This is a genomic window from Vibrio sp. 704, from assembly GCF_033339295.1.
Genome location: NZ_JAWOUH010000005.1, coordinates 57,672 through 115,342 on the forward strand (window position 1 = coordinate 57,672; position 57,671 = coordinate 115,342).

Sequence of the window (57,671 nt, forward strand, 5' to 3'; positions counted from 1 at the left end):
GATGATGCTTCTCGTTCTGGTAAGATTGTATTTGAAGCAGAAAATGTATCTTTTGCTTACGAAGGCAAGACAATTGTCGACGACTTTAGCTTTAACATCATGCGTGGTGACCGTATTGCACTTATCGGACCAAATGGCTGCGGTAAGAGTACGGTACTTAAATTGCTATTGGGGCAATTGGAAGCGCAGTCTGGTCGTTTACACTGCGGAACAAAATTAGAAGTCGCGTACTTTGATCAGTACCGAGAGATTTTGGATCCAGAAAAGACAGTGATCGATAACTTAGCGGATGGGAAACAAGAAGTAATGGTTGGGGGACGTCAGCGTCATGCGCTGAGTTATCTTCAAGACTTCTTATTTGCACCTAAGCGCGCCAGAACCCCGGTTAAGGCACTTTCTGGTGGTGAGAAAAACCGATTATTGCTAGCCCGTATCTTGTTGAAGCCAAACAACTTACTTATTCTTGATGAACCAACTAACGATTTGGATATCGAAACGTTGGAACTTTTAGAAGAAATGCTTGCCAATTATCAGGGTACATTATTGTTAGTGAGTCACGACCGTGAGTTCGTAGACAACACAGTAACAACCAGCTGGATTTTTGAGGGTAACGGTATAATCGAAGAGTTCGTTGGTGGTTATCATGATGCTAAACAGCAGCGTGACCAAGTTCTTGCTTCGCGCAGTCAGGTTGAAAAACCAACAAAGAAAGAGAAAGTGGTTGAGGAAACTCCCAAAACTACGCAACCTAAGAACAATTCGAAGAAGTTATCGTATAAGCTGCAAAGAGAATTAGAGGCTCTACCAGCTAAACTTGAACAATTAGAGTCGGATATCGAGAGCCTTCAGGAGCAAGTGAACGATCCAGAGTTCTTTGCTAAACCTGTAGAGCAAACTCAGCCGGTATTGGAACAGCTTGCTGCATTAGAGCAGGAGTTGGAAATCGCATTCGAGAGATGGGAAGAACTCGAAGCAATGCAACAGGATAGTTAAGAATTCAATGAATTGTAGTAATAAATTCAAATTGACCGCCATTGCAATGATGGTTGGTACCACAATGAACGCACAGGCGGCATTGTATCAAGTTGTTGAGGTTTCACCTCAGGATCATGGTTCAAACGGTGACTACCAAACGGCTTACGGGGTTGCAATTCAACAGGGCAATGCAGGTACAGATCCTTCAACAGGTTCACCTTTCGCTCTAGGCTGCTTTGATGCAGCAGCAAACTGCACGCCAGAGCAGTTTAAACTTGCAATGGAAACTCGCACTACACCGATTTCAGCGACACAAGCCGTGGATGGGAACAGCTATCGTGAAGAAATCCCATTCGGATTAGACGCTGGCTTTTATTACATCCAAGAACTCAAAGACTTTGAGCGTTACTGTTACAACCAGCTTCGCTATTCCACCTGTGACTCATGGGCTTCAGTAAACTGGACGCCGTGGAATAAAGAACGTAGTAAAGACTTTACTTCTAATGCGTTAGCGTTCATAGAAGAAGATTCTGCTGCTTATAAAAATGAATATAACAATGTTATCAACCAGCTTACCGAGGATGGTGCAGCTGTCGGTAATCAGAGTAAAGTTAGCACAGAAAATACTTCTACATTAGAAACACGAAATACCGTAGTTGCACCAGTAGAGCCAAATATTCTTACTGGCGATGGTGACGCAAGTGTTGTGCAAAGCCATGCTTGGAGCACAGACGGCAATTTTACTGTTGGCAGTGTTTCTCGAACAGCAAGCAATACCAATGGATCTCACCACACATCAAAAGCAGCGATTTGGGATCAAAGCGGAACCGTCAGTGAATTGGCTTGGCCAAGTGGCACATCTAAAGATGGAGAAAGGTTAGCTCAAGGGAGCATGCGTGACCTTGTCACTGATGGAACTACGGTCTATGGCGTAGGTTACAACACTTACAGTGATGATAACTACCTGAATGCGACTGTTTTTGTCGGAACTCTAGAAGCCGAAGGTAGCGTTGAAAACGCAACTTGGAAAAACAAAGTTGTTGTAGGAGCTAGACAGCGCGAGGGTGATGATACGGTTCATACAAACTCACGATTAACCGACGTTAACTCTAATTTTGTTGCTATTGGTGAAGCAAAACGTTCGGGCGGATACTTAATGCCAACGGGCTCTGCTCCGAATCGTCTCTTTATCGTAGATGATGTTCGTAAGGATTCTATTAGCGCTTTTTACCCAACTACTGGCATTTTCTTTAGCGGTGCGGGCGGTAAGATGGGCGGTATCAACTCTTACAATGAAATCGTCGGGCAACTTGATGCAGAAACGACTCGTGAAGACGATGGCAAGCCACGTCGTAAGCGCGGTTTTATCTATCCATATAGCCTAGGTGGCGAGACTAGTGAACGTGCTGCAACATTGTTTAATGGAAAAGCTTGGTTCCTAGACAGTTTGACTAATGGCGGTGATTACTCTGAACAAAACAATCAGTTCCGTATTATCGACGCAACTGATATCAATGATGCAGGTGTGATCTCTGGTACAGCTATGAAATGTGCAGGTGGTTATAGCACAACAGCAAACAATGCGACATGTAGCTCTGAAGAGCAAATTGTAGCAGTCAAACTAGTACCTATTGCTGACGCAACTAAGGACGACATCGTATCTCGAAGCATTGACTCAACGACGACAGAGCGTCAAGGTGCAGGCCTTGGTTGGTTAGCTTTGACCATGCTTGGATTGTTTGGGTTCCGTAGAAAATAGTTAAAAATCGTCAGTAATTTTTAAATCAAGCAGATGCTCACACATTTGAGTCTCTGCTTTTTTTATGCCTTGAGAAATTGCCTACTTTGATCGATTCTTATAAGTGGAGTCATAAAAACTCCATCAAAGTTTCACAATAACAGCTGTACGTTAGTAAATGGACCTGTATGAGGAATTAACTATGAAGAGACAAAAGCGTGATCGCCTAGAACGAGCTCAATCTCAAGGCTACAAAGCTGGGTTGAATGGAAGGTCTCAAGAGGCTTGCCCATATCAACAAGTTGATGCTCGGTCGTATTGGTTAGGTGGTTGGCGTGATGCCAGAGATGAAAGACAATCTGGTCTCTACAAATAAACTCTCCACATACAAAAAGAAGGATTCGAAAGGGCTCTACGGAGCCTTTTCTACATTATAGGGACATAGGGAAGTAGGTTAACACTCGACAACAAAAAGGCTCCTAAATAGGAGCCTTAATAAATCGATTAAAATCGTGATTAGAAGCTTGAAGTGTCTTGGAACAAGCCAACTTTCAAATCTTTTGCTACGTAGATTTCTTTGCCGTCCACACATACACGACCGTCGGCCAAACCCATCACAAGTTTACGGTTTACAACGCGTTTCATGTGGATTTCGTACGTCACTTTTTTCGCTGTTGGCAGGATCTGACCTGTAAACTTCACTTCGCCAACACCCAGAGCACGACCTTTTCCTTTGCCACCAACCCAGCCAAGGAAGAAACCAACAAGTTGCCACATCGCATCAAGGCCAAGACAACCCGGCATTACTGGGTCGCCAGGGAAGTGGCAGTCAAAGAACCACAAATCTGGAGTAATATCCAATTCCGCCAAGATCAAACCTTTACCAAAATCGCCTTCAGTCTCAGACATTTTAGTAACACGATCCATCATTAGCATGTTTGGCGCAGGAAGCTGAGGGTAACCAGGCCCAAACAGTTCGCCTTGGCTAGAAGCAAGTAGATCGTCACGGTTATAAGAATCACGTTTGTTTTGCATTATCAATTACTCCAATTTTTGATAGCTGCATCTTAGTGAACACGTGTACGCTAAACAACTCCGATCAGTACTAGACAAACCAGTTTTTGATGCGCTGCACAATTCCTTCTGGATGCTCATGTCTTTCAAAGTTTTCAATACGTTCCGCTATTTTGCCAATAATGCTATCGTCTTCACCTCTAAAAGGTTTATTCATTACAATCGGAATAGCTTCATCTACGGTAGAAACGGACCAAATATGGAACTCACCATTTTTAATGCTTTCTATTACATCTTTATGTAATGCAAGGTGTTTAAGGTTTGATTTTGGCATCACAACACCTTGATTTCCTGTAAAACCTTGATGTTTACAAACCTGATAAAAGCCTTCAATTTTTTCGTTCAAGCCACCGACGGCTTGCACTCGACCAAACTGATCAACAGCTCCTGTAACAGCAACTTGTTGATTAATTGGAGATTCAGATAAAGCACTCACCAAGCAACAAAGTTCTGCAAGAGATGCGCTGTCACCATCAACTTCACTATAAGACTGTTCAAATACGATGGAGGCAGAGTAAGGCAGTGGTTCATCCAGTTTCAGAGCAGAGCTCAAGAAAGCTTGCATAATCATCATGCCTTTTGCATGTAGATTGCCTCCAAGCTCAGCTTTGCGCTCAACATCGGAAACATCGCCATCACCAAAATGAATTACACAAGATATTCGTGCAGGCTCACCATAGCTGACAGGGTGCCCAGCCATATCAATAACGGTTAGGCCATTGATTTGACCAACTTGTTCCCCAGTTGTCTCAATGATGACTTGTCCATCTAAAATATCGTACACGGCACGCTGAGGAAGGTAAGATTCTCGGTAATACTTGTCGTCAATCGCTTTATCTAACGACTTGTAATCTAATGCGTGACCATCACTGAACTGGCTGGCAAGCGTTAGAAGTTGAGAGTGCCACATTACTCCTAAAGGCAGATAATGTTGATCTTCAGTAAATCTCATACCGGCTAGCAACAATCTTCTAAAACCACATTCAGTTAAGTGAGGCAGCTGATATTGAGAACATATCCAGTTCACTAAACCAAAGTAATCTGTCAAATTCTGCTCTGACAGATGAATATCTTCTTCAACTTCCGTATACATGGCAAAGCCAGAACAGAAGTCTTCATCGATGTATTCTAGCTCTGCTAACTGACTTCTTTCTCCTGTTACAATCAGTTTTACATCATAAGCTTTAGCTTGCGGTACTGAAGTAGGTAAACGAGTAGGGCTTAGGTTCAGTGGCTCGATAAGGTTTTGTTGAATTGCAGACTTTATATTTGGCCAAAGCCCTGGGTTAGCCAAAATTAGATTAGCCGGTACAATTAAGTAACCGTTATCTGCCTGTGAAATTAAACCAGGTTGGAAGGCAATATCACCACTTACATCAACACTGTAACGGTCAAATAAACGTTTGGCATCAAGTGATTCCGAAAAAACTATCGCAGCGTTAGACTGGCTCTGAAGAGCTTTACTGATGAACTCTCTATATACAGAATTATCTACGCAGTTAATGAGTAGTACTCGCGTCAATCCGGAAATTTTTGAAAAACGAGATATCGTTGCCGACATTCTCGGTTGGAGATCAGTAAAAGACTTCTTTGGTAACGAAGGTGCAGACTTTAAAAGTGCTTCGTACTGCTCAAGTGAAGGTGTTACGTCTTGCCAATTAAGTTGGTTCATTAAAATTCATCGTAATTCAATCTTGCCGACATTATAACGAAACGGACTATAACACCCTAGCACCAATTTGGTTTGCTCTCGGCATTCATCTCTCAATGAACAATACTTAGACAAATGAGTGATCAACATCGATACTTCTAAGAGTTTTATTTGCCCAAGTAAACCATCTGGGTTACGCTGTCACTAGGTTATGTTTATGGGTCGGAACAAATGAAATATCAGCAGCTTGAGAATCTAGAATGTGGGTGGAAATGGAAGTATCTCATCAAAAAATGGAAAGATGGTGAAGCGATTACCCGACATATTGATACAAGCGAAGCAGATGCAGCGGTCGCAGAACTAAAACGCCTTGAACACGAGCCTACACTTGTCTTAGCTTGGATAGAAAACCACATGTCAGAAGAGTTAGATAATAAACTCAAGCAGGCTATCCGAGCGAAACGGAAACGTCACTTCAATGCAGAGCAAGTCCATACAAAGAAGAAATCCATTGATTTAGATTACCGAGTTTGGGAAAAGCTTTCTAGTAGAGCGAATGAACTTGGTTGTACGTTATCTGACGCAATTGAATATTTGCTTTCCGAAGCGTCGAGAAGTGAAAAAGCGAGTCAAAAAGTTACCTCAATTAAAGAGGATTTGAGTAAATTGCTATCTAGCTAGGATAGGGAGTGCCAAATGTTATATGTAATCTTAATTGCAGCCATCGTGATCTTTTGGTTGATCGCAGTCGATAGGCCGGTGTTAAAAGTAAAGTTCGATAATGGCCATATTAGTAACGTAAAAGGGCATCTACCTCCTTCTTTCAAACACAACTTACAGGATATTAGTGAGCATAACCCGTTTACTGGTGAAATGAAGGTGTATAGCCAACGAACAGGAATGCGCTTAAGCTTTTCCAAAGGCATTCCCAAAAAAGTTCAACAGAGGATTCGTAACGTTTTTCCGCACCAGGGCTTCAAAGCAAACAAAGGCAAGAAGCGCGCTTAATTACATATCAGTTACTTCATCATGTTAAATGGGACGCAATGTGGCGTCCCATTTTCGTATCTACAGAAAAATTACTTATCATCGAACAATCAACAACATAAACGGACCAAAACGATGAGATACGTTGTAACTTTAATGGTATTGATCTTTGCAAGTAATTCAGTTTTTGCTGACGATTCAGAAACGAACCTGTTGGCTAAAAAGATTAAGACTAAGCTTCAAAAGAAAGTAGACAATAAGTTTGATGGCTATCAAGGTTATTGTGACGTCATGATAGAAATGGAGCACAAAAGTAAAAACGCAGTAATAAAAAGAGTAACCAGCAGTGGTGACCAAAAAGTGTGTAGGTACGTTAAGTCCAACTTGAAGAAAGGAAAACGCTATCGTTACAAATACCCCGAAAAGTACATTCGCCTCCATATAACCACAGGCTTATAAATGTTTCAGAACGCAACTGAGCTCGTGATTTTTGGCAGATTTCGTTGCGGAGCGATTAGAGCGTTTAGCTGATTTTTGCTGTTGTACGAGGCGAGTATGAAAGGCTTTTTTGTTTGGTAGCGCTTAAGTTAGTAATCGTGATGCCATTGAATGGCAAATTCAGTGAGTTGGCCATCATCACCATACATAGATTGATTCAGGTGCTTACGGAAGGACACGCCAGTAAGTCGGGGACTAAGCGCGCATCAATTTTCAATAAGAGATTTGATTTGCTTCGTAAGCATAACCACAAACCAAACTAGCGATTGCAAGTCCACAGGAACCTCGGTTAAAGCCTCAAAAGCAAACAATGTTGTTAATCTTAGGAGGACATTTTAAAGTAGCTAAAACCGGACATTATTGCTTTGAGATCTCACTCCTTGGTGCGCATTATATCTGCTTATGTTGAATGCGATTGCATATGCTAGTCCTATAAAATGTCTCTCTTTTGAGGGACTATTCAATGAAGTATCACGAAATGACTAAAAACTATATTTTTCGTGAATTTGAATGTGGTTTATCCGTCGAACAAGCTGCTGAACTTTGTTTGAAAACTGTGAGAACAGTCAAAGAATGGGATAAGGGGAAAACCATTCCTCCGGAGTGTAAACGACTTATGCGAATGACAAAGGGAAGGGAACTTAGCCCATCAGAACAATGGGAGCACTTTAAAATGCACTATGACAGGTTAGAACTCCCAACTGGTCAATTGGTGACAGCCCAACAAGTTTTGACAGGGATTGCTTTATTAGAGATTGGGGCGTTGACAGACTTAGAGGCGGCAGGACAAGTGTTGAAATATGCTAGGGCACTGAGAGATATGATGTGAAAAACAAGAGGCTCTAAGGAGCCTCTCTTATTTTGAAAGAGCTATTTAATAGCCTTATTATAATGAATGCCTAATGCAAAAGTATTTTGACCATTACAGCTTGAGCATATCCAACTTTCCCCTAATTTTATGTCACGCTCGAGCACAGTCTGCGTTCGTTGGCACTCTAAATTTCCACACTTTATTTCATGCTGTTTTAACTCCCACCTAATTTTCGCCTCATCGCCCTTAGTTAAAATATAGGTCGCTCTGCAATCAAAGCATGTGGCTGTAATTGGTTCAGAAAAATCATCAGGAATTCTCTTTCTTATTTTTGATTGGCACTCAAAGCAGTCCAAAGAAGAAAAATTGCCAAAAGTCATGTTAAAGACAGGTGAACTCAAAGCTTGTTCTAAAAACTCAGATATCTCTTCACATCGAGATCTTAGTTTAGTCGCATCATGAAATTTGCCTTCTTTGAAGCGCTTCATCGATATAATGTGAAGATAATTCCCTAGCGCATCATAGTGTTTTTTTAACATGTTAAAATTAAATGTCTTCTCTGTACCCAAACAGACCATCTCTTCAGGAGGCGTGTCAGGAGATGGCTGGACACCAAAAGATATGGTACTGCTGACATCTGCATGTGCATCTATTTCCAAAAGCACCATCATAACTTTTTTAGGTTGCCAAGTTTCATACTCTTCAGGTGGAAACTCTCTCTTATAGGCTAATGCGCGGTCATAAGTAATGGCTTCCATTGCCATACGAAGCTCTAAAGCGGCATAATGTAAGCGTTTATCAGTGCCAGAATTAAGCTCTTCTCGTGCAGCTTTTACGTGTGATCTTGAGATATTTCTATAGTTCAAAATAATTACCTTTGGAGCGCTTTATTGTGCTGACAGATAACCCCATACAGCACTACCAAGATATGATAAATAAAATGCAACTGTAAGAATATAGACGTTTTTCGGGGTTGCGACACCAACAATAAACGAAGTTTAGAATTTTGAACAAAGACGGTAGGGCTATACAGTCTCCATGTAGTTGAAGAATGGTTGAATTTACCCCCGTAATACATTACGGGGGCGCATAAAAGCTGATTTCAATAACACACTGAACAAAAACAATATGCTACCATGCACTCATTTTTTATGAGTGAGGAACGGAAAGTGCCTGAATTACTGATACTTATGTCCTTAGCGTGTATTGTGTATCTATTCACAAAGAAGGGTAAGAAACCTAAACGTAGGCTTAACGAATGGGAGAAAGGTGCAACGGTTAGAAGACCGAACAGCATACATTCTTTTGAACCAAAAGTTGTAGAAAAGAGCCCCGATATAGTAGAAGTACCTTTGCCAAACCCTGGCAATAAGACTAATTCTGTACCACACAAGAAAAGTACATACTTGGCAACTAAGACAGAGCGTAGATTCTATAAAGTGCTGCAGGAGCTTATACCTGATGAATACGTAATTCATAGCCAAGTGTCATTGATGGCTTTGGTTCAACCGACCAACTTTAAAGATAACTCTCGAACTTGGGCTAAAAGAATGGACTACGTGATAACGGATAGAGACACAAAAGTATTGGCAGTTATCGAGCTGGACGACTCATCTCATAGACAGAAGAAGAGACAAGAACGAGACATATACGTAAACAATGCACTTAACGGACACCATCCGTTGCTTCGGTTTGAAGCTAGAAGTTCTTATGACAAAACACATATCGCAACCGTATTAGAGCGCGACACGATAATAAAGTGTAGAGAGTTGGAAAGCCTATTACAGTACAGCTAAAACAGAGTCGAACAGCAATTGTTCGGCTTTCTTTTAACTCAAAGCGCTGCAAACTATGTTTTAAGAGTGTGAGAGTGACTAAGGGGAGGGAACTAGCTGCTTCAGGATCTAGGGGAAATTTCAAAATGCATAAGGACGCGATTGAACTGTCAACAGGGCAACTAGTTGAACCTCAAGAAATCCTTATCGGAATTGCCTTACTTGAAATTCAGTCTCCTAGTGATGCCTAAACGCTAACTATGCTCGTTAAGTACGCTGACTAAAAAGGCATTAACCTCGTTGCAAGGTCATAATGTAAGTTAATTCTCTTAATATTAGAGAGATCAATGTGAGTCTGAGTAAGATTTGATAAGATGTCCTTTTAACAAAAAGAATAAGAACTATGTATAAGCAAATTTTTGAAAGTATGAGAAGTATCACACACTCGGGTTGGCTAAAAATTAATGAATCGTTAGTGGAAGAACAATACTATATCGCAGGCGATGGGACATATTGTAGCTATGGGGATGATAATTTATTCTTAATTGAAAATAATACATATATATATGAATATAATGAAATAAATCTTGTTAAATATGTAATGTTTAGGGTAAGAGGTTTTGATTCTGATATAAAGCTGCATATTACTAATGGTGAAGGTGACTCAAGAATAATTCATGCAAAGAACAGGGAGGTTGAAAACGATTTTGTTACATATTTTTTTGAAGTTAACGATGTTCCTTTGTTAATGAAATGTATATGCCCTAATAACGAAAAATACCTTTTGAATAGTATAAAAATAACTGGAGATAGTATATCAAAATTAAGAGATATCATTATATCAATAGGTAATGCTTTTAATGAAGTTAGAAGCAGTGAAGATGAAGTAATCAAAGAGTTCAACAAAGATATAGCTCATCTTAAAAGTCAAAAAGAAGAATTGGAAGAAGAGGCTAGGTCTTTAATTGAAACCAATAAAAGGCTCCATGAAACCAAGGATGTTGAAGAAAATCAACTAAATCAAACTAGGGAGCATGTAGAGTCAGTTAGAAGCGAGTTATCCAACTTAAATAATGAAGTTAAGAACAACTTAGATTTAAAATCTAAGCAGTCTAAAGAAATAAGAGATAGTGAAAATAGAATTAATTCTTTCATAACGGAAATTTCCGAAAAGGAAATTAAAGTTGAAGAGCTGGAGAATAAAATAAATAAATTTAAAGAAGAAGAATCTAGATTTAGTGAGGATTTCTCATCATATAAAGAAGAAATAAGAAACCAAAATATAATTTACATTTTTCTTCTTGTGGTGTTTTTGATTTTAACAACAGTGGTAAGTGTTGTTATCTACAAGAGTGCTTTATCTACAGTTGATAACTTTCAGTTTAACTTTGATTTGTGGACTCATTTGGTTAGCAGGTTACCTATTATATTTATAAATATTTTCTTATTGGGTGCACTAACATCAGTTATTTATTTCTTAATAAATATAATTACTGAAAATTCCAAAAATATAGCCGCCACTAAACAAGTATCTTATTTGGTTAAAGAGTGTGTGGATTCACAGAAGCAAGGCCTAGATGGACTAGATGAAGATGCGATCCTAAAACAAAGGGTTGAAAGTAAAATGGAACTAATTAAGAGTCTGGTTATTTCTAAGAAAGAGCATATGCCGCAGAAAATCGAAAAAGCAAACATACAAGAGATTGCAATGGAGTTGTGGCAGAAGAGTTCTGAATCTAAAAAGAAGTGATCACCTAATTTGTCTAACTTAATGAATTAGACACTAGCTATAGTTACCAGTGCAATGGTCGAAAAAGCCGAACAGCAATTGTTCGGCTTTCCTTTTAACTCAAAGTATCGTAGTTCTTATCGTTACTTTAAGCTCTTTATCTACCGTATTGGTCTTTTCTGACCGGAAAAGAGCACCAAGTAAAGGCACATCCATTAAGACCGGCACACCGCTTACCGAGTCGCGCTGCTCTTGGGAAATCAAACCACCTAAAGAGATCGTTTGTCTGTCTTTGACCTTGACCACCGTTTGCAGTGTTCGCGTATTGGTGATGATGTCGGATGCGATAGAGGAATCCGTTACCGAGTCGGACTTTTGCATAATCTGTAACACTACATGATCACCAATTACATGCGGTACAACTTCAAGTGACACGCCCACATCCTTGCGTTCAATTTGCTGGACTCGATTACCGCCATCAGTTACCTCAGACGAAGTGAGGAACGGAACGTTCTGACCAACCGTGATGTAACCGCGCTCCCTGTCCATAATGAACATGTTTGGACGCGATAAGAGCTTAGTATTCTGATTCTTTGATACGGCTTTAATAAGCGCATTGAAATCACCGCCCTCATAGAACAGCAAGTTATCAACGGCTTTCTTAATTGCGGTAGGCTGCGAAACAAAGCCAGCCTCGCTCAGTGCCAAGTCCATATTCACTCCAATTTCTTGAGAATCACCGAGCTCAGTTTCGGTAATTACCGCCTCGATAAATACTTGCTTTTGTGGTCTATCAATCCCTTTGATGAGCACATCAATGTGCTTTAATTGGTTCTCAGAGCCAGTCACGATAATGCTGTTTGTAGTCGGCAGTACCTCAACCTTGTAGTTCTTAATCGCTTTGTTGTTCAGTGTCTGATTCTGAGTTGCAGCAAGCATCGAGGAAATCAAATCAACAACCTTGGTATTTCGAACATTCTCAAAGAAGTACAGTTTCACTTGAGAGGGTTCGAACGTTTCCACCTTGTTCGCGTCAGCAATGATGGTAAAAACGCCGTGGTCATGTGTAAGCTCGTAACCGTGCGCACGAAGCACCGAAAGGAAAAAGGCTGGATAGTCCTCATCTTTCAAATCGGGAGCAGTAAAGCTGACCTCACCAGTGACACCGTGACCGAGCACAACTGTGTTTCCAGTGTGAACCGAGAACCACGATGCAAAGTCTCCAATCGGTGTGTTCTTTGCCTCAAAAGGCGCAGAGGTGGCGGCAAAAGCAGGAGAGCCGAGCAGGGTGCACGCGAGCAGAAAGACGGTAATGCTGGATGTGGAAAAGTTGGAACAAGCCGTTGTTTGTTTCTCAACTTTACCACAACGCATAGTAAGTAATGTGCGCGTGAGCAGTGAGCCTCCGGCGTAATAAAATTCTTTTTGTTTTTTTGAAAGAAAAGCTGTGAGTTTTGCGATTATCCATGACATAAAGCGCACCTTATTCCCTAGCACATGACTTTGAATGATTGACCGTTGCCGCTAACCGTAATGGAGCAAGAGCCGTTAGATTGAGCCGTAAAGCCCTTTGCGTATAGTTGCGACGACGACAGACGCACATCGTCCTTAACCAACACAAAAGACGGGGCAACGTTTGGAGGATTCATTGAAGATTCAATTCGATAGCCGTCGAGCAAGTCACTCAATGACTCGCGAGGCACCGCCGTTTGAGCCGTTTCGGGTTCCGTCGATATGTTCGGCGTGCCAACCAAGGTGAACACCGCAAAAGAGACGGCGACACCTGCCGCAAACACGCTGAATCGAGAATATTTTCGGAGATAGATTTTCGTAATGCGCATGATATTTCTCAACGTATACGGGACAGTGTAACGTCCGTGGGTATAGTAGGGCGGCAATACTGAAAAAACGCCGTCCTCATAGTTGTTCCTAAACATCTGCTTAGTGTCGTAAGAACTGTATAAGTCCGTACCCCAGAGCATCCATTTATCGACGGTGAGCGAGTTCGCGTTGTCACCATACTTCACAATGCCAACGTGCAACTTGGGCATTTTCAACTTGAGTTGACCGAGCGTCAGAACGGATACCGCAGTCGAGATGATAGGGACTTGAAGACGGTCTAAGCGGCGACAAAATACGGTGTGTTCAGCCAGCGCGAGACGCGCTTGTTTATCAACAATCGAAATGTCTTGAACGATGAAAATCACATCCCATCCAAGCTTTCGAATATGCAAAAGGTGATCAATTAACTTTTGTCGATTCTTGTCGTTCCATGTGCGCGAGTTAAACCACGTTCCGCACTCATCGAGCACAATCAAACCGTCTTTTTTGGTGTCATAGCTCTTGTTTGCTGAGCCAATCACCATCAAATCTTCTACCTGAGGCTTGTCCGGCAGACGATAAAGGCGAGTATTGCGCTTGTTGCGTCCAAGCATTTCTTTCAAGTTGATATCGAGGTTTGTCGCCACAGGCACACCGCGCATAAACGCCTCACGAATCTTACCGACCGCCGTTAGTGTTTTGCCTGAGCCGAGCTTACCCGTGACAAAGTAGACCGATGCCATTACGCCGCCCTCACAATCGCGTAGAACTTCCACTCCCACACCCAACGTAGCAGACGCGCCGAGTAAATCGCACTCACACAAGGCACGGCGTTATTAGGGATGAACATACCCGCTGCTTGTGACCACATTGGAGGCGCAACATAAGACAGACCCGTTGCAAGGGTGTAAATCGCCAAGGTGAGGGTGACGGTTAAACCGATTAGCAGCGTTAAAATGACCAAGTTAATCGTGACGTTTCGTGCTTTCGCAATGAAGAACCAACCAAATAACGTGGTCGCTATCTGAGAGATAAAGGCAACCAGAGCAGGGAGGCGCAACGCCGTCCCAATGGTACTGACAATTGGTAATAGCTGAATCATTAGTAATATCTCCCTGAACCTGGCTTGTTACTTGGTACAGGCGTGACCTCAGTCAGCAGGATTTCAACAAGCGTCTTAATCGTGTAGATGTAAATTAGAATTGAGATGATCATTTTGAGTTTCTGCGAAAACTCACAAGAGATAGAAGCGCGACCACCGCCAAGCGTAGGCAAGGATAGATTCATGCAGGGCGTAGGCTTAGGTAACACACTCAAAAACGAATCCGATATAGCATTAATATGCCCCTCAGATTCAGCCGTCAGATTCTTCTCAATCAAATCGTTAGCCGCATCGGTAACGGTCTTTTCATAGGAATTCATCGCACCGGACATGGCTTTATCCGCTTGAGTCAGTACATCACCGACATAATCCGAGCCTAAACCATGAGGGTTTTCACAATAGTTGTTTTCCTCGGTAGGCTCACAAGGCTTGAGTTCGTCGAGCTTATCCGATAACTCCGCAAATCCATCGGCGTTAGTGGTTTGCAGATCATCGAGTCCCTTAACCACCTCACCGACAGAATTGGTGTTTCGATTGACCGCCGTCGTGATGTCACCGTTAGCTTGCTGAATCAGCGCCTTAGTGTTTTCGTAAATCTTGTTGTCGTTGATTTGCTGCTTTTGAATCGCTTGGGTGTTAGTCACCATCGACGCATTAAGCGCAATGATTTGGTTTTGAATATCAGCGCTCGATTGATTGAGGTCGACATTTAGCGCGTTGAGTGCTTTGTTCACATCCGAATTAAGCCCTTTGATCGCACTGACAACGCCTTTATCGGTTGATTCATCCGTGTCAGGGTCTTCGACTTCTGGCTCCGTGTCAGTATCGGGTGGGTTAACCGTATTGGTTGAGCCGTCAGGCAATACGCTAGGGTCTTCGATGTCGCCCGTTGGGTCGTCAGGGTCGTGAATTGGATCATCGGGAATAATAGGGGTGTCAGGACCATCTTTACCCCAAAACAGCGTACCACCATCACACTGATTACCAGTGAATTGAAACTTACCGTGACATCGCGTGTTTTGAGTGAACTCACCGGAGTCGACATCGGTACAAAGCGTAGTGTCATTTGGAATACGCTCAAGCTCACAACGGGTTGCGCCAAAATCGCCATAACATGCCCCCGTCACTTGCTCACCATAAACATAAGCCGACCAGTGAAGTGATTGTTTGTCATCAATGGATTGCTTGAACTGACAGGCATCCATACAAGTGCCGTCAGGGTTTTCACCAAACTCACATGCAGGAACGATAGGCTCACAGGTGTAACCGTCACCATCTTCTACTCTTTCATGATCTGCTGGACACTTAGCGGTACGATGAAGAAACGTTGCAGCGTGATATCTCGGGTAACTGGGACTGGTTGTGTTACAAATAATCATCAAAGCGAATTTACTACTCTCTATAGAGCATGATGTCGTATAGAAGTCTTTGTAGTTAACAAACTTATTTTCATAACAAGAAACATACGAGTAAGGGTTAACCCTTTTACCCAAGGACAAGTTACAGTTAGGATAAGCGGCAACATCGCTAGCGCTGTAAGTAGGTTGAGCGGCGCTTACATTAAAAGCACTAAACAAAACACCCAGTAAAATAATCAGTGACGCTATGCTTTGTTTAATGTTCATTTGTAAATATTCCTCGTGAAAAATAACGCCCCCATTCGGAGGCGTTGACCAATGGGTGTATAAAGCAGTCGTTAGAATTACGTTGCTTTGTTTGCACCTTTCTTGAATAGCTTGATGCCGATGAAACCAACCGTTAGTGGAACAGCGATGGTCCAAGTAGAGGCGAGCATATCAGTAACAAACGTGCTTAAATCAGCGAATGCTTGCGCTGCCTGATCTGGCAATGCTGCATGTGCACCAGATGCTGCCATGAGAAGTGCACCACCAAATGTCGCACGTTTTGTTGTTACTACTGCGCCAGACTTAGCCATTGCTGCGCGTACTTTGCTTTGCTTTTCCATAGTCTTATTTCCTATGTGTTGTTTATGAAGAAGTTGAAACCTCAGCCGCTTTCTTGAATCCGAGAATGTGGAAACCAATCGAGAAGCCAAGGATAAATGCTGCCCCAAAACAGCCGAGCATGAACTCTATTGACAGCATTTATCTTTGCCCTCCGACTATCCAACCGAGCGCAACTAACAAGAAGCAAATGCCTAAGAACACCATTAACTGAAAGTTATCGAGTCGAGCCATTAGCTCTGCAAATTGCGTCTCGGTCATGATTTAGCCCTTACTTTTCGTTTAACTGAGGTAGGGCGTAGAGGTGGAAACCGTCGATAGAGACGTGTTTACCTTCATCGTTCCCAAAGCTGAATTTCTTGTGTTCCACATCAAACATCATGCGATTACCCACACAACGCTTGAGCAGTTCGCCAGCCTTACCGTTTTCCCAAAGCTCAGGAGAGACACGCACTTCAATCGTGTCCGTTGGGTTGGTTGTGATGAGACGCAGCTTGCCGTTTTGCTTTTGTTCGCCGTTACGGTCTGTTTTGGTTTCTTGAACGATGTCCGAAACATCTAGAATTAAACCTTCCATTCTCATAGTGTTTTGCCCTTATTTTTACGTTGTTGGTTAGTTGAAAATTGAAATGACAGTTATTGACACAAGTCCAAGGGAAATTAATGCATCATGTCGGGCGGGGCTGCGCCCACCCAACACGACGCATTAATTTCCTGAGGGTCGGTGAGCAACAGCGCTTCCATTTCGTCATAGAGCGCTAGATGTTTTTCGTATTGCTCGTAAAGGTCGTCATACATACGCTCGTACTCTTTTTCACGTTCTAGCGCGTCGAAGTAATCGACCACGTTGGACATGATGCCTTGTTGAGCACGGATGAATTGCTCTTTGTTCTCGGTCTTCCAAGTACGGAAGCGAGTCGCGATAAAAACCTTATGGAACATCAAACCATTCAAACGCGCTTGAGCCATATCGCCGTAACGAGTCGATGAGTATTCACCGCCCGAAGCAATCAGTTTTTCGATAGAAGTTGAAACGGAGTATTCCGCTTTTACTGGCTGGTCTTTGCGCTTAACGAACACGCCGCCCATTGCGTAACAAAACGCTTTCCAGTCGCCCTCATCAGCAGAGCGGCGAACCTTTTCTAATAGAAAGTGTTCGTCTTGAGATAAATCTGTAAACAAAGCATCGTCCTCTTTGAATTCATCACGAAGACGACGAAGCTCACGCCATACCGTGACAGATGGACCACCAATAAATTGAAATTGACGAATTTGATTCACACGCGCCCAAGTTACGACACGTTCCGCCGCATCCGAGCCAGACAAAGACGAACCTTTGTCTGAATCAATGTGTTGACCATCGATGTTTTTACTCAGGTATTTAGCGACATAGCCAACGGCTGAACCTTGCGACCAGTCGATAACTTCCGCTTTGAAACGGGCTTTCTTTGCACCTTTTTCGGCAGGAGAGTCAGCCATAGCAAGACGACGAAACTCAGACGCCACAAATTTGCGTGCGGATTTTTCCATGAAAAGCAACAAGTGGTGATGTGGCGTACCGTCTTGGTGAGGCTCAACAATACGCATTCCGTAAACCTTGATTTTGCTTTTATCAATCGACTTACGAAGATTCGCCCAAACGCCCATTAGATAAGCGTGAGCTGCTTTCGCGTCAGGCTTGCCAGCCTCAAGCCATTTCGGGTTGATGTCACCCTTAGAAACAGAGTGGAAACGAGACGGAGCCGTTACCGTGAAGAATACCGCATCGTGATTCGATTCTTGAGCGATTTCCTCAAAGCCACGCAGACGAACAAACATTTCAGCGCGGCGAATCTCAGCGTTAGAAACCGACTTAGCCGATAACTCACTGAGTGTGAAGTAGTTAGACGGGTCAGCCTCATCGTAAGCAATCGTGTTTTCTAGCGCGATGCGGTTAGACGTATTGCGATCACGTTGACGGTTTAGAGAAAAATCCGAGCAGTAAACTTGCTTACGGCGTTGAACAAGCGCTAAATCACGCGCAACACATTCAACCTCGTAAGCACATTTACGGCGCAGTTGACGAACAAGCCAATGCTCATCAAGCGCACGGTTCACCAATGCGAAAAGTTCACAGTTGTTTTCTGCGTATTGAATTTGCTCAGGTGAGAATGCCAAGCCTAATGAATCAAGAAGCTGACATGCTTTATCAAAACGCGCTTGTGATTCTTCAAGCGGAATTGCACTTAACACGCGAGAAAAGTCGCGTGATTTGCGCTTGGCTAGATTGGTAATTTGCTCATCTGACATCGCGTAGCTGTAGCCGTGCTCAGTCAAACGGTCGTGAGCGTCATTAATTGCGCGTACAGCTTCTAAAGCGTTGCGTGTTTTCAGGATGTCGGTGTAAGCGCGTGTCATGTGTCGAGCGAAGTCGCCGTTACGGTGTAATGATTTCGGCAAATCCAAGCAAGGGTTAGAAGTAGGGCGCTCAATAAAATCTGACAGGTCGTGTGAGTAGATTGGCGCACTCATTGCCGACTTCACAGCCGACGGAATGAAATCCTCAGGCGTTGTGAATCTGTGGTCGACGTACTCAAAACGATGGTCGAATAAGTTGTCAGGAATGTGTTCACATGAAGCCCAAGAATGGACAGGAACAAAATCAATCCATTCTTGTTTGCCAGACGCTAAATCAATAACAAGTTCACGCATTATTGAAGCTCCAAAACAGACGCTCTGTTAATGAGTGCTGTGTCGTCAGGAATGGAGTGCCAAAACTTTAATGACGAACGAAACCAAGCCAAAATCAGGAGGGCGCTGATATTCAGTTCAAACGGTATGGTGTCGTTCTTAGCCTGCTTAGCTTGCAAACACGCCAGGATTTCAGTGACAGCGTCACCAGAAAATAAAACACCGTTAGACAAAGACTTACCAAGGCGATGTACGCCAAGTTTCTTGAGATAGCGACGAATCCATTTGGCTGGGGCTGGTATTGAACGAGAAACCGAGCGAACCGTCAGAACTTCTTGATTGAGTTCAAAGCGTAGAGAGCCAATGAAATGAGCTCGTGATTGGTTAGCGGATTTCTTTACGGACTGATTAACGCGTTTAACTGATTCTTGCTGTTGTTCGTGTTGAAGACGACGTTGTTCAAGACGAGCATGAAAGGCTTTTTGCTCTGCAGCGCGTTTGAGTTCGTTAAAGTAGTGATGGCATTGAATGGCTAACTCAGTGAGTTGGCCATCATCATCATACATAGATTGATTCAAGTGCTTACGGAAGAACACACCAGTAAGTCGAGGACTAAGCGCACATTCATTTTCGATAAGGGATTTGATTTGTTCTGTAAGCATAACAACCACCTTGACTAGTTGTGAGAGCGACCGCCAAAGCCAAGCGCGAAAGCGTCAAGGGCAAACGCCCAGAGCTAGGCGGTCTCAATTGCGATTTATGGCAATCCTAGTTGCGAAGAATGGCAACTGCAAGATGCGATTTATGGCAACTTTGTGGCTACAATGAGAAGAAATGGAGGTTCTTATGTACACAGCTGAACTAATTAACGCCTACAAAAAGGCGAAAAACTACGTACAAGATAAGCAGGTTGCGCACGATTTGAATCTAGACCCGCCGAAGATTAGTAAAATTCGCAAAGGTGTTAGGCAACTTACTGATGAAGAAGCAGTTTTTCTCGCACACGGCGCAGGTATAGACCCTGAGATCGCGTTACTAGGATGTCACGCTGATCGCAATGAAAATCCAGCGATAAAAAGCATGTGGGAAAGCATTGCAAAAAAGTATAACGGACTTGGATTATCAAGCATTTCAATGGTTTGTGCCGGATTGGCTTTAGTGATTGCAAGTCCACAGGAACCACTATTACAGTGCGCATTATATGTGTTATGTTAAATTGCATATCGCCGTACGCTAAATGCTGTCTGAGTATGCTCCTATTCCCCTGCAGATTTTAAATTTAAGGGCCTTACTGTAAGTATTAAACATAATGGTTATTTACCATAAAATACTTAATATAGATCTTAATAATCTATCGATTGTTAAGATCTATATTAACGCCTTTTTACTTATTGAAATGACTGTATAGCTTCAAAGATATCTTGTCTTCTAACTGGCTTGGAAATGAATCCGTCCATACCGGCATCCAGGCATTTATCTCTATCGCTTTCTAGCGCATGTGCAGTTAACGCTATAATTGGGGTCCTGAGACCTTTATCTCGAATAAGTCTTGTTGCGGTAATTCCATCCATCACTGGCATCGAGACATCCATGAGAATCAAATCGATTAAATCCTCATTCTCTTCTAAAAATGTTAATGCCTCTGCTCCATGGCTTGCGATATGAACATTATGGCCAAGCTTATTTAAGATAAGCTTTATTACGAACTGATTCGACTCGGTATCTTCTACGACGAGAAGTTCCATTGCTTTTGTCGGTTGATTGGTTTCGATTCTAACTGGACGATTTTGATTACAACGAGTCAAAACTGGAATCGAAATCGTAAAGGTTGAACCAACATGCTCATCACTTTTAACGGCAATCTTGCCACGCATCATTTCGACTAAATGCTTGGTTATTGCGAGCCCCAGTCCTGTACCACCGAAGCGTCTCGTGATGGAACGGTCTCCTTGATGAAATGCCGTAAACAAGTGCTCTTGCTTTGCTTTAGATATACCAATTCCAGTGTCAGATATTGAGATCACAAGTTCAGCATCTTGCTCAGATACAGAAACTTTTACTTCACCTTCGTCTGTAAACTTTATTGCATTCCCTATTAGATTAAACAGAATTTGAGATAACCGCGTGGAGTCAATCCAAAATTGTTTGTCATTAGTGACAGTACAGTTGAGCTTGAATTTAAGATTTTTCTTCTTAGCGATTTGTTTTTGCTGAGAAATAACAAAAGTGACAGTGTCTCTTAAGTTAATCCATTGTTCATTGAGCTGAAAGCGACCTGACTCGATTTTAGAAAGATCAAGAATGTCACTGATTATCGCGAGAAGTAACTCTGCAGAGCACTCCATTTGGCTCAAAGCATCAATTTGTTCTTCTGACAAGGTTGATTGCTTCAGTATATCTAGCATTCCAAGAACGGAATTTAAAGGGGTTCTTATTTCATGGCTCATCATCGCTAAGAACTCCGACTTAGAGCGGTTCGCAAGCTCTGCTTCTTCTCTTGCTTTAGCGAGCTGAGTTGTTCTTACCTCAACGATACGTTGTAACTTCTCTTTGGTCTCGATATCAATGACCGCCCTTTCAATTAAGGGACGAAACCGCCTCAAGGTTTCCTTATTCTCTATGCTAAAGTGCCCTTTCTGAGCTCCAATAAGTAGGATTACGGTTTGCGTTACTTCTGAACGTATACCAGTTAAAACGACCGAGTTTACATGGCTTTTTATAAAGCTGTTTAAGTTAACAAACTCAGCGAGTTTATCTGGCTCGAACAGCAGAATGCATTCACCATTGAGAGCTCTCTGATAGGTGTTACCGTGTAACCAGGATACATTATCAAATACGCTATTAGTTGATATCAATGTTCTGAAGGGATATCGTTCACCATCACGAGTCAGTACAATAAAATCATCGAAGTTGATGTACTTTTTGAGGACATTGTTTAATCCCGTAAATATCTCATGCCGATTCTTTGCCTCACTCATCGCAGATATCGCGGAAAGAATGGCCTTGTTTTCATCGGCGAGTAGTCGTTCTCTTTGTCTAGCCTGCTTTAGCTCAACTAACGCTTCTTGAAGCGCTTCCTGTTGATATATGTCTAAGTATTTATCTTTCATAAGGTTTATGGAATATAGCCGATGAAATCATCAGGTTTCCATGTCCATTCTCACCACCAATAAATCTACCTTGCTCGCCGAAAGTAAAAGGGCAAATAAAAGGCAAATGTTCTAGTTCTTGGTTAATTTGTTCACAAACGCTATTCATGTCTTGCATTAAGTGCAACATGGGACCTGCGCAAAAGATATTTATCACTCCAATTTTTCGAGACTCTTCTAATTTTTGGTTAAAAGCGGCATTGACGACTTTTGCAGCGCGCGCAACGAGATGCTCACGACTTCCTTTCATTAATGTGAGCTCGTCACCCTCTTCTATTCGTGTAAACAACTCGATTCCACCATCTTGCGTCTCTCGGATCGGATGGGATAACTTGTAATATGGGCGATCATAGAGATGACCTGCGATCCGCCCTAATGGATAAGCACTCGAGTTTGTAAACAGCATATTATCTTTACCTACTTGGTTATCCTGGTGATTTGTCCACCTTCTATAAACATTGAGCGCAGGTTCGTTATCAATTTCAAGTAAGCATCTATCGTTGGTCTTGGTTGCAACACCTTTGATATTAGTTGGTGTATGTCCAGCGCTAAAAGCGATATCAACAGGTTGAGAGGAGTAAAAGAGAGTTAAGCTTAAACCTGAAGTTTGAGAGCCTTGGGCGGTTATCACAGACCATTTCCCAGCGATGTTATTATCAGCGGCCGAACCACCAATAATTGGAATTAGAGTTCCAAATCTTTCATCTATAGACGCAATGATTGATTCCTCTTGCCCTGGTGTGGCATGAAGTAGAATTAAGTTTGGTACCTCTCCTACACGGTTTGCGTTCTCAAGGGCCATATCCAAAGCATTGGTGACGCTGTCACCTGAGTTGTGATTAGAAATACCAGTACCATAAGCATGAGGACCTGTATCATAAACAGCAAGTGCCGCAATTACTGGTCCTGTATGAAAGCCCTGATCTGTCATTACGGCTTGACATGAACTGGCGCCATGAAAAGGCACACCAGGAAAATGCGCAAGAAACGCTTCTCGAATCAACTCGAAATTGTATTCTTCCGTGTAGTAACACATCACGTAAGACAAGTTCTGTTGTGTCAATTCGGACCTGAGCGTTTTTATCGCTGAGTCTTCATCTTTAATATGAGTAAAAACTGATTGGCAATGCATACGATTTTATAATTGGATATCACTCTGCTGTTATACCATTCCAACCAATTTTCTCTAGGTAAGAAGGTGTTAATTTCATTAATAAGTTACGATTATCTCGTGATAGATCGTATTTATAATTGAACTACAACAATGTTTTCACCTTTTTTAAAGGTGATTTTTTTTGATTCAGGCATGATGTCCCATTCTACTGATTTATGCTTTTCGTTGAGATTGATAAAATTACCAGATTGATTTAGATCAATTTTTAGAGTGCTACTTTCTGTCGTTTCGAGCGAAATTCCCATTGAGTCACGATTAATCGTGATTATTTCTCCTTCAATTGTTACATCGCATCGTTCTTTTTGTGAACAGTCAACGCTATTAACACTCTCGTGTGTAAAGGTACGCCAGAAAAATGCGCCTATTAAAACACTGAGCATGATTAAGATTTGTGCAAGTCGCGCCTTTGTTAACTTTTGTGCAGGCATAATTACTAATATCCTTGTTACAAACTTCAAACTTTTTAAATAAAAAATGATTTCCAGAGGTCCAGTAAGGTTACTACCCTGTCATTGAATTGTTAATTCAAGTATAGTGTCACGCTGAAAATGCCACTTTTTATTAAAGTCAGCAATGGAAATAAGGTGATGATAACACTTGAATTCTAGAGTTTACTTGGGTGGTGTTACGACGCAAGTCGTGTTGGAAGTAAAAGTGTAGTTAATTAGAAATTGGAAGCATGCAAATGAGCCAAGTAAAGCAGCTTGAACAAAACTACAACTATACAGTCGTTCGCCAATTTACCCTTGTGACCATTTTATGGGGCATAGTTGGTATGGCTGTTGGTGTTTTGATTGCCGCTCAATTAGTTTGGCCACAGCTAAACTTTGATACGCCGTGGTTGACGTACAGTCGCTTACGTCCACTGCATACTAATGCGGTAATTTTTGCGTTTGGTACCAGTGCTCTGTTCGCAACGTCTTATTATGTTGTACAGCGCACATGTCAAACACGTCTTTTTGGTGGCCCACTCGTTGCCTTCACCTTTTGGGGTTGGCAAGCAATCATCCTGGCAGCAGCCATTACTTTGCCTCTCGGTTTAACATCGGGTAAAGAGTATGCTGAGCTAGAATGGCCTATTGATATCGCAATTGCGCTAGTATGGGTATCATATGCGGTGGTGTTCTTCGGCACACTAGTGAAGCGAAACACGTCACATATTTATGTGGCAAACTGGTTCTTCGGTGCCTTTATTATCACAGTAGCAGTACTTCACATCGTGAACAGCATGGCTATTCCTGTGTCACTTGGTAAATCTTACTCGATTTACTCGGGCGCAGTGGATGCGATGGTTCAGTGGTGGTATGGACACAATGCGGTAGGTTTCCTACTGACCGCTGGTTTCCTAGGTATGATGTACTACTTCGTTCCTAAACAAGCTGAACGTCCTGTTTATTCTTACCGTCTATCTATCGTTCACTTCTGGGCACTTATTTCTCTATATATTTGGGCAGGCCCTCACCACCTTCATTATACAGCGCTACCAGACTGGACTCAGTCTCTAGGTATGGTTATGTCGCTGGTTCTATTTGCTCCTTCTTGGGGTGGTATGATCAACGGTATTATGACGTTATCTGGTGCATGGCATAAGCTTCGTTATGACCCTATCCTACGTTTCCTAATCGTTTCACTGTCGTTCTACGGTATGTCTACCTTTGAAGGCCCGATGATGTCGATTAAGACGGTTAACGCACTTTCTCACTACACAGACTGGACCATTGGTCACGTTCACTCTGGTGCGTTAGGTTGGGTTGCGATGGTTTCTATCGGCTCTGTATATCACTTGGTACCTCGCCTATTTGGCCAAGAGCGTATGTACTCTGTTGGTCTAGTTAATGTGCATTTCTGGCTAGCAACAATCGGTACCGTTCTTTACATCGTTGCGATGTGGATCTCTGGTGTAATGCAAGGTCTTATGTGGCGCGCGGTTAACTCTGACGGTACGCTAACTTACAGCTTTGTTGAGTCTGTAGAAGCGTCTTATCCGTTCTACTTTGTACGTTTCCTAGGCGGATTTATCTTCCTATCTGGTATGTTCCTAATGGCATACAACACGTACAAAACGGTAAGTGCACCTAAAGAAAGCCTAAAAGCTATCCCACATCCGGCATAAGGAGATTTAAGAATGAGTAATAATTCTAATAATCGCCATGAAATCTTAGAACGTAATGTCGGTTTGTTGGCTATTTTTATCGTGTTTGCTATCAGTTGGGGTGCTCTTGTAGAGATCACTCCTCTGATTTTCCAAAAGCAAACGACTGAACCTGTAGAAAATCTGCGCGCTTACACTCCTTTGGAGATGGAAGGCCGTGATATCTACATCCGTGAAGGTTGTAACGTCTGTCACAGCCAGATGGTTCGTCCTTTCCGCTCAGAGACTGAACGTTACGGTCACTACTCTGTTGCTGGTGAGAGTGTTTGGGAACACCCATTCCTTTGGGGCTCTAAGCGTACAGGCCCGGATTTAGCTCGTGTTGGTGGTCGTTATTCTGACGAATGGCACCGTGTTCACCTGTTAGATCCTCGTGAGCTTGTACCTGAGTCAAACATGCCAGGTTTCCCGTGGCTAGCTGAAAACGTTTTAGACGGTAAGCTAACTCAGAAGAAACTTGAGCTATTTCGTGATCAGTTCGGCGTTCCATACACTGATGAAGAGATCGCGAATTCGGCTAAAGAAGTAGAAGGTAAAACAGAGATGGATGCAATCATCGCTTACCTTCAGTCTCTTGGTCATGCAATGAAGTAAGGGGATCATATGGATTTCGGTACAATTCATAGTATTTATACCGTTGTACTCTTCGCTAGTTTTATTGGCATCGTATGGTGGGCATTTAGTAAAAAGCGTAAAGCACGCTTTGAAGAAGATGCCAACTTGGTGTTTGCTGACGAAGAACAAAAGACCCCTAATAACCAAGGAGTGAAGAAGTAATGACTACATTCTGGAGTCTCTGGATTATCGTGATTACTGTCGGTACGCTAGTAGGCTGTGCGATTCTCCTGACTTGGTGCGCTAAAGATAAAATGGGCGTCGAGGAAGGGGAAGACATGGGCCACGAGTACGATGGTATTCGCGAGCTAAACAACCCTCTACCAAAGTGGTGGACTTACCTGTTTGTAAGCACATTTGTGTTCGCAGCAGTTTACCTTGCCCTATTCCCAGGTCTAGGTAGCTTCAAGGGCTTTTTAAACTGGCAGAGTTCGGCTCAAACCGTTCGCTCACTAGAAGAGTCAAAAGAAGCCATCGCTGCAGCACAAGAGAACAAGCAACTAAACCAATATGCAAAAGAACTGGATGATGCCGACGCTTACTTCGGCGAAGCATTCCGTAAACTTGCGCACAATGACAGTGGTCTACGCCCAATTCCTGAAATTGCGCAAGATCCTGAAGCATTAAAAGTTGGTCAGCGTTTGTTTTTGCAAAACTGTTCTCAATGCCATGGCTCTGATGCACGTGGTCAGAAAGGCTTCCCTAACCTGACTGATGATGCATGGCTATATGGTGGCGAGCCAGCAGCGATCGTTACAACCATCATGCACGGCCGTATTGGTCAAATGCCAGCATGGAAAGATGCCCTTGGTGAGCAAGGTGTTCAAGAAGTTGTAAGTTACACACTTAGTCTATCTGGTCGTAAAGTAAATGCTCGTGAAGCCGCGGCAGGTAAAGCACGCTTCGTAGTGTGTGCAGCTTGTCATGGTACCGATGGTAAGGGTAACCCTGCAGTCGGTGCGCCTGACCTTACAGACCAAGACTGGTTATTTGGTGACTCTCGTGCAGCTGTAACAGAAACCGTAATGAACGGACGCTCAGGCGTAATGCCTGCGTGGAAAGACATTTTGGGTGAAGATAAAGTTCAGCTCGTTGCCTCATATGTCTGGAGTTTAAGTAACTCAGAGAGTAAGTAACTGAGATATTACGTAACATAGCAATAACAGCCCCTTTCATAGGGGCTGTCTTTCCTTTAAATTTAACGCCTTACATTTTTTCATTTAGCTGTTGAGAACTTTTTTATGGTAAAGCCTTGGTATAAACAATTTTGGCCGTGGTTCCTAATCATCCTTCCTCTTACTGTCGTAGTTTGGACTGTGATTACTGTGGTCGTTTTCTCGAACAACTCTGTTTCTTTAGTCGCCGAGGATTACTATAAAAAAGGCAAAGGCATTAATATCGACATTAGTAAAATGAATGTCGCTCGTGACCTAGGTCTTAACGCTGAGATTTCCTCTGAAAATAACAATGTTGTGATTGTTTTCGCTAAAGGGAAGCTACCTCATTACCCTGCTCTAACGGCCACTTTCACTCATCGTACTCTTCCTGATCGTGACTTCACAAAGCTTGTAACAGCGGATGCATCTGGTAATTACCGACTAAAAGCTGAGGAATCTATTCAAGGACCATGGTTTGTTGAACTACAACCACACGACAAGCAATGGATGATCCAAGGTAAAGTTGAGTTTCCTGCCTCTTCAACACCGTTAATGAAGTAAGCATATGTGTAAATCCTGTTATCACTGCGGTGAAGATGTACCAGCCAACACGGATTTCAAAGTAGAAATATTGGGTGAAATTCGCGACATGTGTTGTCCGGGCTGCGAAACTGTGGCGCAGACTATTGTCGATAGTGGTCTTGTATCATATTACCAATACCGCACTGCGCCTGCAGAAAAGGCAGACCTAGTACCAGAGCAACTCCAAGCTTTAATTCATTATGACAATGCGGATGTACAATCTGAATTCGTACGAAATCGCGAAAATGTTTCTGAAGTAACCCTTTCTTTGGAAGGCGTTTCATGTGCCGCTTGTGCGTGGTTAATCGAAAAGCAAGTTTCTAATACGGCCGGGTTGGTATCTATCCGTGTTAATACAACCACCAATCGAGCGTTACTAACCTGGGATAAAACTCAGGTACGGTTAAGCGAGCTCCTTTCCGTTATTCATAAACTTGGTTACAAAGCTGCACCTTTTGAAGCAGATAAGCAAGAAGCCTCTTACCATCGAATGATGAAGCAATATCTATATCGGCTAGGTATTGCAGGTTTAGCAACCATGCAGGTCATGATGCTCGCCGTTGCACTGTATCTCGAAGTCTTTGGTGATTTAGAGCCAGAGTTTAAAAGTTACTTTCGTTGGGTAAGTTTGATTTTTGCTACTCCTGTTTTGCTTTATTCCGCTCTTCCATTTTACTTAAACGCATGGCGCAGTATCAAAGGCCGAACCCTTGGTATGGATGTCCCGGTTTCTATTGCGTTGATCTTTGCCTATGTTGCAAGTTTAGTTGCAACAGTAACTGAACAAGGCGAAGTCTTCTTTGAATCTATCTCGATGTTTACCTTCTTTTTGTTAGTAGGTCGATTCTTAGAGATGCGCGCTCGTCGCAAAGCTGCTGCAGCGAGTGGTAACCTTCTTAAGTTGATTCCGGCAATTGCTACAACGCTGGACGGTGATCAGATACCCGTGAAGACGCTAAAAGTTGGCGATCGTATTCGCGTTCTACCTGGTGAACATATCCCCGCTGACGGTAAAGTTATTTCAGGCCGTATTCATATTGATGAATCCATGCTAACGGGTGAGTCAGTGCATGTTGTGAAACGAGAAGGCGATATTGTTTATGCGGGAACGCTAAACGGAGACGAATCATTTGAACTTGAGGTAGTAAGCTCAAAGGCCGATTCAATGATTTCTAACATCGTGCGTTTACAAGATGAAGCTCAACACTCCAAACCTAAAATTGCGGAAATTGCAGACATTGTCGCCCGTTACTTTGTTGGTGTGATTCTTATTATCTCTGCTGGTACTTGGTTTTACTGGCATCAAACAAAACCAGATGATGCGTTTTGGATCATGCTGTCTGTGCTAGTCGCTACGTGTCCATGTGCGCTATCTCTGGCCACACCGACCGCACTCACTTGTGCTACCTCTAGAATGGGTAATTTTGGCATTTTACTTCGTAAAGGCCATGTGTTTGAGACATTATGTAAGATCAACCACTTAGTTGTAGATAAAACAGGCACTCTAACGAAAGGTGATATTGAGATCTGTGATACAAAAGTGTTGAGTGATCTTCCAAAAGAAGATTGTCTCTCTCTAGCCGCAGCATTAGAAGCTCATGCAAACCATCCTATCGCTCGCTCTTTTGCAAGTTACGCCAATGATGACTTTATCGTGTCTGATGTGCAAAACGTGATTGGGTCAGGGATTGAAGGGATATGGAATGGCAAAATCGTTAAGATAGGCAGTGCGGCTTTTGTTCAAGGCAAAGAAAGTGGTGAAAGCCAGGCGGTCTATCTGTCGGTTGATGGCAAGCATGTCGCTAGCTTTTATTACCGCGACCCTATCCGAAAAGAAAGCAAAGCCTTTATTCAACGTTTTGCTGACGCTGGAATTAAGACAACCCTGCTAACTGGTGATTCTCTCTCAAACGCCCAACCAGTGGCGAATGAAATTGGTATCGATCACATCGTCGCGTCAGCAAAGCCAGAAGATAAGCTTGCATACCTTAAGAGCTTGGACGAAAACAGTATCACTATGATGGTTGGTGATGGAATCAATGACGCGCCGACTCTCGCCGGAGCTCACCTTTCTGTCGCAATGGGTGGTGGTACAGATGTCGCTAAAGCTTCTGCTGATATGACGTTACTTGGGGATAATCTCGAAAAACTACTAGAGGCACGTTTGCTTGCACTGCGTACAAGAAAGATTATTCGAGAAAACTTGGCTTGGTCTTTGGGTTACAACCTGTTAATTTTGCCTTTGGCGGTCGCAGGTTTAGTGGCTCCCTACATTGCAGTAGTTGGCATGTCTGCAAGCTCAATTATCGTTGTATCTAACTCTTTGCGCCTGCTCAAAGAGAAATAAGTAGAGAAAGCAAACATGGAAAGTCTTTATATATTGATTCCCATCGCTATCGTTCTCGTTTGTGTTGCTGTCGCCATTTTTCTTTGGGCGGTAAGAAGCGATCAGTTTGAAGATCTTGAACGGCAAGGGCACAACATTCTTCTCGACGAAGAAGACCAATCTAATAGTGATAAAAAGTAGCGACCTTTATGACTCCTGATTTTATCGGTGCGTTGATGATCGGCTTAGTAGGAGCCGGTCATTGTATGGGTATGTGTGGTGGTATCGCGTCTATGCTTACCATGGGCTCTTCTGCTAAAAATAAAACTACCCCTCTTATCCCCCTCTTCTACAACCTCGGACGATTGATCAGTTATACCTTAATAGGTGCATTAGTGGGTGGTGCTATATCAGGTTTATCTGAGCTTAGTGGGTTAACGCACTCTCTTGCTTGGTTAAGGCTGATTGCTGCGTTATTCATGATCCTAGTCGCTCTGTATATTGCTAAATGGTGGCAAGGCTTACTTTTAATAGAAAAGCTAGGGCAGTATCTCTGGCGCTTTATCTCGCCGGCAGGGAAGAGTTTGTTGCCATTAAAGCATCCTCTTCACGCGTTGCCATTTGGCTTTATTTGGGGTTGGTTACCATGTGGTTTAGTTTATTCAGCGCTTACTTGGTCGGCGGTTTCTGGTAGTGCGATGAACGGCGGCCTAATTATGCTTGCGTTTGGGCTCGGAACGCTACCTGCAATGCTTATTATTGGATACGGTGCCAATCATTTTCAGAAATTACAAAAATCATTAATATTTAGAAATATTTCAGCATTAATCCTTATTGGCTATGGTACGTATACCGCTGTAGGAGCCTTAGCGTTACTCGGTTTCATATAACGTTAAACTCTATTGAGGTGACATTTTTGCTACCCTTTAGGATTAAGCGATGCTAAAATATTGATGTATATCAAATAGTGAAAGGTTGTTATGATTTCTGAAAAACCTGCAACAAAGCGTATCCAATCAGGCGGTTGCGCCATTCATTGCCAAGATTGTAGCATTAGTCAACTGTGTATCCCGTTCACTCTAAATGAGGCAGAACTTGACCAGCTTGACCAAATCATCGAACGTAAGAAGCCTATTCAAAAAGGACAAGAGCTTTTTAAGGCCGGTGATGAGCTAAAATCGCTATACGCTATCCGCTCTGGTACCATCAAGAGCTATACGATCACAGAGCAAGGTGATGAGCAAATCACAGCGTTTCACTTAGCTGGAGACTTAGTCGGTTTCGATGCTATCACTGGTGACTCCCACCCTAGCTTTGCTCAAGCACTCGAAACGTCGATGGTATGTGAAATTCCATACGAAATTTTAGACGACCTATCGGGTAAAATGCCTAAGCTTCGCCAGCAAATCATGCGTTTGATGAGTAACGAAATTAAAGGTGATCAGGAAATGATTTTGCTTCTTTCTAAAAAGAACGCAGAAGAGCGACTAGCTGCTTTCCTTTACAACCTATCAACGCGTTTTTCTCAGCGTGGCTTCAGCCCTAGAGAGTTTCGTTTAACTATGACTCGTGGTGATATTGGCAACTACCTTGGTCTTACAGTCGAAACGATCAGTCGTTTGTTAGGTCGTTTCCAGAAATCTGAGATCCTAAGCGTAAAAGGTAAATATATCACTATCTTAGACCACGATGCATTGATGGAACTTGCTGGTGTAACTAAAGAATAATACACCCTAATTATTGATGTAGCTCGAAAATGAGCTACATCATATTTCTCATAAATTCCTTTCGAAAGTCCTCAAAAAGTTCTCCAAACTAAGCTACAGTAAAAATGTACGGTGAGTACTCCAAAATACTGATTTAATTTACATTCAGTATCTGGTTTTGCAATAGAAGTGGGCTTAGTTATGAGTATATACAGTAAGATCCTTGTTGTAGCTGACATCAATAATGATGAGCAGCCCGCACTTGCAAGAGCTGTTCAATTAGCTCAGAAAAGTGTATCTAGAAGCCGAATCACTTTCTTTTTATCCATTTACGATTTCTCGTATGACATGACGTCAATGCTATCAGTGGATGAAAGAGATGCTATGCGTCGAGGTGTCATTCATCAGCGTGAGCAGTGGATGCGTAAAATTGCTCAACCATACCTAAACGATGGCTTCGACTTTGATGTTTGTGTTGTCTGGCACAACCGCCCTTATGAGGCGATTATTGCTGAAGTCTATGCAGGCAATCATGACCTAGTCATCAAAGGCACACGTAAGCATGATGTTTTAGAGTCTGTCATTTTCACACCGACAGATTGGCACTTGTTGCGAAAATGCCCTATTCCAGTGCTTCTTATTAAGAATGCTGCTTGGCCGGAACAAGCAAGTATCCTTGCCTCAGTACATGTGGGCTCAGAAAACCCGACTCATATTGATCTCAACGATACGATGGTCGAGCGATTAAAAGAAATCACCACTCGGCTTGAGGCCAAGCCATATCTTGTTAACGCCTACCCCGTTACACCGGCGAACATTACGATTGAACTTCCTGAATTTGACCCAACGACTTATACCGATGCGGTGCGAGGTCATCATTTAACGGCTATGAAAGCACTACGCCAAAAACATGGTCTTGATGAAGAACAAACGATAGTTGAGCAAGGTTTACCTGAAGATGTCATTCCGGCAGCTGCAGAGCGCTTGAACGCAGCAATGGTTATTTTAGGTACCACAGGGCGAACAGGGCTTTCTGCTGTCTTTATTGGTAATACAGCGGAGCACGTAATTGATAAAATAAATTGCGATGTGTTGGCTCTAAAACCAAAAGGCTACATTAGTCCTCTCGATCCAAATACAGCAACCTAATCTCTCTTTAGTATTGTTATGTATTGAGCGCTTTCAAATAAGCGCTAATAAATCCCCCCAATACAGGGGGATTTTTGTTTGGGAACAGTTAAAGCATTGGGTACAAAAAAGGAGGTCTAATTGACCTCCTTTTTTACGAGTTAGATGTTCGTAACATCGATGAACATTGATTCATCAATATTCGTCGAAGAAACGACAGCCTCATTAAATTCATACTCTTCGCGGTTACCTTCACGATCTAGCGGTAAGTTAACAAAGTCGAACAATTCGCGGTCTGCTAGTTGGCTTGGGCTTACGTTTTGAATTGATTTAAAAATTGCTTCCACACGCCCTGGCGTCTTCTTATCCCATTCAATCAACATTGCTTTTATAGATTGACGCTGAAGGTTCTCTTGAGAGCCACAAAGGTTACACGGAATTATTGGGAAATCCTTGTGCTCAGCGTATTTGATCAAATCTTTTTCACGACAGTAAGTCAATGGACGAATGACCACGTTACGACCATCATCAGAGCGTAGCTTTGGTGGCATCGCTTTAAGGCGAGAGCCGTGGAACATGTTCAAGAACATTGTTTCGACGATGTCATCCATGTGATGACCTAGCGCAAGCTTAGTTGCACCAATCTTCTCTGCAAATGAATACAGCGTACCACGTCGCAGGCGTGAACAAAGACCACAAGTGGTTTTGCCTTCTGGTACCTTCTCTTTTACGACGGAATACGTGTCCTTATCGACAATATAGTAAGGGATATTCAGTGTTTCGAAATACTCTGGCAGAATGTGCTCAGGGAAGCCCGGTTGTTTTTGGTCTAGGTTTACTGCAACCACTTCAAATTTGATTGGCGCAGCTTTTTGAAGATTCAACAGGATATCAAGCATCGCGAATGAATCTTTACCACCGCTAATACATGCCATCACAACATCGCCTTCTTCGATCATGTTGTAATCAGTAATGGCATTTCCAACATGTCTTCTCAGGCGTTTCTGAAGCTTGTTGAATTCTAGGGTTTCTTTTCTTGTATCTATTTGGTTCATTGCGGGCTCTCACATCGCCGATAAATCGACTAGGACTTCCTAACATGGGTTTCTTTGGGGCGTGGATTATACGAGCTTTTTACACAGGATTAAATGCTTGTCTTATTGAGTCTTTAAGAAAAGAGTGTGAAAGATACTTTAGTTACGGTCACAAATGAAAAAAGAGCTGCGATTGCAGCCCTTTCTAAACGTTCAGTGTTCATTTCTTTGCGTTAGGTAGATAAGGTAACACTCGCATCGTCGGTTCTGGTAGTGTCATTGTGCCACCTTGCCCTATTTCACTTAGTGCGACTTGTATCTTGCCATTGACAATTGGCTTTTCGGTTCCGTTTGAGAAAATCACTTTATCATTCAGTTGATTTGCAAACTCCATCGTCACACCTTGAACCTCCGGTGTAAACCAACCCGCAAACATACCGCCTAAATCTTCCAGCATCGTCTGCATTTGAGGTAGAAGAGGCTTAAGTTGGTCGTAAGAAACGTTACCCTGTAATGGTTCTTTGGTCATCACGACAAGTGAGTAATCGCAACGTGTATCTTTTGGGGTATCGACAAAAACCAACGGATTCGCTGACTTTAAGTTTGTATCAACAGGTAAAGGCAACTCTTGTGAAGCAGGGATAACAAACTCTTCATAGTGCTCTTCTTTTTCCATCCAAGCTTTTTCTATCATACAAATTTGTTTAGTTTTTGCGTCCACAAAAAAGACACCAACTTTCACATCGTCATGCCCTTCTTTATTGTTGTTTTTTAGTTGAGTATATAACTTTGAGTACGTGAACATGTACTCTTGAGCTTGGGTTATCGGCGATGCAAGAATTAGCGCCGCACTTCCCAACAGACTTAGGCTTAACTTTTTCATTTTATCCGTTATTTTATTGCGTCCAGTAGGCGTTGTTATGACGAATCATAGCGCGAAGATCGTGTACATAGGCGATGCCACGTTCAGAATAGGCTAGCAACCCATGCGTTAACTCTGACGCGGTTGCGACCGTTAACAAGCCCTTGTTCTTTTCAGCCAGAGATGTTCTGATTTCACGCAGGTCTGCATACGCTGGGTTTCGATTAACGTTCATAAAGTAGCCATGAACAGACTGTTGTACAGAATCGAATTTTTCAACTTCATGAACTTTGTTAGCGCCACGTTGCGCTGGAACAATTCCACAGCCCTTTTTATAACACCATTGGCCGAACAAGTTGTTTGCTTGAGTAGCAAAACGAGAAGTGCCCCACGCAGATTCATTTGCCGCTTGAGTTAGAACCAAGGCTTCAGGTAAGACGTTCACTCGCACAAGCATCTCATCTAGCCACGTTTGATCAATCTTATCGTTACTCAAGGGCAACGAATACAGAGATGATAACCGCTGAGCATACTCTTGTTGTTCTTGCGTCACTTGTCCCACCTTTAAAGAGGTAAGAAAGGCCCGCTCATGACGAATTCGTTGATTCTCAAGAGCAATTTTAGGCCTTAAAAAATCAAAAAAAGCAGCTTTTTTCTCTTTCGTATCTTTTATTGAATTGAAGTCTGGGATATCACCGATGTATGGCAAGTGTGATAAATCGACATGCTTAATCTTGCCAGAGAGTACGTCAGGATTTTCCACATATTTAAACTGTTTCTCGTAGTGTAAATATGGGCCTATAGAAATGAAAGTGGCGGCTATACAGGTTGCCGCCACTCGTAAACTTATTGATTTCAAAGAATTAGGCATCAAACACCTGTGAGTTACCATCGTGATCATTATCGTTTTTCTGTGTTGTAACGATCTTAAGCTTAATTCCAAACATTTCGCGGTAGAGTATGCCTTTCAAATGGAAGAAGAATGGCAGCACAAAAATCAAGCCAATACCGTAGAACATTGCTGCAATAATAAACATTAACATCACGCCTAAGTAAAGCCCCGCGACCACAAAAATCTTCTTGTTGATTGCGCGAAGTGATAACAGCAACGCTTGCATTGGTGGCACCCTTTTCTCACAAATCAACAAAATAGAGTGACTAAATGCCAAGGAAAGATACAGCGACAGTAAAGGAAAAATCATACCAACCACACCTTGTAGCATTAAGCTCATGAGCGTTGCTAGAATAACAGGAATGGTGAACTGCAACCCCTTTCCAACATGGCGCAACTTAGTCTTCAGGCCAGCGACATGGCTCATAGCCATCAAGCTGATCCCCGCATAAATTGGTGCGCTAATCACCTCATAACTGAAATTCGCGACATAAATAGAAGACACAATATCGTTTGTGAACGACTCTGGGTTCTCAAATGCATCAAGAATAACGCTCAAATCGCCCAACTGCAGTTTTAATGCAATATAGAAAATACCTAACTGGACAAAAAGCAATACAATAATGGCAGGAGAAAATGATAAAAAGTGCTGGATGGTTGCTCGCCAAGCTTCGTTAAAAACCGCGCCAGCTTTAAGCTCGTAGTTGCCAGACAAAGCTCGCTCTACACTCCCCCCAAGATTGAAATCTTTCTCAAAATCGTCGTTCATAGTTTATCCAAGACTAACTTGTAAAATTTTGACTGGAATTCCAGTCAATTAATGTAATCGTCATTATAAAGAAATCTTTCCACATCTAACATCACAACTCACCTACAATCCTTGCAATCTCAACTGTATGGTTGATAATTAACCACTTTCAAGGTCATGAAATTGAAACAATTGTTGAACAAAGTTTAGTGCTATCAAACTGTGTCTAGATGCCAATTAATCTCATAAAAACAGTATGGTAAGGAATGATGGCTTTTTCCTGCAAAATTATTTCTGTTTCAAGATAAGAAAATGCTTTAATTTCACACTTTTGGTGATTATGATGCGCGCCTCAAAAGTGAATGGTTAGTGTCACATCAGCTGGGATAATCCCGGCTTGAACGTGGGGGAAATACAGACGTTGAACGCAAAACCGCAAGCAGGAAAGCCAGTTATTCGTTTATCTGGTATTAGTAAAAGTTTCGATGGTAAGGAAATCATCGGTAATTTAAATCTGGATGTTAATCATGGTGAATTTCTGACGATTCTCGGGCCTTCTGGTTGTGGTAAGACAACAGTTTTACGCATGATTGCAGGTTTTGAAACGGCAGATAACGGTCAAATTATTTTGGATGACCAGGATGTAACACAGGTTCCTGCAGAGCAAAGGCACGTCAACACGGTATTTCAAAGTTACGCATTGTTTCCACACATGACCGTATATGAGAATGTCGCTTTTGGTCTTCGTATGCAGAAAACGCCTACTGCGGACATTGAACCACGAGTAATGGAAGCGCTACGCATGGTGCGCCTAGAAAAAATGGCACAGCGTAAGCCTCATCAGCTTTCTGGTGGTCAGCAACAACGTATCGCCATTGCGCGTGCGGTTGTTAACAAACCAAAAGTACTGCTGCTAGATGAATCTCTATCTGCACTTGATTACAAACTGCGTAAGCAAATGCAAATCGAGCTTAAACAGCTTCAGCGTCAACTTGGTATTACCTTTATCTTCGTTACGCACGATCAGGAAGAAGCCCTATCGATGTCTGACCGCATTATTGTTATGCGCGACGGTGTTATCGAACAAGATGGCTCTCCACGTGAGATTTACGAAGAGCCGAAGAACCTATTTGTTGCTCGCTTTATCGGTGAGATCAACGTATTCAACGCAACAATGCTAGAGCGTATCGACGAGAAACGTATCCGTGCAGAAATCGAAGGTGTCGAGTCTGTTGTTTACTACGATCAGGAAGCGCAAGCAGGTGAAAAACTGCAAGTACTACTTCGCCCAGAAGACTTACGTATCGAAGAGATCAAAGAGTCTGAAGAAAAAGGCATCGTAGGTCACGTAACAGAGCGTACCTATAAAGGTATGACGCTTGATTCAGTTATCCAATTGGATTCAGGCATGCGTGTAATGGTTAGCGAATTCTTTAACGAAGATGATCCTGATGTGGACCACTCACTTGGCCAGAAAGTCGCTATCACTTGGGTTGAGAGCTGGGAGGTAGTCCTCAATGATAAGCAAGAAGATTAATCTTCAAAACGCGATCATTACCTTAATCGTCGGTTGGTTAACACTTTTCGTGTTGGTACCAAATGTGATGATTATCGGTACGAGTTTCTTAACGCGTGATGAAGCAAACTTAATCGAAATGACATTTACTTTCGACAACTACTTACGTCTACTCGATCCCTTGTATGCGAAAGTGCTGATGCACTCGTTCTACATGGCGATTGTGGCGACGTTGTTGTGTTTAGTAATTGGTTACCCATTTGCTTACATCATAGCGAAAATGCCAGAGAAATGGCGCCCATTCATGTTGTTTTTAGTTATCGTACCTTTTTGGACAAACTCTCTTATCCGTACTTACGGCCTGAAGATTGTTCTGGGTACACAAGGTATTTTGAACAAATCATTAATGGCGATGGAAATCATCGATAAGCCATTACGTATTATGTACACCGAAACAGCAGTAATGATTGGTCTTGTGTACATCCTGCTTCCATTTATGATTCTGCCGCTTTACTCGGCAATCGAGAAGTTGGACAACACTTATATCGAGGCGGCGAAAGATCTTGGTGCGAACAAGTTCCAAACCATTACGAAAGTGATTCTACCTCTTACAATGCCTGGCATTATCGGTGGTTGTTTGTTGGTTCTGCTACCAGCACTAGGTATGTTCTACATCTCTGACCTTCTTGGTGGTGCGAAGAACCTACTGATTGGTAACGTTATTAAGAGCCAAGTATTGAACGCTCGTGACTGGCCATTTGGTGCTGCGACCAGTATCGCCCTCACCTTCGCAATGGCTGTGATGCTTTACGCTTACTACAGAGCAGGCAAACTATTGAATAAGAAAGTGGAGCTAGACTAATGGGACGCACAGTTAGATTTAGCTTTATGGCGCTGGTGTATGCATTTTTGTATCTGCCAATCATCGTCTTAATTGTTAACTCATTTAATGCCAACAAATTTGGTATGAAATGGGGTGGTTTCACCACGAAATGGTACGAAACCTTAGTAAACAACGATAGCCTAATGCAAGCTGCATGGCATTCATTGAACGTAGCGGTATTCTCAGCGACAGCAGCAACCATCATTGGTAGCTTAACGGCCGTTGCCCTATTCCGTTACTCGTTCAAAGGTAAGGGTGCGGTAAACGGCATGCTGTTTGTCGTGATGATGTCTCCAGATATTGTAATGGCGATTTCATTACTTGCTCTGTTCCTGGTATTGGGCGCACAGCTTGGCTTCTTTACACTATTGATTGCTCACATCACCTTTTGTCTACCATTCGTTGTGGTAACTGTATACAGCCGCTTAAATGGCTTTGATGTGAAAATGTTGGAAGCAGCAAAAGACCTTGGTGCAAGCGAGTGGGTTATCTTGAAACAGATCATCCTTCCTCTCGCTAAACCAGCGGTTGCCGCAGGTTGGTTATTGAGCTTTACCCTGTCTTTGGACGATGTGATCATCAGTTCGTTTGTAACGGGTCCAACATACGAAATCTTGCCATTGAAGATTTACTCCATGGTTAAGGTGGGCATTTCACCGGAAGTGAACGCCCTAGCAACGGTGATGTTGATTGTTTCTTTGGTCTTGGTAGTAATTTCTCAGTTGCTAGCAAGAGAAAAAGTGAAGTAGAATCCGCACCCGTTAACATCACGAAACAGAATGGTTACATGCCATTCTGTTTTTCTATCTATCGTCCAAAATTGGACAACGTTTGGTTTGGAGCTAACGTCAATGAAAAAATGGGCTACTCTATTAGCTGGTAGTGCATGTGCGCTTTCTCTGTTCTCTGGTACAGCGGCAGCGGATGATAAAGAATTAGTATTTATGAACTGGGGTCCTTACATTAACAGTAATATCCTAGAGCAATTTACTAAAGAAACTGGCATCAAAGTAATCTACTCGACTTACGAGTCGAACGAAACTTTGTATGCAAAGCTAAAAACTCATAACCAAGGTTATGACCTAGTAGTACCTTCAACGTACTTCGTAGCGAAGATGCGTGACGAAGGCATGCTACAAAAGATCGATAAGACTAAGCTGAAAAACTTCGGCAACCTAGATAAAAACTACCTAGACAAGCCTTACGATCCAAATAACGACTACTCTATTCCACACGTTGTTGCGATTACAGGTCTAGCGGTTAACGCGGACATGTACGATCCAAACGACTTCCAAAGCTGGGCTGACCTATGGAAGCCAGAGCTTGAAGGTCAAGTAATGCTGATGGACGACACTCGTGAAGTGTTCCACATTGCACTACGCAAGCTGGGTTACTCAGGTAACTCTACGGATCCAAAACAAATCGACGAAGCGTACGCAGAGCTACAAAAGCTAATGCCTAACGTTCTAGTATTCAACTCTGACAACCCAGGAGCACCATACATGTCTGGCGAAGTTGGTGTTGGTATGCTTTGGAACGGTAGCGCCGCAGCGGCACAAAGTGAAGGCCTAAACCTTAAACTCGTTTTTCCTAAAGAAGGCGGTATCGGCTGGGTTGATAACTTCGCTATCTCCTCTGGTGCGAAGAACGTAGAAGCCGCTCACAAGATGATCGACTTCCTACTGCGCCCAGAAATCGCAGAGCAAATCTCTCGTGATACTGGCTACCTAACGGCGGTGGAAGAATCGAATGCTAAGTTTAAAGACGTTGCCCCGCTGTTCCCTTCTCAAGAAGACCTTGACCGCGTTGAATGGCAAGATGCGGTTGGTGATCTAACCGTTAAATACGAAGATTACTTCCTAAAGCTGAAAGCGGGACAATAATCTAGCTTGTGTAACAAGTCATCAACCATAGGAAAATAGGCAGCAATACGCTGCCTATTTTTGTCTTAGGCTGATATAATCGCGCGTTGCTAGGTTTATTTGTCTTGGTATCATAGATTTATCGTCTCATAACAAGGAGACAACGATATTCAAGCTAAATGAACATATTTGTGCTTACTGCGATTTGGCTCAACTTGATAACTCCAGCTAGTATTGACTTGTCCAATCGCGAAACAAAACGGAAAACAAATGAAAAGTAAATTCTACGCAAGCGCTCTATGTGCAGCGACGCTCATCGCTACCCCTGCAATGGCTGCTGATCAAGAACTGTATTTCTACAACTGGTCGGAATACATTCCAAACGAAGTTCTTGAAGACTTTACAAAAGAAACCGGAATCAAAGTTATTTACTCTACATACGAATCTAACGAGAGTATGTACGCAAAACTAAAAACTCAAGGTTCTGGTTACGACTTGGTAGTACCGTCTACCTATTTCGTCTCTAAAATGCGTAAAGAAGGCATGCTACAACAGATCGACAAAGAGAAATTATCTCATTTTGCCGATCTTGATACTAACTTCCTAAACAAACCGTTCGATCCGAACAACAACTACTCTATCCCATACATTTGGGGTGCGACCGGTATTGGTATCAATGCTGACATGCTAGACAAGTCATCGGTTTCTAAATGGGATGATTTTTGGGATAGTAAGTGGGAAGGTCAACTAATGCTGATGGATGATTCTCGCGAAGTATTCCACATTGCATTGACTAAGCTTGGTTACTCACCAAACACGACTAACCCAGAAGAAATCAAAGCCGCTTACGAAGAACTGAAAAAGCTAATGCCAAACGTATTAGTATTTAACTCAGACTTTCCTGCAAACCCTTACCTTGCGGGTGAAGTTTCACTAGGCATGCTTTGGAACGGTTCTGCATACATGGCTCGTCAAGAAGGTGCGAACATCGACATCATCTGGCCAGAAAAAGGCACTATCTTCTGGATGGACAGCCTAGCAATTCCAGCTGGTGCGAAGAACGTTGACGCAGCTCATAAGATGATCGATTTCCTACTACGTCCTGAGAACGCAGCTAAGATTGCACTTGAGATTGGTTATCCTACGCCAGTTAAAACGGCACACGATCTGCTACCGAAAGAATTTGCTAATGATCCAAGCATCTTCCCACCACAAGAAGTGATGGACAGCGGTACTTGGCAAGATGAAGTTGGCGAAGCGAGCGTAATGTACGATGAGTACTTCCAAAAGCTAAAAGTGAACAACTAATTCGTTAGTTTTAAAGATATGAAAAAGCGGCTCATGAGCCGCTTTTTTGTTCTTAATGACAAGACAAAAACTCTTCCTGTTGAAGTTATTACGCTCTTTCTTTTCCTTCTAGAGCCAGTATCTCGTCAACTAATTTTGGAACCTCAACGCTTGCTTTTCCGTAGCGTTTTTCCTCAAATTCACTTTCTACCGCACTAGGTTCTAGGTTAATTTCAATGGTATGTGCGCCGTGCATTTTTGCATCATGAACAAAACCTGCTGCGGGATACACAACGCCAGAAGTCCCAATAGAAATAAACAAATCTGCTTCTTCTAATGACGCGTAGATATCACCCATTCGTAGTGGCATTTCACCAAACCAAACAATATGTGGTCGCATTTGTGAAGGGATCTGACAACAGTGACAAAGCTCGCCGGTCTTAATGTCCTCATTGTGCTCTACTACTTGGTTAGATTCACTACAGCGGGCCTTGAGCAACTCACCATGCATGTGAATCACATTCTGACTGCCGCCTCTTTCGTGAAGGTTGTCTATATTTTGAGTGATGACCGTCACTTTACCTTCTAACTCAGCCTCTAAACGACCTAATGCTTCATGCGCTGCATTAGGCTTTATCGCATTATCTTGAAGTTTCTTGCGGCGTTGGTTGTAAAAATCTTGAACAAGGTCCGGATCGCGAGCAAACCCTTCAGGTGTTGCTACATCTTCAATACGGTGATTCTCCCAAAGGCCATCTTGCGCACGAAATGTTTGAATACCAGATTCGGCCGAGATACCTGCACCAGTAAGTACTACAATATTTCTATAAGGGAAATTCATAACTCATCCTTGCTGTTTTTTCATTAGCTTAACACTGAAAGAATAGCAACAGTAGTAATATGGATTAGACCATGGTCGTAATGGTCACTATTAGAATTACAATTTAAGAGGAACAGCAATGAGACAAGTATCTCTAACGTTTACATTGCTTCTGACTTTGGCAGGCTGTCAACTTACCAATGTTGAAGGCGAAGTCGATGATGTAAAGGTAAGAGTCAGCACCAATGATGATGACCATCGAGGTAATGGTAATTTCTGTCCTCCGGGCCAAGCCAAGAAAGACAATTGCTAAAAGAGCGGCTTTATGCCGCTCCCATATTGGCCTCAATCCTCGTTGGTCGAAGATATTTTATGAATGGCTAGGTCAGCGCCATTGAATTCGTCTTCTTCTGAAAGCCTCAGTCCCATACTGGTATTAATCGCACCGTAGACTACAAGTGCACCAAGCGCTGCGATGGAAAGGCCCAAAAGCGTTCCTAGAAGCTGAACGATAATGCTCACGCCACCTAGCCCACCCAATGCGCTTTGACCAAAAATCCCAGCGGCAATACCACCCCAAGCGCCACATACACCGTGTAAAGGCCAGACACCTAGCACATCATCAATCTTGGTTTTGTTTTGTAGGTGGGTAAAAAGATAAACAAATAGCACGCCAGCAATCGCACCTGTCACTAAAGCACCGATAGGATGCATTAAGTCTGAGCCCGCACATACAGCAACCAAGCCAGCTAGTGGGCCGTTATGAATAAAGCCAGGGTCATTCTTACCAGCCAACAGTGACGCGACAATGCCCCCGACCATTGCCATCAATGAGTTCATAGCCACCAAGCCACTTATGCCTGACACAGTTTGAGCTGACATGACGTTGAAGCCAAACCACCCCACACATAAGACCCAAGCTCCCAAAGCCAAAAACGGAATATTCGAAGGTGCAAAGTTGGTGTGCTTTCCTGCTCGAACTCTGCCTTTTCTCATGCCCAAAAACACGACGGCAACAAGCGCTATCCAGCCGCCAACACCATGCACAACGACTGAACCTGCAAAATCGTGGAAGCCATAACCAAAGGTATTTTCAAACCAAGCTTGAACACCAAAGTTTCCGTTCCAGATCATTCCCTCAAATAGTGGGTATACAATACCGACAGTGAAAAATGTTGCGATTAAAATCGGATAAAAACGAGCTCGTTCTGCGATACCACCTGAAACAATAGCGGGAATCGCTGCAGCGAAGGTCAGCAAGAAAAAGAACTTCACTAACTCGTAACCATTGCCTTGAGATAATGTCTCAGCATCAGCGAAGAAGGTGCCGCCATAAGCGACCCAGTATCCAATGAAAAAATACGCGATGGCGGATATACCGAAATCGGCCAAGATTTTAACTAAAGCATTAACTTGGTTCTTTTGGCGCACGGTTCCTACTTCAAGAAAAGCAAAACCAGCATGCATCAAAAAAACCATGATTGCGCCAAGTAGTAAGAAAAGTGTGTCGGAACTTTGCGTGAGAGTTTGTACAGCGCCGTGTACCTGATTGGCAGTTACACTCATTATGATTGTCTCCGTTGATCTGTAGCGCACTTATCCTGTGCATCAAAGTTAGGCTCATCACCAATTTGGTGAACTTAATTTATAGAGCGTCTAACAGAGCAATTCTCATTCCATAATTTATATTTCTAACACTTACGCTTTAATTTATTGTTTTGTATGAACTTTAATAAAATTACGTATTCTTGAAATGGTGTTTAACATGCTAATAAATGCACCAATATGGTTTTAGTGCACCAACACAATGCGCACTATATGGTTCAACAAACAGCAAACTCTCTACCATAAACGTAAAAGCCACCCCATGAGAGGTGGCTCATATACGGAATTGCTAACTAAAGGGGTTTATCGAGTGATCTTCCCTGCTTTTACATCTTCTAACCAACGTCCTTCGACAAGATATAGCGGAAGCTAACTAAGCAGCAAGGTTTAAAATCTCTCTATAGGATATAGTACGTTATATTTAGGACTAGTACTTGCAATTCTGCAGCTCCCATACAACATCGCTTTAAAACTCTTCTATATCTGCCTCGTCGATCCTACCTTTTTTGAGTGTCTTTAAAGCTTTTTCTGAAACTACAAGTCTATAGTCTTCAGCTATCCAAAAATCATCCTTTTCCACACTACCTACTACCTTCAACCAATAGAATTTAGGCAATTGTATTCCTGGATATAGTTCGCCAAATTGCTCAGATGTTGATATCTCCACATCACTCAGTTTGTAACCTGTTAAATTTGCTGATCCAATTTCTTTTGCTAATGACTCGGTAACAATGTAGCACGGAAACGTCGCCAGTAAATCATCTCCCAACCAACCATCAAATTGATAGTGTAACTTAAACACTTTAGGTGGATGAGTTGATGTATCAAGTAAAGAATGCCTTCCCAATCCACCACTAACCTCAGGTTCAATATAAAAATACATGTGCTCCTCCGGACTAATTATCTAATAGGTGGGTTGAATTGTGCACCAAACATATCATCAATTTCTGTCGCCTTATCAAGTAACTGTTGCTTATTCGGGTTAGGGTTCTGCCGATAAAACTTGTCCCACTCTTTCCTGATCTTACTCAAATGAAGTTTAGAGTTTACTTCTTTTGGTATCCCACGCAAATTTTCAAGAGAGTGCATTTCGGATTCCTTTATTATCCCTGGGTATCGCTCACGAACTTGTTGCTCGACTGCATGATGAACAACCACTTTTCCTTCCGTTAAAGGGTTGGCTTCAAAGAACGTTTTTCTATAATTTATAGTTGTAGACTCACCAAATTTAGCTGATTCGTATTGGCCAAAAACATAAGTCACTCTAGATTCTTTGCGCGGGTGTAAAAGAACAAACTCCTCAATCCCAACAACATACTGCACTTCGTGTCTGCTGCCATCTGAGTGATTAATATGACGATAAAAAGTAATCTCGTTCTTCTCGCAATCAATATGGTCTAAATCGTATTCATATCGAATAAGATTTTTACCTTTGGGTTTTCGGATTTTGACTTGCGAGCGAACGCCATCTTCTCCGACGGATGATTCTTTTGCTGCCTCTAAAATCTGATCGCAAACCTCTTGGGGGACATCGCTTTGCGCCTGATACTCTGCCAACATTTGACCCAAGCGTTTTAGCCCTTCTTCACAAAGGAAACCTGTTGGATCAATCCACTGGATAGGGTTGACTGCATATTGGTAATGATTAATACCACCAGCAATAGATATCGGATCTTGTTGGATAAAACGTCCTAGTTTAGGATCGTAATACCGAGCGAGGTTGTAATGTAAGTTGGTTTCTTGATCGAAGTACTGCCCTTGAAAACGCAGTGGATTTGCTACATTTTCAATATGTACATGAGCAAAGCCGTTAGCATCGTAGCTGGCACTCCATACAACATTCCCCTCGCAATCGATCAGTCGCTCTGGTTTACCAACTTGATCGCACTGGTACCAATAAATAACGTCATTTTCTAGCAGTGCCACTGGCGTGTAGGTTTCTGGTTGATATAGGTACCAACGGAAAGCACCTGAAGAGCGTTCACCAATTAAACGTTCACCTTCCCACAGGAACTCCGTAACGCCTTGTTGTGTAATTTTCTTCGTTCTGCGCCCTAATGCATCATATTCATATTGACTGATGCCATCGTCGGTGTGAACTTCAATGAGCTGATTTAACGCATCAAATACGCGAGTCTGAACGTGTCCTTGCCCCTCACGTTTTGTCTGATTTCCTTGCGCGTCATATTTGAACCTGACACCATCGTGTACTTCAATACGATCAGCGAATACCTCTGAAGTTGGCAAAGTAGGATTGCCAAAACTATCGTATTCAAATTTAGTCACATCTCCGGAAGCATTGACTCGTTTAAGTTGCCCTAAGGCATCGTACTGATAGTGTGTTGCTCCTGCCGTATTATCAATGATTGATGAAATACGGTTTTGCGCATTGTAAACGTACTTTTTCTCTCTATCTGGCCAATGCTGTTCAACCAAACGACCAACACCATCATAAATGATGCGCTCATTAAAATATGCCGTTTCAATTTGGGAAACTCGTCCCATTTCATCGTAATGAAATTTGATTTGAGGTAAATCTAGGTTTCCAAACCGAATCGCTGAAAAACGCCCATATCGATCATAAGAGAAGTTCAGCTCCGTATTATCTGGCAGTACCTGAGATACGCGTTGGCCAACTCTGTTAAACTCCTGCGTTATCTCAAACTGGCCTTGAATGCGCTTTGTTAAATGCCCGAATGAAGAGTATTGGTATTGCAATGTGTGATGGCGATTGGATGCGAAAGTAAGTCGCCCACCAAGCGTATAATTGAAGTGGTTCTCTACAATACTGCTACCATTTCCTGCTTTGACGTGCTTGAGATAACCCACAGCGTCATAGCGATACAGCACCGTCCTATCGGCGACTTGCTTACGATGGATTCGCCCCATATGATCATAATCAAATTGGCTTTGTAGATTATCAAACCCGACAGTTCCTGACAGCTGGCCTTCATCGTCATACAGGAATTCGAACTCTAAGCCGTCACTCCGAACTAATTTAGTCAGGTTACGTTGTTGATCGTATTCGTAAGAAATATGGCTGCCATCGGGAAAGATGACTGCTTCTTGTTGCGCGAGTGCTCCCCATTGATACGAGGTAATGCCTGCTGGCGTTCGAATCTGAGCAACACGGCTGTGCTCATCGTAAGAATATTCTTCGCTATAACCGACTTTGTCTTCGTCGTTAAAATAACGAACTGATGTACGCCTGCCAAATTGATCATAAGCGAGTTGAGCAATACACCCATCGGGATAAGCAACGCCATTCACTAAATCTTCTTCATTGTAGCTATAACGAAGTAATGTACCGTCTATTTCATTCGCGATAAGTCTTTGTTGTTCATCCCACCACCACTGACTTTTCTTACCATCTTCAGACTCTTTTTTGACGACTTGACCGTGTTTATCGTAATCATATTCCGTGACACAGCCGAACTGATCGGTATCCCAAACTCTTTGACCGAGGCTATTGTAGTAAGCCTTCTCGATATCCCCGTCAGGTGAAACCGTTTTAACTAACTTACCTAAGCCGTCATAACCATATTGAATTTCTTTGCCAGAGGAATGAAACTTAGAAACTAATTGACCATGCTGATTATATTGATAATTGACCGTTGACTGATCAGGATAGATAGCTTGCGCTTTTCGCCCTAATTCATCATATTGCCATCGCCAAGTTCTACCTGTGGGGCTTATTTTCTCGAGTAAGTTACCCTGCTCGTCATGCAAGAAAGACCATTGATGATCTAACGAGTCAGAATAAGAAGAGTGATTTCCTTGATAATGGAAGCGATAGTCATAAATTCCTGCGTCCCCAACGTTTCTGATGCATTTCGCTTTTGCACCTTCGCCATCCCATTCAAAATAATGAGTAAAGCCAGTTGGTCGTACACGTTTAACAATTAAATGCCCGCGGTATTGATACTGTTCCTTTAAGCCTAAATGATTAGTTGCACTGACCAAATCATCGTGCTCATCATAGGTATAAGTTGTCAGAACTTTTTGGGACTTTGCATTTAGCAGTTCTACAAGGCGTCCTTGCTTATCATATTGACATTCAAGAACCGGACGCTTGTTGTATGCAATCTCGATCAATCGATGGTTTCGAGAATACTGCAGTTGAAACGTTGAAAACGTGCCATTTCTGACTTGTTTAACAACCCAACGATCATCTTTCTGTTCAAATCGATATTGATGCCCACTAGCGAGCGTCACGATCCGAGTTGCTGAATTTAGGAAATAACAGCTCGCACCAGCGTATATCTGGTAACTTGTTGCTCCAATATCTACTGGCTCAAATTCTGTGATATCGGCCTTATCGTCAACAAACTCCCAAGCGATAACATTGTCTTTCTCGTCCGTCTTTTCGCGTAATTCAAACTGAAATGCATGTCGCCAACCAAAGCCCATTCCATGATTTACATCCGACTGCGAAGAGCGGTAAGTACGCTGCCAAGTAGTACCTTGTTGTAGCTCGATATCATAGAGTTCGAGAATTTCTTCACCCGTCACAAGTGATACAGGATCACCGGCTTTCTCATGTTTTTCGCTGCTTTGTTGCTGAGGCTTGGCGGATGCGGCACTTCTGCCACTCTTTTTATTCGACTTCCCCTTTCCCTTCGATGGTTTTGCATTGACGGTATTTTGAGTCGGTGGAGGCGTAACCGCCGACGAGAGTGCGTAGTTTTCGCCGGTAGGTACAATTCGAGCGACATGCAAGTCACCGTTCACCAAAGCATTGGCAAACGTTGAATTATAGTGTTGGGAAGTAAGCTCACCGTCAGGTATGTTTGGCTTGAATTGACCAATCGCATAGAACAAATCCTCGACATAGCGAAGGTCAAGCTCACCAAAGCTCTCAAGAAACTCTATTGCCTCTTGTTTGGTCACGAATGTTTTAGGTTCGCCGCTAGTAAGTAACTGACCAGAGAAGTGATAACTTTCGCCAAAGCGATTCGTGATAGGAATGACGAATTGAGGGATCATAGCCGTAACGTGTTTGTCCTTTTCTTACCTTGCCGCATCATTTAATGCTCGTTTCGCTCTTTTTATTTGTGAGAGCAAGATGCCTTAATCAAACATCCTCCGATAGAGATTCCTCTGTATGCGTAGACTGAATGTATTGATGGCAATTTTCACGTATGCAACTCTTTGAATTTCTGAGCGCAGCGTACTTTAACGGGACGATGAATCCTGAGTAAATGAACAATAGCGTGAGTGAGACTAATGTCTCATCGTGACGCGATTTTTTTACATGTTTCTTACTTAACTATGATTTTCTGCCCAGTTACGTAAATTCACTCAATAAGTTGCATCAAGTATCACCACTGCGACTCAACGCTTCATATTTGAGACAAAACAGCAACAAAAAAACCGCCTATTACGGCGGTTTTGCTTAAAGAATACTGATTAAAGGTTTGGACCTGTCGATGGTCTGTGTGGTTGGTTATTGAGCAGTTGCTGCATCCCTTGAAACATTCGCATAAACCACACCAAGATGGCTAATGCAGCAAACACCATCCCTACCCAAGGAATAAAGTAAGCGATGGTTTCAAGCAAAGTACTATGCAACCAATAATCACTCACGCCAACGAGTACACCGTTAGAAGTCGCGACGGTGACGATCAACACAACAAAAAACGTCAGGTAGAGAAAGAAGGTGCGAATTAAACCGTAGTAATGAGAAATCACTACGTCGCTGTCTTCTCCCTTATCTAATCGGTAACCCGCATAGATAATTGCGATAACGCCTGAGATCAGAAACGTAAACGGGGTCAGACAGCTCAGGATGTACGCAACCCAAATCCCGTTATGAGGTTTGTTCATTCGCTTTCGCTCCTTTTACTTCCGTTTGTGCCGTATCTGTTTCACCCATCGCTTCTTTGGACTTCACTTCCTCATACCAAAGATCGTGATGCTCTTTCGCCCATGTTTCATCAACTTCACCTGTCACCATGCCTTCTAGCGCACCTTCCATACCGAATAGACCAATATAGATGTGGAAGATAAAGCCACAGATTAGAATCAGCGCCGAAATCGCATGAACTAAGTTAGAAAGCTCCATGTCACGGCGAGTTTGGCCAAAGATAGGAAAGTCCAGAACTAAGCCACTCACTGCCGCGATAGCACCAAAGAAGATTAACAACCAATAGATTGCCTTCTCACCACCGTTTGAGAAACCAGCTGACGGATGTGTGCCTTTGTGTTTACCAACCATGCCGCCCATTTTCATAAACCAACGAACATCTGTCATGTTTGGAATCGACTTGCGCCACCATTTAAAGAGCACGAGCATCAGTAAAATGAAGAACAATGGTCCCATGTAATTGTGGTACTGCTTCGCCAACATGACGATAAAGCCCCAGAACTCAGTAGGAACGTACGGTTTTAAGAAGTGCTTACCGTAAACCAGCATCAAACCACTGAATGCCAGCGTTAAGAATGTAAACGCCATACTCCAGTGAAGCGCGCGGTCTAAACGAGACCAACGCTTCATTTTTTTACCAGTACGCGGCTTGCTAAGCATCAAAGGACCAACGAATACGTAAGCCATGATTACCATTGCAATACTGCCGAAAATCGCGACAGCACCAGCAGGAGACATCCATTTCTCTTTTAGAATGTACCAAGTCTCACCAGGTTTACTGATCAATACGCCATGTTCTGGCGATTGAGACGTGGTGTAGCCTTCTTGCCCCTCTCTGACTTCGCGCCAATAGTCTGCCCCGGCGAGTTGCGTGATCTCCTGTTGAATAACTTTAGAAGATTGTCCCTCTGCTGAAGCAGGCATTGCAAAAGACAGCAGCAATGCCGTCATCATTGACAACATTGCTAGAGATGCACGTTTAAGCGTGTTTAACATGTGCCTCTCCTTACTTAGCTTTTCGTCGCATCGTAAGAAAGATCGTTTCCGTCTGTCCAACCTGCGTTTTTCGCGCCGCGTTCTACCACACGTTGACGGAAAATGTCAGAGACTTTCTCTGCGTCACCCGCAAGCAGCGCTTTGGTTGAACAAAGCGATGCACACATCGGTAACTTGCCTTCTGCGATACGGTTCGCACCGTATTTTTGACGTTCTTCCTCAGAGCCAGGCTCTGTTTCTGGGCCGCCCGCGCAGAAAGTACATTTATCCATTTTGCCACGTTCACCAAACGCCTCTTGTTTAGGAAATTGAGGTGCGCCAAACGGACAAGCAAACAAACAGTAACCACAACCGATACACAGATCTTTATTGTGAAGAACGATGCCGTCTTCGGTATGTTCGAAACAATCAGCTGGACAAACTGCCATACAAGGCGCATCGGTACAGTGCATACAAGCAACAGAGATAGAGTTTTCACCAGCTTCACCGTCGTTTAGTGTTACCACGCGGCGACGTTGAATGCCCCATTCAAGCGCATCGTCGTTTTCGTTCTTACATGCAGTAACACAGCCGTTACACTCGATACAGCGTTTGGTGTCACATAGAAATTTCATTCGTGCCATTGTCAGACTCCTTACGCTTTACGAATGTTACATAGGGTTACTTTGGTTTCCTGCATCAAGGTAACCGGGTCGTAACCGTAAGTGGTTGCCGTGTTAGCCGATTCGCCAACAACGTAAGGTTGTGTACCTTCTGGGTATTTAGGGCGTAGGTCTTCACCTTCGAACTTACCGCCAAAGTGGAACGGAATGAACGCCAAACCAGGTTTCACACGACGTGTTACCATCGCTTTCACCTTGATTCGTCCTTTCTCTGCACCTTCAACCCAAACATCATCACCATCTCTAAAGCCAAGATCGTTCGCGTCTTTCGGGTTCACTTCAACAAACATTTCTTGTTGAAGCTCGGCAAGCCAAGGGTTTGAACGCGTCTCTTCACCACCACCTTCGTATTCAACCAGACGGCCAGAAGTCAGAACGATTGGGTACTCGCCCGATTTGTCTTGCTCTTGAATGGATTTATACAACGTAGGAACACGGAAGATTGCATCTTTGTCTTCCCAAGTTGGGTAATCCGTTACAAGGTCACGACGTGGTGTGTAAAGTGGTTCACGATGCAGTGGCACACGGTCTGGGAACGTCCAAACAATCGCACGCGCTTTCGCGTTACCAAATGGAATACAACCGTGCTTGATCGCGACACGCTGAATACCGCCAGAAAGGTCAGTCTTCCAGTTTTTACCCTCTGCTGCCACTTTCTCTTCAGCAGTTAAGTCGTCCCACCAACCAAGTTGTTTCAACAACTTGTCAGTGAACTCTGGGTAACCGTCTTTGATTTCACAGCCTTTCGAATAACTGTCTTCTGCAAGAAGGCTCTTGCCTTCAAATTCCACACCAAAGCGCGTACGGAAGTTACCGCCACCTTCTGCAACCGTCTTAGACGTATCGTACAGAATGTGTGTACCTGGGTGTTTCATTTCTGGTGTGCCCCAGCATGGCCAAGGTAGACCATAGGTTTCACCGTTGACAGGGCCACCTTCCGCTTCCAATGTGGTTTTGTGGAACGTATGCCAGTTTTGTTGGTGCGCTTTCAAACGCTCTGGGCTTTGGCCTGTGTAACCAATCGTCCACATGCCTTTGTTGAATTCACGCGTTAGGTCTTCAATCACCGGCTGGTTGTTTTCAACACGGATGTTTTTGAACAGAAGATCGGAATAGCCCAGTTTCTTCGAAAGCAGGTACATGATTTCGTGGTCTGGTTTTGATTCAAACAAAGGTTCAATCACCTGATCACGCCATTGTAGAGAGCGGTTAGATGCGGTAACGCTGCCGTGTGTTTCAAACTGTGTTGTTGCAGGAAGCAGGTAAACGCCGTCGGTACGGTCGTTCATTACCGCAGCAACCGTTGGGTATGGGTCCACAATCACCATCATGTCCAACTTCTGCATCGCTTTTTTCATCTCAACACCACGTGTTTGAGAGTTCACTGCGTGTCCCCAGTAGAACATTGCACGGATGTTTTCGCGTTGACGAATGTTGTCTTTGTTTTCCAGTACACCATCAACCCAACGAGATACAGGAATACCTGCACTGTGCATTGGTTTCTGACCGCTATAAGCGTTGTCATCGAAACGACCTTTGATCCATTCGTAATCGATTTCCCACACTTTTGACCAATGACGCCAAGCGCCTTCAGAAAGGCCGTAGTAGCCCGGTAGCGTGTCAGAGAGCACGCCAAGGTCGGTTGCGCCTTGTACGTTATCGTGACCACGGAAGATGTTTGCACCGCCGCCTGATTTACCAATGTTTCCAAGCGCTAGCTCAAGCACACAGTAAGCACGTGTGTTGTTGTTACCAGTAGTATGCTGAGTACCACCCATACACCAAACAATACAGCCCGGGCGATTTTCAGAAAGCAGTTTTGCTGTTTGGTAAACGTCTTCTTCGCTTACGCCTGTTACGCGCTCAACTTCTGCTGGCGTCCATTTCGCCACTTCAGCACGGATCTCATCCATACCGAATACACGTTGACGGATGAACTCTTTATCTTCCCATTGGTTTTCGAAGATGTGCCACAACACACCCCAAATGAATGCTACGTCAGAACCAGGACGAAGTGAGACATAGTGATCCGATTTTGCTGCCGTACGTGTACGACGAGGATCCGCTACGACGATCTTACAGTTGTTCTTCTCTTTTGCGATCAGAATGTGCTGCATCGCTACTGGGTGTGCTTCAGCTGGGTTTGAACCAATGAATAGCATCGACTTACAGTTGTGCATGTCATTGAAAGAGTTGGTCATCGCACCGTAACCCCAAGTATTCGCTACACCCGCCACGGTTGTTGAGTGACAAATACGCGCTTGGTGGTCAACGTTGTTCGTACCCCAAAGTGATGCCATTTTTCGGAACAAATACGCTTGTTCGTTGCTATGCTTTGCGCTTCCCAAGAAGTAAACCGAATCAGGGCCGGACTCTTTACGGATGTCCATCACCTTGTTACCGATTTCTTCGATCGCTTGATCCCAAGAAAGCTTTTTCCACTTACCGTTTTCAAGCTTCATTGGGTATTTAAGACGGCGCTCACCGTGGCCATGTTCACGCAGTGCTGCACCTTTTGCACAGTGACCACCGGCGTTAAATGGGTGGTCGAATGCAGGCTCTTGACCCGTCCAAACACCATTTTGAACTTCTGCGTAAATACCACAACCCACTGAACAGTGAGAACAGATAGTACGTTTTACTTCTGTTTTCGCTTCTGGATCGACTGATTTTGCTTGCGCTTTTTTCATCATTCCCGGTGCGAATAGACTAGCACCAACCACTGCGCCACCAGCGGCAAGCGAAGTGTTTTTCATGAATGCACGACGAGATACGCCAAGCTGGTTCGTTTCTTTGCTCACACTGTCGGAGCGTTTGACAAGTTTCATCCGTTATCTCCTAAAGTGTGTCGTAGTAATCGCGAATGTGTTGAGTTTCACGATACCCTTTCTTCTTCACGTCGTTTTCAGAAGGCTCAACCGTTTCTGAAGCAACGGCCACTTTCGTGGTTCCCGCAACAACAGCACCGGCAACGGCAGCGGTTGTGAAGCCTTTTAGGAGATCCCTACGGCTTGTGTTTATTTCTTTATTATCTTTCATCATTGCTTCCTTACCTTACGGTAGATCTTTGGAGACTCATGCCTCTCTATCGATATGACCAAGTACTGCTCGATTACTCGTAATCAGTGACGTTTTTCACATCAATTTTTAATTTGTTCTTACTGCTTTTGGTGTTCACGCTAAAGCGGACTTGCTCTAACGTTAAAAATGCATCGCAAAGCTGTGCAGCTGGCTTGTAGAAGTTCACGCTTTCGGCGCTCTCTAGTTGGCGCGTAAAAGATTGGAACCAAGGAGCAATGTGTTTGTTAAACACCGCTTGTTGAAGTTCTTCCTCTTCACCTGTCAGCATTGCCATCACTTCGCACAGTGCAGAAATATGGTCTTCAGGCTCTTTCACGTTCTCTTCTCGTTCGATGCCTAAAAGATCCAAATCGCGACGAATTTCCGCTAACGGTTTTTCCATCATCGAGCCAGTGCGATGCCAAGATCCGAATGGCACAACTTCACCACGTCCAATGCCAATAAACAGATCTTGATATTCTTCTTCTAACGCTTCTCGCTGCGCTTCGTTCGCGGCTTGTTGCAGTGCGAGCCAAGCTTTTTGCATCGCGCTCTCAGACGGTTCAATTTCTAGCGATTTCAGGAACGCCAGCATTTCATCACTAGGCGCACTACGAAAAAGTGCAGATAGAACGAGATAAATGTCTGTTCTCAGTGTTTGTTCTTGTTGTGTGTCCACTGCGAGCTCCTAGTATTTTAATTGTTTCATTGGGTCTTCTGCCATCGACTCAAACATGTCGATCACACGGCAGTCTTCACACATCGCGATACGATTGATCGCCGCTTCATCAGAGAAATGAGAGTGACCGCGTAACTTGTTTTGTAGCATGTCGATCATCGATTGCGGAGCAAAGGGCTTGTGACAACGAATGCACTCGGCTGCCTTTTCTTCATGAATCACAACCGCTTTCTGGCGTTCTTCTTTCACCCAGTTCATACGAGGAGTAAGCGTCAGCACTTTCTCTGGACACGCTTTCTCGCACAGCCCACATTGAATGCAGTCTTGCTCGACGAATTTAAGCGACGGAGATCGACCGTCCGTATGCAATGCACGTGTTGGACACACCGCCACACAGCTCATACACAACGTACAACCTTTACTTTCACAAGAGACTGTGCCGTAAGGTGCGTTCGCTGGAAGTTCAACAATGTTCTCAACTGGAATACGTGATGCGGACAACGCATCCAACGCCGTAAATAGACGCTGACGTTTGTTGCCTTGCAAGTCTCCTAATGCCAAATCAAAAGACTCGGTACAAAGTGTCGGAGCACCTTCACGTAGTGACTCTAGATACAGAATGTCGATGGTTTCATTGGCGATACCAAGCTGACCGAGCAGCTCTTGAGCAATACCTACTTCGCTATTAAGCACACGAATAATGGTTTGAGGCATAAAACGTGAAGCCGCAAACAGCACCTGAGTAGCACCATTCACAAGCGCGGCGAACCAAGTATCAATACCAACCGAAGGCAGTTCTTCCACCACAATTGGAATCACATTATCTGGCAGTGCTTTTAGTGCCATCACGTTGTAGCTCTCGTGGCGAGAACTGCAAATCAATACGATAGGATCTAAACCACCCGCTTGCTCATAGTTGGCGAGCGTACGTTCAATAAACTTTTGCGTATCTTCAGGGTTTGGCAGTGCGTAATGAATCGCTTCTGTCGGACACGCTGTAGCACAAGTACCCACGCCTTGACATAGGTATGGGTTGATCTCGATGCGATGGCCCGTTTTGTCGCTGCCTTCACTCGATAGTGCCCCTGCCGGACAAGCATCCACACACCGTTCGCAACCTTTTACGCCACGAGAGCTGTGTGCACATAAATCGGTATCTAAACGGAAGAATTTCGGTTTATCGAACGTCCCCATTAAGGTTGGAATCTCTTCCAACGCTTCAGCCAGTTTCGGATAGCCACGACCTACTGGGTAGTAGCCCGGTACTGGGACTTCTTCCGACATGCAGCTGTTAAGGCAAAGATCGAGTACGATATCGAAACAATCGCTATTGATCGCGACCTTGGCAAGATTGTTGGTCGAACCATGATTTTCAATCAGAACTTCAAACGTACCTAAGAACCCTGAAACCTGAACCGAATTGGCGTAATAAAGCTCGGGATTTGTGCCCTTTTCGCCATCGGTAGAAAGCAGCGTTAGGCTGTTCATTTGCGACAATTGCGCTGCCGCACTTTCGATGATTGCTGTTGGGCCCACAATCAAAGTATTACCACCGCTTTCATAGCTTACGGTTGGTGGAATAAGATTGGTCAACTCTACGGTATTTTCGAAAGCGTACAGCCTCGCTTTACCGTTATTGGAAGTTGCTTGTTCTAATAATTGTTTCAGCATTGCTCAATTCCATTTATGAACATGGATAGTCTTTTCCATCTCTTAGTGTAGTTAGCGCCGGAGATTCTGCTGATTAACTTATCAATGAGCATTCTTATTCCGCCATCTATAGGCGATGAATACTACGCAGTGCGTCCGTACTAACTTCAACCAGATTGGTATTGAGCAACAGATAGCAAGTGTCATGCCAATAAAATATCAACTAAAAATCAATAGGTTATCAATTTTACTGACAAATAGTAGGGATAAAAAAACCGGTTGAGACATTTTGTCTCAGCCGGCTCATTGAGTGTTTAGTCAAAATGTACCTATTCTTTGTGTGGTATATTTTGTCTCACCTCGTTAGGCTGTGATTCTTCAGCAAAAGTATCACTTTCGCCAGGAACTGTATTTATATACAGTTCATTTTCATATTGAGTAATTTGGCCACTTTTGTCGGTGTTT

General features: G+C 43.2%; 56 protein-coding genes (2 of these 56 cut by a window edge). 26 read left to right on the top strand and 30 right to left on the bottom strand.

Annotation, left to right across the window (positions count from 1 at the left end; all coding sequences use genetic code 11):
* From R7R24_RS09825 to rmf, 3 genes are all read left to right on the top strand, one after another.
* Window positions 1–993 carry the 3' portion of an ABC transporter ATP-binding protein gene (locus tag R7R24_RS09825; protein ID WP_005377449.1) on the top strand. 927 nt of this gene lie to the left of the window's left edge, so the window shows 993 of its 1,920 coding nt (coding positions 928–1,920); the start codon falls outside the window, past its left edge; it ends in the stop codon at window positions 991–993.
* 7 nt (window positions 994–1,000) lie between these two features.
* The gene (locus R7R24_RS09830) at window positions 1,001–2,734 is read left to right on the top strand and encodes a DUF3466 family protein (protein WP_025766617.1); all 1,734 of its coding nucleotides are present in this window, start codon (window positions 1,001–1,003) and stop codon (window positions 2,732–2,734) included.
* A gap of 181 nt (window positions 2,735–2,915) precedes the next feature.
* Window positions 2,916–3,089 (top strand): ribosome modulation factor, encoded by a 174-nt coding sequence (gene rmf / locus R7R24_RS09835; RefSeq protein WP_005377453.1) that lies wholly within the window; start codon window positions 2,916–2,918, stop codon window positions 3,087–3,089.
* Between the two features lie 140 nt (window positions 3,090–3,229).
* Here the strand turns inward: rmf and fabA are convergent, their stop codons facing one another.
* Together fabA and R7R24_RS09845 are read right to left on the bottom strand one after the other, a co-directional pair.
* Window positions 3,230–3,748, bottom strand: coding sequence for a bifunctional 3-hydroxydecanoyl-ACP dehydratase/trans-2-decenoyl-ACP isomerase (gene fabA / locus R7R24_RS09840; RefSeq protein ID WP_005390081.1), 519 nt, complete (start codon window positions 3,746–3,748; stop codon window positions 3,230–3,232).
* A 70-nt stretch (window positions 3,749–3,818) separates the two neighbouring features.
* Complete coding sequence (locus tag R7R24_RS09845; RefSeq protein WP_005377458.1) at window positions 3,819–5,459, bottom strand: AAA family ATPase; 1,641 nt, start codon at window positions 5,457–5,459, stop codon at window positions 3,819–3,821.
* A 210-nt stretch (window positions 5,460–5,669) separates the two neighbouring features.
* Between R7R24_RS09845 and matP the strand changes: the two genes are divergently transcribed.
* The 4 genes from matP (at window position 5,670) to R7R24_RS09865 (ending at window position 7,752) form a co-directional block, all read left to right on the top strand.
* On the top strand, window positions 5,670–6,119 hold the full coding sequence (matP, locus tag R7R24_RS09850) for a macrodomain Ter protein MatP (RefSeq protein WP_005396497.1): 450 nt from the start codon (window positions 5,670–5,672) through the stop codon (window positions 6,117–6,119).
* Between the two features lie 15 nt (window positions 6,120–6,134).
* Complete coding sequence (locus tag R7R24_RS09855; RefSeq protein ID WP_005377468.1) at window positions 6,135–6,446, top strand: DUF3634 family protein; 312 nt, start codon at window positions 6,135–6,137, stop codon at window positions 6,444–6,446.
* Window positions 6,447–6,560: 114 nt separating this feature from the next.
* Window positions 6,561–6,884, top strand: coding sequence for a hypothetical protein (locus R7R24_RS09860; RefSeq protein ID WP_025766620.1), 324 nt, complete (start codon window positions 6,561–6,563; stop codon window positions 6,882–6,884).
* A gap of 502 nt (window positions 6,885–7,386) precedes the next feature.
* Complete coding sequence (locus R7R24_RS09865; protein ID WP_024701218.1) at window positions 7,387–7,752, top strand: phage protein; 366 nt, start codon at window positions 7,387–7,389, stop codon at window positions 7,750–7,752.
* Window positions 7,753–7,793: 41 nt separating this feature from the next.
* Here the strand turns inward: R7R24_RS09865 and R7R24_RS09870 are convergent, their stop codons facing one another.
* A complete protein-coding gene (locus tag R7R24_RS09870; protein WP_262668565.1) occupies window positions 7,794–8,600 on the bottom strand; it encodes a hypothetical protein in 807 nt (268 codons plus the stop codon).
* 270 nt (window positions 8,601–8,870) lie between these two features.
* On the opposite strand from R7R24_RS09870, the gene R7R24_RS09875 reads away from it, so the two are divergent.
* Both R7R24_RS09875 and R7R24_RS09880 read left to right on the top strand, forming a co-directional pair.
* Window positions 8,871–9,530, top strand: coding sequence for a DUF2726 domain-containing protein (locus R7R24_RS09875; protein WP_262668566.1), 660 nt, complete (start codon window positions 8,871–8,873; stop codon window positions 9,528–9,530).
* Window positions 9,531–9,984: 454 nt separating this feature from the next.
* Window positions 9,985–11,259: a hypothetical protein gene (locus R7R24_RS09880; RefSeq protein WP_262668567.1), complete on the top strand. Its 1,275-nt coding sequence runs from the start codon at window positions 9,985–9,987 to the stop codon at window positions 11,257–11,259.
* 99 nt (window positions 11,260–11,358) lie between these two features.
* Here R7R24_RS09880 and R7R24_RS09885 read toward each other — a convergent pair whose 3' ends face one another.
* The 8 genes from R7R24_RS09885 to R7R24_RS09920 form a co-directional block, all read right to left on the bottom strand.
* Window positions 11,359–12,711, bottom strand: coding sequence for a secretin N-terminal domain-containing protein (locus R7R24_RS09885; protein WP_258637921.1), 1,353 nt, complete (start codon window positions 12,709–12,711; stop codon window positions 11,359–11,361).
* A gap of 17 nt (window positions 12,712–12,728) precedes the next feature.
* A complete protein-coding gene (locus R7R24_RS09890; RefSeq protein ID WP_140108245.1) occupies window positions 12,729–13,802 on the bottom strand; it encodes a zonular occludens toxin domain-containing protein in 1,074 nt (357 codons plus the stop codon).
* The gene (locus R7R24_RS09895) at window positions 13,802–14,161 is read right to left on the bottom strand and encodes a DUF5455 family protein (protein ID WP_024701224.1); all 360 of its coding nucleotides are present in this window, start codon (window positions 14,159–14,161) and stop codon (window positions 13,802–13,804) included. The genes R7R24_RS09890 and R7R24_RS09895 overlap by 1 nt, the downstream gene beginning before the upstream one ends.
* Window positions 14,161–15,786, bottom strand: coding sequence for a methyl-accepting chemotaxis protein (locus tag R7R24_RS09900; protein WP_318119490.1), 1,626 nt, complete (start codon window positions 15,784–15,786; stop codon window positions 14,161–14,163). Before R7R24_RS09900 ends, R7R24_RS09895 begins: the two co-directional genes overlap by 1 nt.
* Window positions 15,787–15,863: 77 nt before the next feature.
* Window positions 15,864–16,127, bottom strand: coding sequence for a major coat protein (locus R7R24_RS09905; RefSeq protein WP_140104866.1), 264 nt, complete (start codon window positions 16,125–16,127; stop codon window positions 15,864–15,866).
* Window positions 16,128–16,396: 269 nt separating this feature from the next.
* A complete protein-coding gene (locus R7R24_RS09910; RefSeq protein WP_005389159.1) occupies window positions 16,397–16,702 on the bottom strand; it encodes a hypothetical protein in 306 nt (101 codons plus the stop codon).
* Window positions 16,703–16,785: 83 nt separating this feature from the next.
* Window positions 16,786–18,816, bottom strand: coding sequence for a replication endonuclease (locus R7R24_RS09915; RefSeq protein WP_318119491.1), 2,031 nt, complete (start codon window positions 18,814–18,816; stop codon window positions 16,786–16,788).
* Window positions 18,816–19,457 carry a hypothetical protein gene (locus tag R7R24_RS09920; RefSeq protein WP_262668571.1) on the bottom strand — a complete coding sequence of 214 codons (642 nt, stop codon included), beginning with the start codon at window positions 19,455–19,457 and terminating at the stop codon, window positions 18,816–18,818. The genes R7R24_RS09915 and R7R24_RS09920 overlap by 1 nt, the downstream gene beginning before the upstream one ends.
* A 184-nt stretch (window positions 19,458–19,641) precedes the next feature.
* Here R7R24_RS09920 and R7R24_RS09925 point away from each other — a divergent pair, with 184 nt between their 5' ends.
* Entirely contained in the window at window positions 19,642–20,010 is a 369-nt protein-coding gene (locus tag R7R24_RS09925; protein ID WP_005389163.1) for a DUF3693 domain-containing protein, read from the top strand.
* Between the two features lie 173 nt (window positions 20,011–20,183).
* Here R7R24_RS09925 and R7R24_RS09930 read toward each other — a convergent pair whose 3' ends face one another.
* From R7R24_RS09930 to R7R24_RS09940, 3 genes are all read right to left on the bottom strand, one after another.
* Complete coding sequence (locus R7R24_RS09930; RefSeq protein ID WP_005389164.1) at window positions 20,184–21,905, bottom strand: ATP-binding protein; 1,722 nt, start codon at window positions 21,903–21,905, stop codon at window positions 20,184–20,186.
* Complete coding sequence (locus R7R24_RS09935; RefSeq protein WP_054579296.1) at window positions 21,895–23,076, bottom strand: FIST signal transduction protein; 1,182 nt, start codon at window positions 23,074–23,076, stop codon at window positions 21,895–21,897. Before R7R24_RS09935 ends, R7R24_RS09930 begins: the two co-directional genes overlap by 11 nt.
* A gap of 113 nt (window positions 23,077–23,189) precedes the next feature.
* Window positions 23,190–23,546, bottom strand: coding sequence for a hypothetical protein (locus tag R7R24_RS09940; RefSeq protein ID WP_005377473.1), 357 nt, complete (start codon window positions 23,544–23,546; stop codon window positions 23,190–23,192).
* Window positions 23,547–23,803: 257 nt separating this feature from the next.
* Here R7R24_RS09940 and ccoN point away from each other — a divergent pair, with 257 nt between their 5' ends.
* The 10 genes from ccoN (at window position 23,804) to uspE (ending at window position 32,805) form a co-directional block, all read left to right on the top strand.
* Window positions 23,804–25,231: a cytochrome-c oxidase, cbb3-type subunit I gene (ccoN, locus tag R7R24_RS09945; protein ID WP_005396488.1), complete on the top strand. Its 1,428-nt coding sequence runs from the start codon at window positions 23,804–23,806 to the stop codon at window positions 25,229–25,231.
* 12 nt (window positions 25,232–25,243) lie between these two features.
* Window positions 25,244–25,864: a cytochrome-c oxidase, cbb3-type subunit II gene (gene ccoO / locus R7R24_RS09950; RefSeq protein ID WP_005377475.1), complete on the top strand. Its 621-nt coding sequence runs from the start codon at window positions 25,244–25,246 to the stop codon at window positions 25,862–25,864.
* Between the two features lie 9 nt (window positions 25,865–25,873).
* The gene (locus R7R24_RS09955) at window positions 25,874–26,047 is read left to right on the top strand and encodes a cbb3-type cytochrome oxidase subunit 3 (RefSeq protein ID WP_005377485.1); all 174 of its coding nucleotides are present in this window, start codon (window positions 25,874–25,876) and stop codon (window positions 26,045–26,047) included.
* The gene (gene ccoP, locus R7R24_RS09960; RefSeq protein ID WP_005377487.1) at window positions 26,047–27,021 is read left to right on the top strand and encodes a cytochrome-c oxidase, cbb3-type subunit III; all 975 of its coding nucleotides are present in this window, start codon (window positions 26,047–26,049) and stop codon (window positions 27,019–27,021) included. Before R7R24_RS09955 ends, ccoP begins: the two co-directional genes overlap by 1 nt.
* Window positions 27,022–27,126: 105 nt before the next feature.
* Window positions 27,127–27,603, top strand: coding sequence for a FixH family protein (locus tag R7R24_RS09965; RefSeq protein ID WP_005377489.1), 477 nt, complete (start codon window positions 27,127–27,129; stop codon window positions 27,601–27,603).
* Window positions 27,604–27,607: 4 nt separating this feature from the next.
* The gene (locus tag R7R24_RS09970; protein WP_054579295.1) at window positions 27,608–29,971 is read left to right on the top strand and encodes a heavy metal translocating P-type ATPase; all 2,364 of its coding nucleotides are present in this window, start codon (window positions 27,608–27,610) and stop codon (window positions 29,969–29,971) included.
* A gap of 15 nt (window positions 29,972–29,986) precedes the next feature.
* Window positions 29,987–30,151 (top strand): cbb3-type cytochrome oxidase assembly protein CcoS, encoded by a 165-nt coding sequence (ccoS, locus tag R7R24_RS09975; protein ID WP_025766638.1) that lies wholly within the window; start codon window positions 29,987–29,989, stop codon window positions 30,149–30,151.
* A gap of 8 nt (window positions 30,152–30,159) precedes the next feature.
* Window positions 30,160–30,840, top strand: coding sequence for a sulfite exporter TauE/SafE family protein (locus R7R24_RS09980; RefSeq protein WP_025766639.1), 681 nt, complete (start codon window positions 30,160–30,162; stop codon window positions 30,838–30,840).
* 90 nt (window positions 30,841–30,930) lie between these two features.
* Entirely contained in the window at window positions 30,931–31,677 is a 747-nt protein-coding gene (locus tag R7R24_RS09985; protein ID WP_005377497.1) for an FNR family transcription factor, read from the top strand.
* Window positions 31,678–31,857: 180 nt separating this feature from the next.
* The gene (uspE, locus tag R7R24_RS09990; protein ID WP_005377500.1) at window positions 31,858–32,805 is read left to right on the top strand and encodes a universal stress protein UspE; all 948 of its coding nucleotides are present in this window, start codon (window positions 31,858–31,860) and stop codon (window positions 32,803–32,805) included.
* 140 nt (window positions 32,806–32,945) lie between these two features.
* Here uspE and ttcA read toward each other — a convergent pair whose 3' ends face one another.
* From ttcA to R7R24_RS10010, 4 genes are all read right to left on the bottom strand, one after another.
* Complete coding sequence (gene ttcA, locus R7R24_RS09995) at window positions 32,946–33,839, bottom strand: tRNA 2-thiocytidine(32) synthetase TtcA (RefSeq protein WP_005377502.1); 894 nt, start codon at window positions 33,837–33,839, stop codon at window positions 32,946–32,948.
* A gap of 199 nt (window positions 33,840–34,038) precedes the next feature.
* Window positions 34,039–34,701, bottom strand: coding sequence for a DUF2987 domain-containing protein (locus R7R24_RS10000; RefSeq protein WP_054579294.1), 663 nt, complete (start codon window positions 34,699–34,701; stop codon window positions 34,039–34,041).
* Window positions 34,702–34,714: 13 nt separating this feature from the next.
* Window positions 34,715–35,551 (bottom strand): glucosaminidase domain-containing protein, encoded by an 837-nt coding sequence (locus R7R24_RS10005; protein WP_025766642.1) that lies wholly within the window; start codon window positions 35,549–35,551, stop codon window positions 34,715–34,717.
* Window positions 35,544–36,341 carry a hypothetical protein gene (locus R7R24_RS10010; protein WP_005389175.1) on the bottom strand — a complete coding sequence of 266 codons (798 nt, stop codon included), beginning with the start codon at window positions 36,339–36,341 and terminating at the stop codon, window positions 35,544–35,546. Before R7R24_RS10010 ends, R7R24_RS10005 begins: the two co-directional genes overlap by 8 nt.
* Before the next feature lie 400 nt (window positions 36,342–36,741).
* Between R7R24_RS10010 and potA the strand changes: the two genes are divergently transcribed.
* From potA to R7R24_RS10035, 5 genes are all read left to right on the top strand, one after another.
* Entirely contained in the window at window positions 36,742–37,857 is a 1,116-nt protein-coding gene (gene potA, locus R7R24_RS10015) for a spermidine/putrescine ABC transporter ATP-binding protein PotA (protein WP_017634901.1), read from the top strand.
* The gene (potB, locus tag R7R24_RS10020; RefSeq protein WP_005377512.1) at window positions 37,838–38,698 is read left to right on the top strand and encodes a spermidine/putrescine ABC transporter permease PotB; all 861 of its coding nucleotides are present in this window, start codon (window positions 37,838–37,840) and stop codon (window positions 38,696–38,698) included. Before potA ends, potB begins: the two co-directional genes overlap by 20 nt.
* Entirely contained in the window at window positions 38,698–39,468 is a 771-nt protein-coding gene (potC, locus tag R7R24_RS10025; RefSeq protein WP_005389180.1) for a spermidine/putrescine ABC transporter permease PotC, read from the top strand. Before potB ends, potC begins: the two co-directional genes overlap by 1 nt.
* 102 nt (window positions 39,469–39,570) lie before the next feature.
* Window positions 39,571–40,602 (top strand): extracellular solute-binding protein, encoded by a 1,032-nt coding sequence (locus R7R24_RS10030; RefSeq protein ID WP_054579293.1) that lies wholly within the window; start codon window positions 39,571–39,573, stop codon window positions 40,600–40,602.
* A 249-nt stretch (window positions 40,603–40,851) separates the two neighbouring features.
* Entirely contained in the window at window positions 40,852–41,889 is a 1,038-nt protein-coding gene (locus tag R7R24_RS10035; protein WP_005377521.1) for an extracellular solute-binding protein, read from the top strand.
* 88 nt (window positions 41,890–41,977) lie between these two features.
* On the opposite strand, the gene cobB is transcribed toward R7R24_RS10035, so the two are convergent.
* Window positions 41,978–42,709 carry a Sir2 family NAD+-dependent deacetylase gene (cobB, locus tag R7R24_RS10040; protein ID WP_005377522.1) on the bottom strand — a complete coding sequence of 244 codons (732 nt, stop codon included), beginning with the start codon at window positions 42,707–42,709 and terminating at the stop codon, window positions 41,978–41,980.
* A gap of 118 nt (window positions 42,710–42,827) precedes the next feature.
* On the opposite strand from cobB, the gene R7R24_RS10045 reads away from it, so the two are divergent.
* A complete protein-coding gene (locus tag R7R24_RS10045; protein WP_005377524.1) occupies window positions 42,828–43,001 on the top strand; it encodes a hypothetical protein in 174 nt (57 codons plus the stop codon).
* A gap of 32 nt (window positions 43,002–43,033) precedes the next feature.
* On the opposite strand, the gene R7R24_RS10050 is transcribed toward R7R24_RS10045, so the two are convergent.
* The 11 genes from R7R24_RS10050 to R7R24_RS10100 form a co-directional block, all read right to left on the bottom strand.
* Window positions 43,034–44,254, bottom strand: coding sequence for an ammonium transporter (locus tag R7R24_RS10050; RefSeq protein WP_017634904.1), 1,221 nt, complete (start codon window positions 44,252–44,254; stop codon window positions 43,034–43,036).
* Between the two features lie 505 nt (window positions 44,255–44,759).
* On the bottom strand, window positions 44,760–45,176 hold the full coding sequence (locus R7R24_RS10055) for a hypothetical protein (RefSeq protein ID WP_021486723.1): 417 nt from the start codon (window positions 45,174–45,176) through the stop codon (window positions 44,760–44,762).
* Window positions 45,177–45,193: 17 nt separating this feature from the next.
* Complete coding sequence (locus R7R24_RS10060; RefSeq protein WP_224721308.1) at window positions 45,194–49,279, bottom strand: RHS repeat-associated core domain-containing protein; 4,086 nt, start codon at window positions 49,277–49,279, stop codon at window positions 45,194–45,196.
* 423 nt (window positions 49,280–49,702) lie between these two features.
* Window positions 49,703–50,119, bottom strand: coding sequence for a membrane protein (locus R7R24_RS10065; RefSeq protein WP_005377532.1), 417 nt, complete (start codon window positions 50,117–50,119; stop codon window positions 49,703–49,705).
* Window positions 50,103–51,155: a formate dehydrogenase subunit gamma gene (locus tag R7R24_RS10070; protein WP_054576888.1), complete on the bottom strand. Its 1,053-nt coding sequence runs from the start codon at window positions 51,153–51,155 to the stop codon at window positions 50,103–50,105. The genes R7R24_RS10065 and R7R24_RS10070 overlap by 17 nt, the downstream gene beginning before the upstream one ends.
* 14 nt (window positions 51,156–51,169) lie before the next feature.
* A complete protein-coding gene (fdh3B, locus tag R7R24_RS10075; RefSeq protein ID WP_005377536.1) occupies window positions 51,170–51,778 on the bottom strand; it encodes a formate dehydrogenase FDH3 subunit beta in 609 nt (202 codons plus the stop codon).
* An 11-nt stretch (window positions 51,779–51,789) separates the two neighbouring features.
* The gene (locus R7R24_RS10080; protein WP_005377539.1) at window positions 51,790–54,645 is read right to left on the bottom strand and encodes a formate dehydrogenase subunit alpha; all 2,856 of its coding nucleotides are present in this window, start codon (window positions 54,643–54,645) and stop codon (window positions 51,790–51,792) included.
* Between the two features lie 10 nt (window positions 54,646–54,655).
* Window positions 54,656–54,856, bottom strand: a complete 201-nt coding sequence (locus R7R24_RS10085) for a twin-arginine translocation signal domain-containing protein (protein ID WP_005377542.1) — start codon at window positions 54,854–54,856, stop codon at window positions 54,656–54,658.
* Window positions 54,857–54,929: 73 nt separating this feature from the next.
* The gene (locus R7R24_RS10090; protein WP_017820684.1) at window positions 54,930–55,556 is read right to left on the bottom strand and encodes a molecular chaperone; all 627 of its coding nucleotides are present in this window, start codon (window positions 55,554–55,556) and stop codon (window positions 54,930–54,932) included.
* Window positions 55,557–55,565: 9 nt separating this feature from the next.
* A complete protein-coding gene (locus tag R7R24_RS10095; protein WP_191116140.1) occupies window positions 55,566–57,227 on the bottom strand; it encodes a 4Fe-4S dicluster domain-containing protein in 1,662 nt (553 codons plus the stop codon).
* A 308-nt stretch (window positions 57,228–57,535) separates the two neighbouring features.
* A protein-coding gene (locus R7R24_RS10100) for a DUF3306 domain-containing protein (RefSeq protein ID WP_053307092.1) crosses the window boundary here: on the bottom strand, window positions 57,536–57,671 show its 3' end. 494 nt of this gene lie beyond the right edge of the window; 136 of the gene's 630 nt are visible here — the last part of the coding sequence; the start codon falls outside the window, past its right edge; the stop codon is at window positions 57,536–57,538.

Excerpts from the sequence above, each read along its gene's own strand:
- R7R24_RS10055 (WP_021486723.1), bottom strand. The coding sequence starts at position 45,176 with ATGTATTTTTATATTGAACCTGAGGTTAGTGGTGGATTGGGAAGGCAT.
- R7R24_RS10080 (WP_005377539.1), bottom strand. The coding sequence starts at position 54,645 with ATGAAACTTGTCAAACGCTCCGACAGTGTGAGCAAAGAAACGAACCAG.
- ccoN (WP_005396488.1), top strand. The coding sequence starts at position 23,804 with ATGAGCCAAGTAAAGCAGCTTGAACAAAACTACAACTATACAGTCGTT.
- R7R24_RS09890 (WP_140108245.1), bottom strand. The coding sequence starts at position 13,802 with ATGGCATCGGTCTACTTTGTCACGGGTAAGCTCGGCTCAGGCAAAACA.
- R7R24_RS10070 (WP_054576888.1), bottom strand. The coding sequence starts at position 51,155 with ATGTTAAACACGCTTAAACGTGCATCTCTAGCAATGTTGTCAATGATG.
- R7R24_RS09900 (WP_318119490.1), bottom strand. The coding sequence starts at position 15,786 with ATGAACATTAAACAAAGCATAGCGTCACTGATTATTTTACTGGGTGTT.
- R7R24_RS09865 (WP_024701218.1), top strand. The coding sequence starts at position 7,387 with ATGAAGTATCACGAAATGACTAAAAACTATATTTTTCGTGAATTTGAA.
- R7R24_RS09930 (WP_005389164.1), bottom strand. The coding sequence starts at position 21,905 with ATGAAAGATAAATACTTAGACATATATCAACAGGAAGCGCTTCAAGAA.
- R7R24_RS09920 (WP_262668571.1), bottom strand. The coding sequence starts at position 19,457 with ATGCTTACAGAACAAATCAAATCCCTTATCGAAAATGAATGTGCGCTT.
- R7R24_RS10050 (WP_017634904.1), bottom strand. The coding sequence starts at position 44,254 with ATGAGTGTAACTGCCAATCAGGTACACGGCGCTGTACAAACTCTCACG.
- R7R24_RS09935 (WP_054579296.1), bottom strand. The coding sequence starts at position 23,076 with ATGCATTGCCAATCAGTTTTTACTCATATTAAAGATGAAGACTCAGCG.
- R7R24_RS10085 (WP_005377542.1), bottom strand. The coding sequence starts at position 54,856 with ATGAAAGATAATAAAGAAATAAACACAAGCCGTAGGGATCTCCTAAAA.
- R7R24_RS09940 (WP_005377473.1), bottom strand. The coding sequence starts at position 23,546 with ATGCCTGCACAAAAGTTAACAAAGGCGCGACTTGCACAAATCTTAATC.
- rmf (WP_005377453.1), top strand. The coding sequence starts at position 2,916 with ATGAAGAGACAAAAGCGTGATCGCCTAGAACGAGCTCAATCTCAAGGC.
- R7R24_RS10010 (WP_005389175.1), bottom strand. The coding sequence starts at position 36,341 with ATGAACGACGATTTTGAGAAAGATTTCAATCTTGGGGGGAGTGTAGAG.
- R7R24_RS10065 (WP_005377532.1), bottom strand. The coding sequence starts at position 50,119 with ATGAACAAACCTCATAACGGGATTTGGGTTGCGTACATCCTGAGCTGT.
- R7R24_RS09830 (WP_025766617.1), top strand. The coding sequence starts at position 1,001 with ATGAATTGTAGTAATAAATTCAAATTGACCGCCATTGCAATGATGGTT.
- R7R24_RS10035 (WP_005377521.1), top strand. The coding sequence starts at position 40,852 with ATGAAAAGTAAATTCTACGCAAGCGCTCTATGTGCAGCGACGCTCATC.
- R7R24_RS09895 (WP_024701224.1), bottom strand. The coding sequence starts at position 14,161 with ATGATTCAGCTATTACCAATTGTCAGTACCATTGGGACGGCGTTGCGC.
- R7R24_RS09925 (WP_005389163.1), top strand. The coding sequence starts at position 19,642 with ATGTACACAGCTGAACTAATTAACGCCTACAAAAAGGCGAAAAACTAC.
- R7R24_RS09885 (WP_258637921.1), bottom strand. The coding sequence starts at position 12,711 with ATGTCATGGATAATCGCAAAACTCACAGCTTTTCTTTCAAAAAAACAA.
- cobB (WP_005377522.1), bottom strand. The coding sequence starts at position 42,709 with ATGAATTTCCCTTATAGAAATATTGTAGTACTTACTGGTGCAGGTATC.
- uspE (WP_005377500.1), top strand. The coding sequence starts at position 31,858 with ATGAGTATATACAGTAAGATCCTTGTTGTAGCTGACATCAATAATGAT.
- R7R24_RS09970 (WP_054579295.1), top strand. The coding sequence starts at position 27,608 with ATGTGTAAATCCTGTTATCACTGCGGTGAAGATGTACCAGCCAACACG.
- R7R24_RS09980 (WP_025766639.1), top strand. The coding sequence starts at position 30,160 with ATGACTCCTGATTTTATCGGTGCGTTGATGATCGGCTTAGTAGGAGCC.
- matP (WP_005396497.1), top strand. The coding sequence starts at position 5,670 with ATGAAATATCAGCAGCTTGAGAATCTAGAATGTGGGTGGAAATGGAAG.
- R7R24_RS09860 (WP_025766620.1), top strand. The coding sequence starts at position 6,561 with ATGAGATACGTTGTAACTTTAATGGTATTGATCTTTGCAAGTAATTCA.
- R7R24_RS09955 (WP_005377485.1), top strand. The coding sequence starts at position 25,874 with ATGGATTTCGGTACAATTCATAGTATTTATACCGTTGTACTCTTCGCT.
- R7R24_RS09845 (WP_005377458.1), bottom strand. The coding sequence starts at position 5,459 with ATGAACCAACTTAATTGGCAAGACGTAACACCTTCACTTGAGCAGTAC.
- R7R24_RS09855 (WP_005377468.1), top strand. The coding sequence starts at position 6,135 with ATGTTATATGTAATCTTAATTGCAGCCATCGTGATCTTTTGGTTGATC.
- fabA (WP_005390081.1), bottom strand. The coding sequence starts at position 3,748 with ATGCAAAACAAACGTGATTCTTATAACCGTGACGATCTACTTGCTTCT.
- potC (WP_005389180.1), top strand. The coding sequence starts at position 38,698 with ATGGGACGCACAGTTAGATTTAGCTTTATGGCGCTGGTGTATGCATTT.
- R7R24_RS09905 (WP_140104866.1), bottom strand. The coding sequence starts at position 16,127 with ATGGAAAAGCAAAGCAAAGTACGCGCAGCAATGGCTAAGTCTGGCGCA.
- R7R24_RS10005 (WP_025766642.1), bottom strand. The coding sequence starts at position 35,551 with ATGCCTAATTCTTTGAAATCAATAAGTTTACGAGTGGCGGCAACCTGT.
- R7R24_RS10095 (WP_191116140.1), bottom strand. The coding sequence starts at position 57,227 with ATGCTGAAACAATTATTAGAACAAGCAACTTCCAATAACGGTAAAGCG.
- ttcA (WP_005377502.1), bottom strand. The coding sequence starts at position 33,839 with ATGAACCAAATAGATACAAGAAAAGAAACCCTAGAATTCAACAAGCTT.
- ccoP (WP_005377487.1), top strand. The coding sequence starts at position 26,047 with ATGACTACATTCTGGAGTCTCTGGATTATCGTGATTACTGTCGGTACG.
- R7R24_RS09965 (WP_005377489.1), top strand. The coding sequence starts at position 27,127 with ATGGTAAAGCCTTGGTATAAACAATTTTGGCCGTGGTTCCTAATCATC.
- R7R24_RS09910 (WP_005389159.1), bottom strand. The coding sequence starts at position 16,702 with ATGGAAGGTTTAATTCTAGATGTTTCGGACATCGTTCAAGAAACCAAA.
- R7R24_RS09985 (WP_005377497.1), top strand. The coding sequence starts at position 30,931 with ATGATTTCTGAAAAACCTGCAACAAAGCGTATCCAATCAGGCGGTTGC.
- ccoO (WP_005377475.1), top strand. The coding sequence starts at position 25,244 with ATGAGTAATAATTCTAATAATCGCCATGAAATCTTAGAACGTAATGTC.
- R7R24_RS09915 (WP_318119491.1), bottom strand. The coding sequence starts at position 18,816 with ATGCGTGAACTTGTTATTGATTTAGCGTCTGGCAAACAAGAATGGATT.
- potB (WP_005377512.1), top strand. The coding sequence starts at position 37,838 with ATGATAAGCAAGAAGATTAATCTTCAAAACGCGATCATTACCTTAATC.
- R7R24_RS10060 (WP_224721308.1), bottom strand. The coding sequence starts at position 49,279 with ATGATCCCTCAATTCGTCATTCCTATCACGAATCGCTTTGGCGAAAGT.
- fdh3B (WP_005377536.1), bottom strand. The coding sequence starts at position 51,778 with ATGGCACGAATGAAATTTCTATGTGACACCAAACGCTGTATCGAGTGT.
- R7R24_RS09875 (WP_262668566.1), top strand. The coding sequence starts at position 8,871 with ATGCACTCATTTTTTATGAGTGAGGAACGGAAAGTGCCTGAATTACTG.
- ccoS (WP_025766638.1), top strand. The coding sequence starts at position 29,987 with ATGGAAAGTCTTTATATATTGATTCCCATCGCTATCGTTCTCGTTTGT.
- R7R24_RS10045 (WP_005377524.1), top strand. The coding sequence starts at position 42,828 with ATGAGACAAGTATCTCTAACGTTTACATTGCTTCTGACTTTGGCAGGC.
- R7R24_RS10030 (WP_054579293.1), top strand. The coding sequence starts at position 39,571 with ATGAAAAAATGGGCTACTCTATTAGCTGGTAGTGCATGTGCGCTTTCT.
- R7R24_RS10000 (WP_054579294.1), bottom strand. The coding sequence starts at position 34,701 with ATGAAAAAGTTAAGCCTAAGTCTGTTGGGAAGTGCGGCGCTAATTCTT.